We start from the raw sequence: 56,296 nt of genomic DNA, 5'->3' as shown, positions 1-56,296 counted from the left end.
GATCCGACAAGCCAGCTCCTACATGATTCAGTGTTCTTTAGCTCACTGCTGAGTCTTGTGATCCAGGGCTGCGTAGAAGTTGGCGCTCTGTTGCAGGTATTTCTGGGTGTAGGCACTGGTGCTGGATTTTTTGCCGGTGACTTCCACGCTGGCGGAAGCTGGCAGCGCAACAGTGGCGGAAACAGCGGAAGCGGCGATGATGGAGAAGAGGTTCAAGTTCATGTCGGTAACCCTTGTGTTCGTTTGGTTGAGTGGCCGGTGAGGCCTTGGAACCAAACTTACGCCCGAGGGCTAAGCCTTAGAAATGCTTTGAAACAGTAGCCGCTATTAATAGAATTAATAGAAAGGTTCAGGCCCCGTCATCCGGGGCCTGTGGCTTAGTGACGCACCAGGAACTTGAGGTCGCTGGGGGCATCGATCGCCAATTTCTGTACGGTTTTGCCTAACAGACCGGTCTTGGGGTCGCGCTCGACCACCACGATTTCATTGCTTTTCTGGTTGGCGATCAGCAGGAACTTGCCGCTGGGGTCGAGGCTGAACTCCCTCGGATGGTCACCTTCGACGGAACGTCGTTGCAGTTCCTTGAGGTGCGCGGTCGCCGGATCGATGCTGAACACCAGCAACTGGTTAGCGGTGCCGCGGTTGCTCACGTACAGGAATTTGCCATCGCTGGAGGCATGCAGCGCTGCCCCGGCCTTGTCCGACACCGGTTGCCCGGCGGCGAAGTCCACCAGTTGGGTCTGGCTGAGCTGGCCGTCCTTGTAGTCGAATACCGCGATCTGCGCGCTCATCTCCGTGGCCAGCCAGGCGTGCTTGCCGTCGGCGCTGAACAGCAAATGACGCGGGCCGCTGCCCGGGGGCAACTGCACCGAAGCCGGGTTGGCCGCCGTCAAAGGCCGTTCGGGGTTGGCCTTGGGGTCATAGCGGTAGGCAAAGATTTTGTCCGCGCCCAGGTCCTGCACAAACACATACTGGCCGTCCGGCGATGACACCACCGAATGCACGTGGTTGGACGCCTGGCGCTCAGGGTTCACGCGGCTGGCCGGGTGCCCGCTCAACTGCACCGGTGCCGACAGATTGCCTTCGGCATCCAGCGGCAGGATGGCCAGGCTGCCGCCCGGGTCTTCCAGTACCGAATAGTTGGCGACGAACAGGTAGCGGCCATCGGCGGCCACGCTGGAATGGGTCGGCTCGTTGCCCAGGCTCTGGACCTGGTTGATCAGGGTCAACTGATGGTTCTGCGGGTCGATGCGGTAGCTGCTGACGCGCCCCACCGGGTCTTTCTGGCCCGGACCGTTTTCATTGACCACGAACAGGCGCTTGCCATCCTTCGACACGGTCAGCCACGAGGGATTGGCCGCCTTGGCCGCCAGCACCGGCTTGCCGGTGAATTGCCCGGTGCGGCTGTCGAACTGCAAGCGATAAATGCCTTCGCTGGTGCCGGCGGTGTAGCTGCCCACCAACAGTTCAAACGTGTCAGCCGGCGCGGCCTGCACCGACATCGCACCGACACTGCCGGCCATCAGCAGCGGCCAGAATTTACGCATCATCATCCGCATCGTCCTCTTCATTGTTGTTGTCGCCCTTGAACGCACTGAGGCAGACCAGACGGTGTTCACCGTCGTCGTTGCTCAGCAGCCAGCTCTGCAAGCTGTCGTCAAAGGTGGCGGCATTGAGTTGTTCTGGACTGAACGTCCAACGCTTGAGTTCCCGGCCATCCATGCTTTCGATCTGCAAATGCTTGTCGAACTTGAAGTCGAAGGCGTGCAGCCCGTCGATGATCAGCATGTCGCTGTCGTTCAGGGCGGTGCTCAGGTTGGGTTGCGTGTCGGTCATGGTGGGGAGTCACTGCGGGGGAAAAGACACATGATAGGTCAAATCCCCCGCCGTGCCTCGCAGCAATGAGCCATGAACCTCAATGTGCGAAAAGTGAGTTGCCTTTCTGCCCGGCCAGTTTCTCCGGTTTGATCAGAAACCGAGCCAGTGCTGGCAGCAGCCACAGCGCACCGAACATGTTCCACAGCAACATGAAGGTCAGCATCAGGCCCATGTCGGCCTGGAACTTGATCGCCGAGAAGATCCAGGTGCACACACCAATCGCCAGGCACAGCCCGGTGAACAGTACGGCTTTGCCGGTGGACTTGAGCGTCTGGTAGTACGCTTCCTGCAACGGCAGGCCGGCACGCAGGAAACTTTCCAGACGGCTGTAGATATAGATGCCGTAGTCCACGCCAATCCCCACGCCCAGCGCCACCACCGGCAGGGTCGCGACCTTGACGCCGATGCCCATGAACGCCATCAGCGCGTTGCCCAGCACCGAGGTCAGCACCAGCGGCAGCACGATGCACAGGGTTGCCGCCCAGGAGCGGAAGGTGATCATGCACATGGTCGCCACGCACAGGTACACCAGGATCAGGATGGTCAGCTCCGACTCTTTGATCACCTCGTTGGTGGCGGCTTCGATGCCGGCGTTACCTGCCGCCAGGATGAACTCCAGGCCGTCGCGATTGTTTTCCTTGGCAAATTCCTGCACCGCATGCACGGCGCGGTCGAGGGTTTCGGCCTTGTGGTCGTTGAGGAACACCAGCACCGGCGCCAGGGAGCAATTGTTGTTGTACAGGCCATCGGCACGGGCGATGGAGTTGTTCAACACGTCGGGGTTGCGCGACAGGGTTTCCCATTTCAGGTTGCCCTCGTTCATCCCCTTGATCATCTGCTTGGACACGGTCACCAGCGAGATGGCCGACTGCACGCCCTCGGTGTTCTGCATCTTCCACATCAGCTGGTCGATGGGCGCCATGGCTTCATAGCGCGAGCAGCCTTCGGACTTGGTCTTGACCATCACCACCAGCACGTCGGAACTGGTGGAGTAGTTGCTGATGATGAAGTTGTTGTCCTTGTTGTAGCGCGAGTCCGGGCGCAACTCCGGCGCGCCCTGGTCGAGGTCGCCGATCTTCAGGTTCTGGCTGTACCAGAGGCCACCACCAAAGGCGACCAACGCCAGGAAGATCGAGATCGGCGCGACTTTCGGGCTGGCGAATTTCGACAACAGGCGCCAGAAACCATGTTCGCGGTGCGCATCCTTTTTGCTGCGCTCGATGGCGCGTTTGCTGATGCCCACGTAGGAAATCGCCACGGGTAGCAGGATCAGGTTAGTGAACACGATCACCGCCACGCCGATGGAGGCGCCGATGGCCAGTTCGCGAATCACACCGATGTCGATGATCAGCAGCGTAATGAAGCCCACCGCGTCGGCCAGGATCGCGATCATGCCCGGCAGGAACAGTTGGCGGAAGGTGCGGCGCGCAGCGGTCAGGGCGTTGTCGGCGTCGCTGGACTGCAAGGCGATACCATTGATCTTCTGCACACCGTGGGAAATGCCGATGGCGAAGATCAGGAACGGCACCAGCATCGAGTAGGGATCCAGGCCAAAACCGGCGGCGTGCATCAAACCCAGTTGCCAGACCACCGCCACCAGCGTGGTGATCAGCACGGCGATGGTGCTGCGGATGCACCAGGTGAACCAGTACAACAGCACCAGGGTGATGACGAATGCCACGCCGAAGAACAGCACCACCATGATCAGGCCGTCGATCAGGTCACCGACCTTCTTGGCGAACCCGACGATATGGATCTGCACGTTGGGGTTCTGCTCCTGGAACTTGGTGCGGATCTTGTCTTCCAGCTCATGGGAAAACTTCTGATAGTCCAGGGCCAGCAATTTGCCCTGGTCCTGTGGGTCCGGGTACGACTCCAGCAGCGGAATGTCGACAATGCTCGATTTGAAGTCGTTGGCCACCAGGCGTCCGACCTGCCCCGACTTGAGCACGTTGTTGCGCAGTTGATCGAGGCTTTGCGGCGAACCGTTATAGCTCTGCGGGATCACTTCGCCGCCGGCGAAGCCTTCTTCGGTCACTTCGGTCCAGCGCACGCTGGGGCTCCACAGCGACTTGAGGCCGGAGCGATCGACGCCGGAAATGTAGAACACCTCGTCGTTGATCTGACGCAGGGTCTCCATGTATTCCTTCGTGAAGATGTCACCGTCCTTGGCTTCCACCGAGATGCGCACCGTGTTGCCCAGGTTCGCCAGGTCGTTGCGGTGCTCCATCATCTTCTCGATGAAGGGATGCTTGAGGGGGATCATCTTTTCGAAACTGGTGGACGGGCGAATCAAGGTCGCCTGCCAGAACAGGAAAATACTCACCACCAGGCAGATGACGATCACTGCCGGACGGTTGTTGAAGATCAGGCGCTCAAGAAAGGTCGCTTTATCGTTGTGATGAGTGCTCATTCTTTCCCCGCCTTCTTATTGTTTTGTAGGTTCAGCGCCGGTGGGCGTAGCGACACGAACACCGCCCTGCCCGGCCAGAATCAGGTTCCCGTTGCCCGCCGCCGTCACTGATGACAACGAAATGCGATCCGGGCGGTTGAACACGCTGAACGTCACCCCGTCATCGTGGCTGACCACCACGCTGCCGCCGTTGCCAACGACGACAATCGAGCCGTCTTCCAGCAAGGTCGCGCCCGACAGGCCGAACTCCAGCGCTCCCCGCGCGGCGTTCAATTCGACGGGCTCCCAGGTGCTGCCAAAATCCGTGGAACGGTACAGGTTGCCGCGCAAACCGTAGGCCAGCAGGGTTTGCGGTTGCGCGGTGCCGATCACGCCAAACAGCGAGCCCTCGTAGGGGCCTTCGAGTTTTTCCCAGGTCTGGCCGTCATCGCTGGAACGGAACATGCTGCCCTGCTCGCCGACGATGAACAGGCCGGCGTCCTTGATAGCGGCGATGGCATTGAGGTGGAACTGGTCTTCGTTGTCGAGGCGGTCGCTGACGTCGTCCCAGGTCTTGCCGCCGTCGGTGGTTTCGATCAGCGCACCGTAGGCGCCCACGGCCAGGCCGCGTTCGGCGTCCTTGAACCAGATATCGAGCAACGGCGCTTCGCGCTTGAGGTCTTGAAATTGCTGGGTCCAGGTGGCGCCGCCGTCGGAACTGGCGAGGATCTGCGCATCGTGGCCCACCGCCCAGCCTTGTTTGTCATCGACAAAAAACACCGCCGTGAGCAACTGACGGGTGGGCACTTTGGCCTGGGTCCAGGTGCTGCCCTGGTCGTCGGAATAGAGGATGTGCCCGCGATCACCGACCGCCACCAGGCGCTTGCCGGCGTGGACCACATCGATCATCAGGCCCTTGGCGGCCTTGGGGGATTCAATCGCGAACACTGGTGTTGCAGGGGTATCGCTGGCGGCCTGCGCGGGTATAGACCCTGCAACACCTGCAAACAGCGAGAGCGCTGTGGCCAGCAACGCAAACTTGCGTGCGGCGCGTGGGCGGCAAACAACCCAACCCATGACAGGCTCACTCATAGACCTTTCTCCCATTTATTATTGTTAGGTCGTCTCGCCTTCCGGGGCTCTGAAACCTGCAATCTAGAGCGCCCAGGGTCAGCAGGGGCCATCCTATCGGGCTTTCGAATCGTCTGACAATCGGCGCTACGTTATCTTTTGTTAACTGACGGGCGTTTGCGCGTCGGCTGAATATAGCCGCATTCGCCAGACTGATTGCCGACCTCGCTATGAATTTTAATTCCATCTATTGAGTTTTGAGAATTTTTATTCCATTAATAGCCTTCCTGAAAACAATAATCCAAAGGACGTAGGCGTATGCGCGAACTCGGAATCGGCCTGATCGGCACAGGCTTCATGGGCCGTGCCCATGCCCTGGCGTTCAACAATGCCCGGGCAGTGTTTGAATTGCCGGTAAACCTCAAGCTGGCCGCCCTGGCCGATGCCGACACCGAGCGCGCCGTGCGTTGCGCCAGCGCCTGGGGGTTTGCCCAGGCCCATGGCGACTGGCAGGCCCTGATCGACGACCCCAAGGTCGATGTCGTGGCCATCACTACCCCCAATCACTTGCATTACCCCATGGCCATGGCGGCCATCGCGGCAGGCAAGGCGGTGTATTGCGAAAAGCCCTTGGCGGTCAGTCTGGAACAGGCCGACGCCATGCGCCGCGCGGCGAGTGCCGCCGGAGTAGTGACACGGGTGGGCTACAACTATCAGCACAACCCGATGATCACCTTGGCCAGGCAGATGATTGCCAATGGCGAGCTGGGCGAGATCATCAGTTTCCAGGGCGAATTCAGCGAAGACTTCATGGGTGACCCAGACTCCCCATGGTCATGGCGTTGTGAAGTGGAACATGCCGGCGGCGCCCTGGCAGACCTGGGCAGTCATTTGCTGTCGATGGCGCGTTACCTGGTGGGCGATGTGCTCAGCGTATGCGCCGACACCCAGACCGTTCACGCCCGGCGCCCAGCCGTAAAAGGCAGCGCCGAACACAAAGCCATCGCGGTGGACGACCAGGTTCACGCCCTGCTGCGCTTTGCCAATGGCGCACGCGGCACGGTCAGCAGCAGCTGGCTCAAGCACGGCTACAAGAATCACCTGAGTTTCGAGATCAGCGGGACGCAAGGCACGTTGGCGTTCGATCAGGAGCGCCTGAATGAACTGCGCCTGTGTCGCGTCGGCCAGGACGGCTTCCAGCGCCTGCTCGCGGGCCCTGCCTTGCCCGGTTACGCCGCGTTCAGCCCGGCGGCGGGGCATCAATTGGGTTACAACGAATTGAAGACGCTGGAAGTGCAGGAACTGATCATGGCCCTGGCCGGGCAAGGGGCCGATGGCACCGACTTTGAGACAGCGTGGGCTGTGGAGCGGCTGGCGACGGCGATTCGCGTTGCGGCGAAGGAAGAACGCTGGGTCAGCGTGGGCACGATCTAAAATGTGGGAGCGGGCTTGCTCGCTCCCACAATTGGATTACCTGCATCTTGAAATCAGCGCAAGGCGCGGCGCAGAACCTTGCCCACGGTGGTCTTGGGCAGCTCTGTGGTACGGAACTCCACGTACTTGGGCACTTTGTAACCCGTCAGGTATTCGCGGCAGTGGGCAAGGATTTGTTCCTGGGTCAGGTTCGGGTCCTTGCGTACCACGATAATCTTCACCTTTTCCCCGGTGATGCTGTCCTCCACGCCAATGGCTGCCACTTCACCAACCCCCGGGTGCAGCGCCACCACATCCTCGATCTCGTTGGGGTACACGTTGAAACCCGAGACCAGGATCATGTCTTTTTTGCGGTCCACCAGGCGAATGTATCCACGTTCGTCCATCACCCCGATATCACCCGTGGACAACCAGCCTTCGGCATCCAGCACTTCGGCGGTTTCCTTGGGTCGCTTCCAATACCCTTGCATCACCTGCGGGCCGCGTACCTGCAACTCGCCTTGTTCGCCCACCTCCGCCAGCTCACCGTCTTCGCGTAAAAAGCGTACCCAGGTGGATGGCAACGGCACGCCGATGCTGCCGGTGAACTCCATCTCACGCATGCGTGCAATATCGATAGGGCTGATGCTCACCACCGGCGAGCATTCGGTCAGGCCGTAGCCTTCGATGATCGGCAGCCCGGTGACCTCCTTCCAGCGCTGCGCCACCGACGTATGCGTGGCCATGCCGCCGGCGATCACCATGCGCAGGTCGGAAAAGTCCCGCGCACAGAACTCCTTGTTTTCCAGCAACCCATTGAACAGCGTGTTAACCCCGGCAATCCCATTGAAACGCTCCTTGCGCAGGATCATCTGCACACGCTTCACGTCCCGCGGGTTGGCGATCAGGATGTTGCGCCCACCCAGGCACATGAACATCAGGCAGTTCACCGTGAGCGAAAAAATGTGATACAGCGGCAGCAGCGTGACGTTGGTTTCCTGCTGGTTCTGGTCCAGCTGATCACCGACCCAGGCCTTGGCCTGCAACAGGTTGGCGATGATATTGCGGTGGCTGAGCATCACCCCCTTGGCATCGCCGGTGGTACCGCCGGTGTATTGCAAAAAAGCCAGGTCATCGAGCGCCATGGCCACCGGGAAGTGATTGAGCGCGCGCCCCTGCTTCAGTACCTGATTGAAGCGCAGCGCGCCGCGCAGGTTGAAGTCGGGCACCTGTTTTTGCACGCGCCGCAGGATGAAGTTCATCGCCGCGCCCTTGAACGTACCGAGCAGGTCGCCGATGGCCGCCACCACGACACGCTTGACGCTGCTGCCGGCGATGACTTTTTCCAGGGTGTGGGCGAAGTTCTCGAAGATCACCACGGTTTCGGCTTCGCTGTCCTTGAGCAAGTGCTTGAGCTCGTGGGCGGTGTACAGCGGGTTGACGTTGACCACCACCGCCCCGGCCAGGGTGGTGCCCAGCAGGCAGATGGGATACTGCAAGCAATTGGGCATCATCAGCGCCACACGGTCGCCCTTCTTCACACCCTGCCCTTGCAGCCAGGCGGCGAAGGCGACGCCCTGGGCCTGCCAATCGGCATAGGTCATTTCGGTGCCGATGCTGACGTAGGCAACTCGCTCGCGATAACGCTCCAAGTGTTCCAGAAACACTTCGCGCAACGATGGGTAGTCCTCGATACCGGCTTCGATGTCCGCCGGCACGCCGGGCAAGTAAGCGTTCAACCAGATCCGTTCGGTTTGTTCCAGGCTGACAGTGTTCATGGCAGTCTCCTTATTGTTGTTTTGGATGACGCTACTTTTCGACGATGGCGGTAATCCCCAGCCCTCCCGCCGCACAAATGGAAATCAGGCCGCGCCCGCCGCCGCGCTCATGGATGGCCTTGGCCAGCGCCGCCAGTTGCCGGCCGCCGGTGGCGGCGAACGGATGGCCGCAGCCCAGCGAGCCACCGTTGACGTTCATCTTGCTGCGGTCAATGGGGCCCAGCGGTGCTTCCAAGCCTAGACGCTCGCGGCAATAATCGGCGTCCTCCCAGGCTTTCAGCGTGCACAGCACCTGGGCGGCGAACGCTTCATGTATCTCGAAAAAATCGAAATCGGCAAAGCTCAAGCCCTCGCGCGCGAGCATGCGCGGCACGGCATAGGCCGGGGCCATCAACAGGCCCTCGGTGCCGTCGACGAAGTTCACCGCCGCCGTTTCGCCGGTGCGCAGGTAAGCCAGCACCGGCCACCCGTGGGCCGCGGCCCATTCCTCACTGGCCAGCAACACCACTGAGGCGCCATCGGTCAGCGGTGTGGAGTTGCCGGCGGTGAGCGTGCCGTTCTGCCGATCGTAGGCCGGAGACAAGCCGGCGAGCTTCTCCAGGCTGGCGTCCGCGCGCAGGTTGTTGTCGCGGGCCAGGCCACGATATGGGCTGATCAGGTCGTCGAAAAAACCGCGCAGGTACGCCGCGTCCAGCCGCTGATGGCTGCTGAGGGTCAGTTCATCCTGGGCCAAGCGCTTGATCTGCCAGCGCTTGGCCATTTCTTCACAGTGCTCGCCCATGGACAAGCCGGTACGCGGCTCGCCATTGCGCGGCAGCAACGGCTTGAACAACATCGATGGACGCACCTTCGACAAAGCCCGCAGTTTTGCCCCCATGCCCTTGGCACGGTTGGCCGCCAGCAAGGTGTGGCGCAACGATTCGTTGATGCCGATGGGCGCATCGGAGGTAGTGTCGGCGCCGCCGGCCACGCCCACGTCGATCTGGCCGAGGGCGATTTTATTGGCCACCAGCAACGCGGCTTCCAAACCCGTGCCGCAGGCTTGCTGGACATCGTAGGCGGGTGTGTCGGGGGACAAGGTGGTCGACAGCAGGGCTTCACGCGCGAGGTTGAAGTCCCGGGAATGCTTGATCACCGCGCCGGCGGCAAACTCCCCCAGGCGCTGGCCGTGCAGGTTGTAGCGATCCACCAGGCCTTGCAGCGCAGCCACCAGCAAGTCCTGGTTGCTGTCATGGGTGTACACCGTGTTGGAGCGGGCAAACGGGATGCGGTTGCCGCCGATGATCGCAACGCGACGCACCGGGGCCGGATTGAAGCTGTAGTCACTCATCGACAGGTCTCATTCCAGATAAAGAGGCCGCGCATATGGGGCTTGTCGCCGGCGACATTGCGCACTTCGAATTCACGGCGCGGGCTCGTCACGGGGCGGCTCCAGAGCGCCACCTGGCCGGGCAGGAAGATCGGCAGTTTGAACTCGCAATGGGCCTCGGCCTGGTCCAGTCCGCCGGGCGGTTGCTGGGCGGCCAGTGCGCGGCCCAGGGTCCACATGCCATGGGCGATGGCACGGCGAAAGCCGAAGATCTTCGCGCCGATCACCGAGGTATGGATCGGGTTGAAGTCCCCGGACACCTTGGCAAAGCGTCGGCCCAGGTCGGCGGGCAGTGTCCAGCGCTGGGTACGCAACAAGCCCTCTTCCGGCAACGGCAACCCATCGCCCCAGGGCTCCCCGACCGGTGCCTTGACGTCACGGCGCAAATACAGGCTGTCGCTTTCCCACACCAGGGCGTCGTCGCCGTAGGCGCGGGTGGCGATGCTTAACGCCTGGCCCTTGGGATGGGCGACCCAGCGCTCGCAATACACCTCAAGGCGCAACGCCTGCCCCTCGTGCAAGCGCCGGTGCTGATGAATGCGATTGGCCAGGTGCACCATGCCGCTGGCCGGGTACGGAAAACTCGGCCGAGTCAGCAGCATCAGGTGCAGCGGGAACGCCAGCACATGGGGATAGGACAGTGGCACGCCCTGTTCGCGACGGAACCCGCAGGCGCGGCCATAGGCGGCAATGTCGCTGGGCGACAACGCCACCGCCGCGCGCACCAGGCGCTCCCTGGGCAGCAGCGGCGCACCGTCGAGTTTGGGCTTGCGCAGGGCGCGCGCACCGTCGATCAACAAACGCATGCGCGACGGGGGTGGGTCGATGATCTGGGTCACGTAGTCCATGGCTCAGGCCCCCAACAGGCTTTGGCCGCAGACGCGTACGACTTGGCCGTTGACCCCACCGGACGCCGGGTGCGCCAGCCAGGCGATGGTTTCAGCCACATCGATGGGCTGACCGCCCTGGGACAAGGAATTCATGCGTCGCCCCGCCTCGCGGATCATCAACGGGATCTTCGCGGTCATCTGGGTCTCGATGAACCCGGGCGCCACCCCGTTGACCGTCACCTGCTGCGCAGCCGCCTTTGGTGCCAGGCCTTGTACCAGGCCAATCACCCCGGCTTTGGAGGTGGCGTAGTTACTCTGCCCCAGGTTGCCGGCAATGCCGGAAATCGACGACACGCACACAATCCGCCCTCCCGGGTTCAGCCCCTGGCTGTCCAGCAACGCGCTGCTCAATTGCAGCGGAGCCTCCAGGTTCACCGCCAGTACGCTGCGCCACGCGGCTTCGGTCATTTTGGCGATGGTTTTGTCGCGGGTGATGCCGGCGTTGTGCACCACCACATCGAATGCACCGTATTGACTGACATGGGCCTGCAACAGCGAAGCCGCGTCGGTGGCGGTGATGTCCAGCGGCAATGCCGATCCGCCGACACTGCTGGCCGCCTGCTGCAGGGCCTCGTGAGACTGAGGCACGTCCACACACACCACATGGGCACCATCACGTGCCAACACCTGCGCGATGGCCAGCCCGATACCACGGGAGGCGCCGGTCACCAAGGCGCGGCGACCGACAAAGGGTTTATCCCAGTTGATCGCGTTATTGCCGTCCACCGTGTTTTCCAGGCGCACCACTTGCCCGGACACGTAGGCCGAACGGCGCGACAGAAAAAAGCGCAGGCTGCTGTCCAGCGCCGCTTCGGCACCCGGCGCCACATAGATCAATTGCACGGTGATCGCCCGGCGCAGTTCCTTGGCCAGCGAGCGCACCAGCCCTTCCAGGGCGCGCTGGGCGATGGCTTGGGGCAAATCCCTGCAATGCTCCGGCGCCGTGCCGAGCACCACCACACGGCCATGGTGGCCGATGCGCTTGGCGTTCGCATGGAAGAACACGTAGAGCTCATCGAGTTGCTGCAAGTCCGTCACGCCGCTGGCGTCGAACACCGCGCCCTGCACCTTGACCGTGGACGGCGCCTTGGGGGTCGCCGGGATGGCGGCCACGGTGTCGGTGGCTTCAAGCACCTGTTGCACCGGCTCGATCAGGCGCCCTGCCCCGGCGATGATCACCGGGTTGACCAACCCGTGCTGGCCGCTGCGATGGCGTTGCAGCGGTAGCGGTTGCGGCAGGCCGACGGCCTGGGCCAGGCGCCGACCCCAGGGGGAATTGACGAAAGAAAGGTAGCTGTCACTCATAGAGACATTCACTCACAACACATTCTGACCGTGTAAACCCGGTCCCCTGTGGGAGCTGACCTGCCTGCGCTAGCGGTGTCAGGTGTACCGCTATCGCAGGCAAGCCAGCGCTCACATTGACCGTGCTTGTCCTAATTGACCGAGGCGTTTTCGCTCTGGCTGTTGCGACGTTTTATCGCCGGTTCCAACGCCTGCTTGCGCTGTTGCAACGCCTCCAGCAAACCGAAATCCTGCGGGAAGTCGTCGACCTGGATGCCATGGTCGGCGTATTCCACGTAGCGTCCCAGCAAGGTGTCTTCGTCGTCGCTGATCAGGTCCAGCGCCCGCGCCTTGATACGCCAGGCGGTGAACGCAGTAGCGGAAATCGGCATTGGTTCGATCACGCCCTGCTTCACGGCGGCCTTGAGCCGTGCCTCGATCAGTTCCACTTGCGGCAACAGGCGGAAACCCAATTCACCGTAAGCCAGCTTGTCGATTTCCGGACGCGGTATGTAGGAATTGGCCAGCAGGCGGTCGCGGGTCTCGCCCGGGGTCTGCACCACATCCGCCACCTGGGCCAGCAAGCGGTCCGAGGGTTTACGCAGGGGAATGCCGAGCGGGAACGTCAACACTTTCAGCACGCTTGCGGTGGCTTTCGACGGGTAGTTATCCAGTACTTCGGCCAAGGCTTCATGGGCGCGCAACAACGCATCCTGTGCAGCCCAGTGCACCAACGGCAGGTCCGCCTGGGGCCGGCCATCATCTTCAAAACGCTTGAGTACGCAGGACAGGATGTACAGCTGCGACAGAATATCCCCCAGCCGCCCGGTGATACTTTCCTTGCGCTTGAGGGCCCCGCCCAGTACGCCCATGGAAATATCCGAGATCAACGCCAGCACCACCGACAGTCGATTGGCCTGGCGGTAGTAGGACGCCAGCGCCGGGTCGGTCTTGGCCGGAGCCGAAATCAGCCGCCCACCGGTCAGCGAATGCACGACAGCGCGTACGGTATTGGCCAGTACAAAGCTCACGTGGCCGAACATCGCAGTGTCGAAGGCTTCCAGCGCCTTGCGTCGGTCCGGGTTGCGCGCCGCTTCCATTTCGCGGAACACATAGGGATGGCAACGGATCAGGCCCTGGCCAAAGATGATCAGGCAGCGGGTCATGATGTTTGCCCCCTCCACCGTAATGGCGATGGGGCTTTGCTGGTAGGCACGGGCCAGGAAGTTGTTCGGGCCCATGCAGATGCCCTTGCCGGCGACGATGTCCATGCCGTCGTTGACGATGATCCGTGCACGTTCGGTGACGTGGTATTTGGCGATGGCCGAGATCACCGACGGTTTTTCGCCGGCATCCAGGGACGCCACCGACACTTTGCGCACCGCATCACAGGCGTACAAGTGCCCGGCCATACGCGCCAACGGCGCTTGCACGCCCTCGAATTTGCCGATGGGCAAGCCGAATTGCTTGCGCATCGCCGCATAGGCCGTGGTGCCGCGCACGGCGACCTTGCCCAGGCCAACGTTGGCCGACGGCAGGGAAATTGCGCGACCGGCCGCCAGGCATTCCATCAACATGCGCCAGCCGTTGCCGACCTGCTCGCGACCACCAATCACCCACTCCAGCGGAATGAACACGTCCTTGCCGGTGGTCGGGCCGTTCTGGAACACCGCATTCAGCGGCCAGTGGCGACGGCCGCTGTTGACGCCCGGATGGGAGGTTGGAATCAGCGCACACGTAATGCCGAGTGAACCTGGGGCGCCGAGCAAGCCGTCCGGGTCTTCGGCGCGAAACGCCAGGCCGAGCACGGTGGCAATCGGGCCGAGGGTGATGTAGCGCTTGTCCCAGGTCACCTTGAAACCGAGCACTTCTTCGCCTTCATGGATGCCTTTGCAGACGATGCCCAGGTCGGGAATGGCGCCTGCATCGGAACCGGCATACGGGCTGGTCAGGGCGAAACACGGGATGTCTTCACCGCGGGCCAGGCGCGGCAAGTAGTAATTGCGCTGGGCATCGGTGCCGTAGTGCAACAGCAACTCGGCCGGGCCCAGGGAGTTGGGCACCATCACCGAAATCGCCGCCGCCGAGCAACGGGTCGACAGCTTCATCACCACTTGGGAATGGGCATAGTGGGAGAAGCCTTTGCCACCGTATTGCTTGGGAATGATCATGCCGAGGAACCCGGCGTCCTTGGTGTACTGCCAGCCTTCGGGGGAAAGGTCCTGCCAGATCTGGGTGGTTTCCCAGTCGTTGGCCATGTCGCAGAGGGTTTCGACTTCGTTGTCGAGGAAGGCTTGCTCCTCGGCGCTCAAGCTGGCCGGCGCCGCGCTCAACAACCGTTGCCAGTCGGGCTTGCCGCTGAACAATTCGGCATCCCACCAGACCGTGCCGGATTCGATGGCCGCCCGTTCGGTGTCAGACATCGCAGGCATGATGGTGCGGAACAGGCCCAGCGCCTTGCTCGTCAACAACGCACGGCGCAGGGGTTTGATTGCCAGCAGCAAGGCCGGTGCGATGACCAGCACCGCCGCAACCGTGATGCCAAACGTGGCGATCACATTGAACAGATAGCCCACCGCCAACCAGATCAGGCCAACGCCCAGCCACACAGTGGCCGCAGCTTGTCGATACGCCAGGGCAATCGCAGCTGCGAAACCCGCCAATAACCAGATAACCATGGGGATACCTCTACTCGATTCAGGGTACGGCTCAGGTTCGTCCGGTCGAAATGACCGACGACGTAAAGCCACACTACAAACTTGCAAAACCGAATTCAAATTTTGTTTTGAAATTTTTATTTAATGCTTGGGCAAAAAAAATGGCTGTGCAGGCCAGCCTGGTTCAACCGTGAGGTGAAACATCGATAAGGGTCGCTACGGCGACCCTCGCCAAACGGCGCCAAACAGGTTTGAGTGGGATCAGAACGCGTACGTCGCGGAAAGACTGACAACCTCACCCTTCGCGTCTGCCTTGCCGTCCAGGGTTGCTCCGCCAAGACGATCCTGGTTGTGAGTGCGCAGCTTGGCTTTCTCGACGAACTGCCGTGAATAGGCACCGTCAATACTCAAGCCAGGGATGGCGCGGATGTTGTAGCCAAACCCCAGCGACGCAAAAATCCGGTCCCCGTCAGGAATACGCGGGTCACGCGTGGAGTTGCGCGTCGGTGTCTGGTCGGTGGCAACACCTGCGCGGAAGGTAAAGTCGTCGGTAAATTTGTAATCGCCGCCCAGCGACACCATCCAGGCATCCTTGTAGTTATAGGGAATCGACACAATTTGCACGCCGTCGGACTTCAACGTCAGCGACTTGAATGACGACCATTGGGTCCAGGTCACACTGGCGCCCAAGGTGAGGCGATCGTTGAACTGGTGAACCCAGTCGACGGAGGCATTGGCCGGAACGTCCAATTGTGTGGTCGCATTGGCACCGTTGGAGTTGAGGGTAAGCCCCGGATAAGCCAACGCAGGCAGGCCGCCGTCGATCAGTGCCTTGTTCGCTTCGTCCGCATAAATGCTGTACTTGCCCTCCAGCTTATTCTTGATTTTCGCGTGGTAGTTCAAGCCCAGGGTATCGAATTCTGTGGGTTTCCAGGCGACGCCGGCAAACCAGCCCACGGAGGTGTTGTCCACCTTCACACGCATCAACGAGCTGCCTACGCCGGAGGGGAACGGAATACCGATGGTGGGTGACAGCGCCGCTGCCGCATACAGGTCCAGGTTCTGGCTTACAAAGCCCTTGGTGTGCTGGACAATTGCACCTGCACCCACCGAGAACTGGTCATTGACCTTGAAGGATAACGAACCGGTAACGCCTACGGTTTCAATGCGGGTATCGACGGCGAAGTCACGACCAATCCAATCCTGATCCCACGTGGTGCGCGCACCCAATGGCACCACCTGGCTAAGTCCGAAGGCGAAACGATCATTGATCGGCATCACCATAAAGCCGGTTGGCAACCACGCGGTAAAACCACCCTGACCGCCATCTCCGGTACGCGGAGTGGAACTGAGATCCGTGGGGTCGACAGCGGCAGGCGCGTTACCTGCATAGTCTTTGGCTGTGCCTTTGTACTTGATATCGATCCGTGCGTAATCGACAGTGAACTGGGAAATATTGCGATCGATAAAGGCCATCGCCGCCGGGTTGTTATACGCCGCGGAAGGGTCGTTCTGGAACAACGATCCCCCACCGAAGGCGCGCCCCCAGCCTGGAGCACCGAAAGTCGGTGTAGCAAAACCGCCAGCGTGTGCGTGCCCAGCCACAGTGATGAGACCGCCGAGAACGGCGAGGCTCAACAAAGTGCGTGCCTGCTGTTTCTTATTATCCATGCTCCACTCCGTTATTGTTTTTATCCTCCACGATCGGTTTCACCGACCTGGACTACCGCAACCAGTGCCTCTTGCGAGGCACTGGCGTCTTTCAACGTGTGATCACCACGTCAAGCGCATGACGCTTATGGAGAAACGGTAAAGACAGGGGTTGGCACTGCGGTCAGAGCCGTGATCTTGCAAGAGCCCACGGTCTGAGCGCTCGGTACGCTGAGGGTATTGGTGCTGTTGTTGAAGCCGACATTGATGGTCACTGGTGTCGCGGTGCAGTCCGACAGGATCTTGAATTTCACGCCCGAAACGGTACCGGTGAAAGCAGTCGGGCCACCGCCGGTGACCGCGAGGGTCCATGGCAGCCCTTGCAGGACAGGCACTGCGCAGAGCGAGTTGGAACCACTGACGGTGGCGCCGGTGATGGACGCGCTGGAGCCGTTGGCGGCAACAGTGCCGGTAAAGACGATGTTGCAGGTGACCGGAAGATTCAGGGAAGCAGGCGACGTAACAGTGATCGAGCCGGCGGTGGAGAATGCAGCACCCGCCGGTGCGATAGTGGCTGCATTGGCCATCGAAACGGCACCGAAGCACAGCGCGAACGAAGTTGCACAAACGAGGGTTTTCAAGCTTTTCATTGTTTTTCCTCACATGTTATGGCGAATTCATTTCGCCAGGGGTAATGGCCATGATCGAGAGGTCACGGTGAAACTGCAGAACTTCCCTTTCCAGCCAAATCTCAATTCAATTACCGCTTACAACCGTCGGAGAGTCTTATTCAACAACTTTGAAGTCAGGCGGCATCTTGATCGACACCGTCTTGATCTTGCAGTCTTCGCCAATCGGCACATTGGCGGCCTCCAACTTTCCGGTGGCGTTATCCCAAGTACCCTCAGCCGTTGAAGGACCGCACTTGCCGCCGAGGCCGAAGGCGTGAACATCCACGCTGATCTTCGACATGGAGCCGCTTCGGGTATCTTTGGCGACTAAAATCCACGGCAAGTTGGTGGCTTCGACACGGCTGCACTTAAGGCCGCCGTCGAACTCGACTTTATCGACATTGACCGACGAACCATCGGCCGCCACCTTGCCGGCCACCTTGATGGTGCAGTCGGCGCTGATCAGCGCACCTTTGGAGAAGCTGATCGGGCCTTGCGCCGTAAAGGCGCTGCCGGCCGGCTCGATACGGGCAGCCTGGGCCTGGTGATAGGCGATCAGGCCCAGGGCGGCCAAAACGACATGGACAGTGAACTTGGCAGGGCTTTGCATAATAGGTACGTCCTTCCCTTGAAGTTATTGTTGTAGGGTCAAACAACTTTCCAGCCACGCCATCGGCAAACTCAGGGCGAACAGACCCGCGCGGTACACGTGTCACGCGTTCGCCCAACTAACGAGTTACGTCAAAACGGTGTGGCGCTATTACTGTACTTTTCCAGGTACTTCAATCGTTGTGACGGCTGGAGATTGGTGAGTGTGATATCCCCGGCATAATGATTAAGTACCCGGTGATCCATGCGTCGTCGCCACAAGTAAGGCACATACGCCCAGACAATCATGCTCGCATAACCATATGGCAGTTGCGGTGACTCATCAAAGTGGCGCAACGACTGATAACTGCGCGTGGGGTTGGCATGGTGATCGGAATGCCGCTGCAACTGGAACAGAAAGATATTGGTGACGATCCGGTTGCTGTTCCACGAATGCCGGGGTGAACAACGCTCATAACGACCGTTGGGCAACTTCTGACGCTTAAGCCCGTAGTGCTCCACATAGTTCACTACTTCCAGCAACGAGAAGCCGTAGATGCCCTGGATAATCAGGAACGGAACCACCGCCATCCCCAACCAGGCAATCATCGCGCCCCACAACACCACGCTGTAGAGCCAGGCGCTGAGCACGGCGTTCTTCCAATGCCAGGCCGACAGACCGAGTTTGCGCAGGCGTTCGCGCTCCAGGTTCCAGGCCGAACGTGCGCTGAACCACACCGAGCGCGGCAGGAATGCCCAGAAACTCTCACCCAGGCGTGAGCTGGCCGGATCTTCCGGAGTGGCGACACGCACGTGATGGCCACGGTTGTGTTCGGTGTAGAAATGCCCGTAGAAGGTTGGTGCCAATGTGACCTTGGCCAGGAACACTTCCAGCGGGTTGGGCTTGTGCCCCAGTTCATGGGCCGTGTTGATGGCAATGCCGGTGGCAGCACCGGTGGACATGGCCATGCCCAGGTAAGTGAACCAGCTGATCTCACCATGCAGTTGCACGCGGCTCGTGATGTAACTGGCGGCCTGTGCCTGCCAACTGGAAGCCTCAAGCCCGCTCACGGCGTGAAGCAGGCCCCCGCCGATGATCCAGTCGATACCGTCAGCGGCCAGCCAGCCGGTGATCACCACTGACGAAATCACGAACAGCACGCCGGTGTACACGATCCAGCGGTAATAGCGTTGGGATTCGAGGTGGCTGACGGCCGACTCCGGCGGGTTGCTGACGTCTTCGCCCAGCAGACCGTCGATCAGCGGGATCAGGCCAAAGATCACCAGCACACCCACCCACCACAATTGCTGGATGCCGGTGGTGATGGCGAGCGCGCCGGAAAGCAGGGGTGTTGCCAAAGGCATGATGCCCAGCCACCACAGGTGACGCTTGCCGTCTGTCCAGACGCGCGGTGCAGTCAGCGTCTGGTTCATGGCAGCCTCCGTACGAGAACGGCAGGCAGGGCGGGCGCAGAAAACAGGTTCAGGGAGCGTTGGACACTCCGGGAATTCAACCATGCGATAAAAGACGTTTTTTTCATTTTTATTCGCTCTTAGGCATTTCAAAAATCATTTCAAAAGAAACATTGAAATATTTTTTTAAACAAATAGCTCGGAATCGTTAGGTCGTCAACCAATTTTTCCAGCCCATTCGGATGTGACCGAGCAGTCTCTTTTTCGGCGGTTTGGTCAGGTCTCTAGTGCAGGCATTTGCGACATCCAGGCCCGCAATGAGGACGAAGATCATTTATTCGTCACTGCGAGCGACAGCGGCAAAATTGCCGCGCTTTCTGTCGGTCTCACCCGCTTGGCCACCTGTCGTACCACCTCCGTAACGCGCGCTGTCGCGGTGATCGGCAACATATGTCCGCGCCCCTCCACCAAGTGCAGCTTCAGGCCGGGCACTTTGTCGGCCAAGGCCTGACCATGCTTGCGAAAGTCCAGCACCGCGTCCCGGGCGCCGTAGACAAGGCCGATGGGCAGGGTGAGTTGCCCATAGCGCTTGACCATGCCCGGCAGGTGATCGTTGACCTGGGCGATCTCAGTGGAGGCGGCGTAGTAGTTATCCGGCCGCATGCCGAGCAGCCCGCCGCCACGGGTGGCGAAATCCTCGGGCGCCTGATCGGGCGCGAACACGCCCCTGACCACCGAACGTCGAGTCAATAGCCCCATCGGTACCGTCAGGGTGCGCGACACCCAGCGCCGCAACCACGCCGGACGCACGGCCAGTGACCAGAACACCAGCGGCAAACGTGGTTGGGGGTGGGTCAGTGGCGCTACCAGCACCAGGCCCGAGACGGCGTGAGGATGGTCGAGGGCCAATGCCAGGGCAATCGCACCGCCCAGGGAATGCCCCAGCACCAGAGGCTTGTCCAGGTCCAGCGTCTTGATGAAGGCCGCGATCTGCCGCGCCTGGGCCGGCAGGTCCGTGGCGGTGCCCGTATGGCGGGTGGAGTAACCGGAGCCCGGGCGGTCGAGGGTAATCACTCGGAAGTGTTCACGCAGTTGCCCGGACAAGGCGTAGGTCAGGTTGCGATTGCTGCCCATCAGCCCGTGAATCATCACCAGCGGTGGGCCTTTGCCCTCATCGACATAATGAAAGCGCTCGTCCCCGACCTCGACGAAGCGCCCATTGATCGGAACCGCCGTTTCAATGCGCCGTGTCATCCACGCACTGAAGCCCCACAACACGCCGCTCGCCCCTACACACACAGCCGCAGCGACAATCCAATCGACAGCCATAGCTCGGTCCTCTGCTTCCCTGCTGCTGGCGATCCGACCGGTATTGATCAGGACCTCAGCCATCGTCCACACCCTGGACCCAGACCCTGCATACCGTGCTCGTCCGTCGGACAAGTCGCATATGCGGAACAAGGTCCTAGCGTAGGCGATATTTTCAGGTAGATTATTTAAAATCTTTTTTAAAATAATTAATTCAACTTTCCTTTGCAATGGTGTTTTATCCAGACGACATAACAAGAACAGGAGCTCATCCGATGCCCATCAAGGACAGCCTATGAATGCCCACCACGATTCGGTCGACATCGCTATCATCGGTTCCGGTTTCGCCGGCCTATGCATGGCGATCAAACTCAAGGAAGCCGGGATCACCGACTTTTTCATCGCCGAGCAGGCCGATACCCTCGGCGGCACCTGGCGTGACAATCACTACCCAGGCTGCGCGTGCGACGTGCAGTCCCACGTGTATTCGTTTTCCTTTGCGCCCAACCCGGACTGGACGCGGCAATTTGCACCGCAGGCGGAGATCCGTGCCTATCTGGAAGACTGTGCGCGACGCTTCGAACTTGCGCCGTTCCTGCGCTTTGGCATGGGCCTGCAACGCGCGGTGTTCGATGAAAACCAGCAGCGCTGGCAACTGGCTTTCAGCGACGGGCGCCAGGTCAGCGCACGGGTGCTGGTGTCGGGCATGGGCGGCCTGTCGCGCCCCGCATTGCCGGCCATACCCGGGCTGGACAGCTTCAAGGGCAAGCGCTTTCACTCGCAGCAGTGGGACCACGACTACTCGCTCAAAGGCAAGCGCGTCGCGGTGATCGGTACCGGCGCCAGTGCCATTCAGTTTGTGCCGCGGATTGCATCGCAGGTGGCCCACCTCGACCTGTTCCAGCGCACCCCGCCATGGATCATGCCCAAGCCGGACCGCAAGATTTCACGCCTTGAGCGCTGGGCCTTCAAACACTTGCCGTTTACGCAAAGACTGGTGCGGGGTGCTTTCTATTGGGCACTGGAAGGCCGCGTGGTGGGGTTTGCCCTGCATCCCCGGCTGATGAAGATGGTGCAGAAGATCGCCCTGCGTCACTTGCACAAGCAGGTGTCCCGCCCTTCCCTGCGCAAAGTTCTGACGCCGGACTACACCATCGGCTGCAAGCGGGTACTCATCTCCAACGACTACTACCCGGCGCTGTCCCGCAGCAATGTCGAGGTGGTGACCGAGCGCGTATTGCGCATCGAGGCGGACGGCGTGATCACTGCCGACGGCATCAAGCACCCGGCCGACTGCCTGATCTTCGGCACTGGCTTCCAGGCCACCGATCCTCTGCCCCGGGACTGCATCATCGGCCGTGACGGTATCGACCTGATGGACACCTGGCGCGACGGCGCTCACGCGTACAAGGGCACCACGGTGCCGGGCTACCCGAACCTGTTCCTGATCGTCGGGCCGAACACGGGTCTGGGGCACAACTCGATGATTTTAATGATCGAGGCCCAGGTGACTTACATCCTCGACGCCCTGCAACAGATGCAGCGGCACCGCATCGCGACGGTGGACGTCAAACCGGCAGTGGAACAGACCTATAACCAACAGCTGCAGGACAAACTCAAGCGCACCATCTGGAACACCGGTGGTTGCCAGAGCTGGTACCTCGACCCACGCACCGGCAAGAACACCACTTTGTGGCCCGGCTCGACCTGGCGCTTCAAGCAGGCCACCCGGCACTTCGCCCTCAAGGACTATGTGACCGGCCTGGCGCCGCTGCCGCAGGCCTCTCGCCCTGCACTGTCATCCCACTCCACTCCCGAGGGCAGCCTGTCATGAAGTCATTCAACGATCGCGTCGCGGCCATTACCGGCGCGGCCTCCGGCATGGGTCGCGCACTGGCCCTGGCATTGGCGCGTGAGGGTTGCCACCTGGCACTGGCGGACAAGAACAGCCAGGGGCTCGAACAGACACTGGCCCTGATCCGGACCTCCACCTTGTCGCCGGTGACCGTCACCCTCCAGGTGCTGGATGTTTCCGACCGCCAGGCCGTGGAAGACTGGGCAGCGCGCTGTGCCGCCGAACACGGCCAGATCAACCTGGTCTTCAATAACGCCGGAGTGGCGCTGTCCAGCACCGTGGAAGGCGTGGACTACGCCGACCTGGAATGGATCGTCGACATCAATTTCTGGGGCGTGGTCTACGGCACCAAAGCATTCCTGCCGTATCTCAAGGCCAGCGGCGAAGGCCATGTGATCAACACTTCCAGCGTGTTCGGCCTGTTCGCCCAACCCGGCATGAGTGGCTACAACGCCACCAAATTCGCCGTGCGCGGCTTTACCGAGTCCTTGCGTCAGGAATTGGACTTGCAACGGTGTGGTGTCTCTGCCACCTGCGTGCATCCCGGTGGCATCCGCACCGATATCTGCCGCAGCAGTCGCATCGACGCCAACATGACCGGCTTTTTGATCCACAGCGAACAACAGGCCCGTGCCGATTTCGAGAAACTCTTCATCACCGACGCCGACCAGGCCGCCCGGGTGATTCTGCGGGGCGTGCGCAAAGGCAAGCGCCGTGTGCTGATCGGTCGTGACGCGTGGTTCCTCGACCTGCTGGCGCGCTGCATGCCCGCCGCTTATCAAGCCCTGGTGGTGTTTGCCAGCAAGCGCATGGCGCCCAAACCGCGTGCGCCTGCGTTTGAAACCAACGACGAGACCCGTCTCTGAACAGGAGTACGCACCATGTTGCCGATCCGCCGCGACATCCGTTTTGCTCTGCCCGCCGAGCGCATCAAGGACTGGCACGAACAAGGCCCGTTCATCACGCATTTTTTCAACGCCCTGTCGTTGTTATTTCCCCAGGGCGAACTGTTCTTCATGGACAGCGTGCGGCACTACCGTGCCCATATCGACGAGCCGGAACTGAAAAAGCAGATCCAGGGTTTTATCGGCCAGGAAGCCATGCACAGCCGCGAACATGTGGCCTATAACGACTTGCTGCAGGCCGCCGGACTGCCCGCCCACTTGCTGGACCGGCGCCTCAAGTTCATCCTCGACCTGCAGAAAAAACACCTACCGCCGGCCTTCAACCTCGCGGTGACCATCGCCCTTGAGCACTACACGGCGATGCTTGCGGAGATTCTGCTGAGCGACCCGTCACGCTTCGGCAATTCGCTCAAGGGCTACCAGCAGATGTGGTACTGGCACGCTCTGGAAGAAACCGAACACAAAGCGGTGGCGTTCGATGTGTGGAACCGTGTGATCGCGCCCGGGCCCAGGCGCTACCTGCTGCGCACCGGGACCATGCTCACCACCAGCGTGTTTTTCTGGTTGGTCGTGTTCGATTTTCATGTACGCCTGTTGATTGCCGACCGCAAGTCGGTGGGGTTCCTCAAAGGCGTCTGGCGGATGCTCAAGTTTCTGTACGGACCGCGGGGCGTCTTCCCACGCATGCTGCTGCCTTGGCTGCACTACTTCAAACCGGGCTTTCATCCCTGGGACCACGATAACCGGCTGCGCCTCAGAGGTATCGACCGCTTGCTCGAAGAAATCGAGCAGACCCGGCGCAGCTACGAATCAGCCTAACCCGCAGCCAGATCAGCGCGGGCACGAACGAAGCTTTCCAACTGGTCGCCCGGCAGCGCCTTACTGAAATACCAGCCCTGGATAATCAACTCGGTGCCGGTATTCAGGAAGGCCAACTGTTCGGCGGTCTCTACGCCCTCTACCACCACCCCCAGGTTCAGTGCCTCGCAGAAACGCAGCATGCCGGCCAGCACTTGGGCGCCTTTGGGATCGTGCTGGGCAACCACGAAGCTGCGGTCGATCTTGATAAAGTCCACCGGAAACTGGTGCAGGTAACTCAAGGCCGAAAAACCGGTGCCAAAGTCATCGATATACACCTTGGCACCAATGGCCTGCAGTTTCCGAATGGTCTGGCGCGTGGCCTGAATGTCGCCCACCAGCGCATCTTCGGTGATTTCCACCGAGACCTGCCCGTGGGCCTGGGCGAGGATTTCCACCAGCCGCTCGCCATAGGCGGCATCCGTGAGCGTTGCGCTGGAAATATTGATGGTCATGGGCAACGCAAACCCGAGTTTTTGCCATTTCTGATATTGACGCACCGCTTGGGACGCGACCCACATGTCCACATCCGGCATTAACCGCGCCTGGGCCAGCCATTGCAGAAACTCCCAAGGTGAATGCACCGTACCCTGGGCGTCTCGGGCACGCATCAAGGCTTCGCATCCGGTGCATAGCCCGGTGCGCGTGGAGACCTGGGGCTGGAATTCCAGATAGAACTCGTAGTCACTGATCTGCTGGATGCGGCTTAACTCAGTGGCCTGGCGCGCCAGCACCTTGTGGGAAGCCAGTATCGGGTCAAGCTCGCGCAGCCGACCTCTTTCTTCCAGGCCACGAAAGGTCATGTCCAGGGACTTGAGATAGACCGTGCCTCCTTCGCTCGCCTGACGGTGAATCGCCCGCACATAAGGGGCGTAAATCAAGGTGCCCAACCCCAGCAGGGCGACTTGCAACACCACCGCCGCCATGTCCCCGTGGGTGCTGAGGTACGCGTTGAACAACACCGGCGCGGTAAAGGGCACGCTGACCACTGCCGGCGACACCCAGCCCAGATGCACGACCGTCAGCGCCAACATCGCATTGCAGGCCGGCACCAGCAGAAACGGCACAAACAGGCGCGGGTTGAGGATGATCGGCAAGCCAAACAGCAGCACTTCACTGACGTTGAACAACGACAGCGGCAGGCTGGCGATCGCGAGCAGACGCATGGACTGGCTTTTGGAAAACAGCAGGATCGCCAGCAGCAGGCACAACGCCCCACCCGAACCACCGATAAAGGCAAAACAGCCCAGCAAACCGCTGTTCAAGCTGTACTTGATCGTCTCCCCCGCCGCTGCCGCCCCAGCATTGAACACCACGGCCTGGTCCAGCACATCGAACAAGGGCTGCATGGCATACACGCCGTGGATCCCGAAAAACCACAACAACGAATTCATCAAGGTGACAAACAGTCCGCTGCCATAGGGCGACTCCAACCCATCCAGCACCTGCGGCCCCTGAAGCTGCGCCACATAGGGAATCTGCAACAGCAGCGACAGCACCACCACCAGCGCACACGCCGTCAGGGCCCCCGGCACCACCATATTGATGGTGCCCTTGAGGTTGTGTCCTACCAGGTCTTCGTTGACCAACCGGGTCCAGCGGTAACGGTGCAGCCAGGCGATAGCGGGTACATTCAGCAGCGGCGAGGCAATCGCGATGAACAGCACAAAGGTCGCCGATGCACGGGGGTAGTCATGCAGGATGAACGTCGCCACCACCACATGTGCCAGGCAAAGGAACGCCACGGGCAGTTGGGGCAAGCGGTACTGGATCGCCAGCATATAGCCGATGGACGCCGCCACCAGCAGCGGAATCACCGAGCTGATCTGGTTGTGCAGCGCGGCCAGAAAGGTCACCACACGCGGGTCGAAATCCAGCACGCGCGCGCACTCTGACAGGATCAGAAAACCTGCCGACACCAACAGGCACGGCAGGATCCATAACAACCCCTCGCGGATGGCGCGCAACGAATCGGTGCTGGCCAGGGCAGCCAGTCGCTGGGTAAAAAACAGCTTGAACAGCGTTTGCGCCATGATCCGTCCCTCCGCCTGTCACTTTATGCCCCTCAAAGGCAGGGCCGGAAACACCGGACAACGCTACACTTCCTGGTACCGGGAGCGAAAGCCTTTTGCCATCGTTCAAGCGTTTTTTCAGCGACGACCACCCCCCGCGACATGACAAAACAGGAGGTATCCCGGTCACGCCCTTAACCTGCTTCAATGACGGCGAATAAACGCCGACTCAACCCGGGAGAACCCATTTGTCGCAACCTGGCGATAACCATCAACGGGCACTGGACCGTTTCCTGATCGAACACCCTGATGTGGCCGCAGAATTGGACAGCCTCAACCCGCTGGCGGCCCAGGCCAAGGGTGAAACGCTGGCGCAATACCGCGCCGAACGCCTGCATGAGGCGTTCGAAGCCGAAGCTGAACGTCATGGCTTGTTTGCCTGGGAATTGACGCTCAAGCTGACGACCGACTCGTCCGAGGCCTTCGAGGCCCAACGCCTGGAAGTGCACAAGGAAGTGGCACAGATGGCCGGCTTGAGCTGGACCGACTATTGCCAGTTGCATGGTTTTACCGGTTAAAGCCCAACCCAGCACTGTCGACGACGGCTGATCACGGCGCGTAATTCCTCAACCGTGATGCAACGTCGGTGCGGATCGGCACTCAGCGCTGCCCGTAGTGCTGGCCAACAGTACCTGGGCCACTGCCGAGGTCGAAGCGAGCGCTCCCCCTCGCCCCGCTTGCCGAGCGCCAGGTCGTAGAGCACACAGGCCGCGCCATACAGGTCTGCGGCGGCGGACAACACCCCATCGTTCAACAGCTCCGGCGCCGCATACGAAGGCGTCCAGGCGTTAAAGCGGCTACGGCTCAAGCCCGGCAAGCCGGCGGCGTGCTGCGCCTGGCTGTGGCCCAGTCCGAAATCGAACAAACGCAGCCCCGCTGCTACCGCCATGACATTGGCCGGTTTCAGATCGCCGTGAAGCACACCTTGTCGATGGATGTACGTCACTGCCTCCAACAGTTGCAATGCCAGAGGTTGCAACTGGACCCAAGGCATTCCGCCGGAGCATTCCCGCAGCCGTTGTTCCAGGGTCAGACCGTGCATCAGCTCCATAGTGAAAAACGCACATTGGCTGGCCGTGTCGACGTCGAAGGCATACATCCGCACCACGTGGTCATGGCGCAGCGTTCGGGCGAGCGCGAACTCGCTGTACAGCAACACCGGCCCATCGGGAGCTTGGGCAAGACGCTCGTTCAGGACTTTCAGGGCGACCTCGGAACAGGGCTCGCCAAACTGTTCGTGCAGCAGATCCCGGGCACGATAGACCTCCCCCATGCCGCCCGAGCCCAGTAGCCGCTCAAGGCAATAACGTCCGCCAAGCAGGCCTGGCACTTTCAACGTAGCGCTCACGACTGCACGACGACTGCAGTCAGGTCATCAGGCGCGGCCCCCAGTAACACCCTGTTGAACAGATGCTCCAGCACCTGCTGCGGTCCGCCCTTTTCCAGCGCCGCCCCCAACTGGGCATGGCTCAATCCCTGGTACAGGCCGTCGCTGCACAACAAGAACACATCGCCAGGTCGCGTGCTGAGCTCCAGAGTCTCAAGCCTCAACGAAGCATGCGCACCGACCGCACGGGTCAAGGCCCGGGCGTTGGCGTGGGCCTGAGCCTGTTGCCGGCTCAAATGCTGCTGCTCCATCAGTTGCCGCGCCAGGGAATGATCCCGGGACAGCTGGTACAAACATCGCTCCCGCCACAGATAGCAACGACTGTCCCCCGCCCACAGGCACGCTGCCCGCGCGCCTTCCAGCAGCAGGGCAACCACGGTACTGCCCGTGGTGCCGTCAGCCCGGTCAAGACTCAGACAACTGTTGAGTCGTTGCAGGCAATGCAAGACCGCCTCGATACGTCGATCAAAGCTCGGCTGCTCCGGCAGCGCGGCCAGACTGGCGACCACTCGCTGGCTGGCCACATCACCGTCCAGATGCCCGCCCATGCCATCGGCCACCGCCCAGCAACCGTGTTGCGGGCCGTCAAAAAAGGCATCCTCGTTGCGTGCGCGCAGTCTGCCGCGCTGAGTACGACCTGCGCTGCTCCAGGCGCGCGGGGACCGACTCACAGTTGCTCCGGCAAACGGAAGGTGCGCCACGTGTCCATCTGGAACGGGCTGGGCGTGCGCTGGCTCACCAACAGGTAGTTGGCACGCAGTCCGGCAAGATCGGCTTTGAACAGCTGCGCATTCCGACCACTCGCCGGCTCGTTCTGCATCAAGTCGAAAAAGCGAAACAATGACCAGGCACCACTGTTTTTTTCGATACCCAAAGGACGTTCCGCGCCGCGCTCCAGCACCAGGCTGCTGCGGCCGCCATCCGCTTCGTCTGGCCAGTTGAATGCCATAGGTACGATAGGGCCGTGGCGGTACTCCAACTGCTGATCACCCACCCGTAAAATCGCACGACTGACTGCCTGATCCAGGCTGTAGGGTGCCAACGTGAACCGAACTGCCCAATCGCCCTGATCCTCGCTGAAAAAGCCGCGACGGATAACCTGCGCCTTGCTCAACTGGTCCAGCACCCCCCGAGAAATCGGCAAGCTGCGCCCATCCAGACTACGCAGGCGATAGCGCAGGTTCTCCGTACTGATAAAAGGCCGCAGGTATGTCTCGTGAAAACGCGCCAGCACACCGTGAGGCTTGAAAAACTCCTGAAAATCGCTCAGGGCAACATCGCTGCTGGCGTGGGCATTGAACGGATAGCGTTGCCGAATGGCCCTGGCGTAAAGCCCATACACTTCCCCTTGATAGTGCTGGTTGACATGCAGATACGCCTCGTCCAGCAACTGGCTCCATTGCTCGTCGGCAATAGCTTCGAACCACCCCTTGAGCGGCATCGGCAACCGTGCCGCGACGTCGCGCAACTGGCCCAACTCGGAGGGTTGTCCCTCCATCCGCCGCTTGACCATCTGGAACGCTGCCTGCTCGGGGGTACCGTCCCGCGTCAGGGTGGCCAGCTGCATCTGCAACGTATCGAGCTGGCGCAGCACCTGGGTCAGCTCGCCTCCAGGGTTCTGCTGTTCATCCAGCAATTGATGCAACGGTTCAAATCGGCGCTGCAAGGCACGGCGGGCGGCGTCTCCCTCTCCAGGCACCGGCAAGGGGTCGGTCAATACGCTGGAAACCACCGGACCGAGCTTCGACTCCGCAGCCAGGCGACCGGCGAGTGCCACCGGATCCGTACCTGGCAGCAGACGTGTGTTTTCCCGGACCTGAAGCAGCACTTGCAACAGCGGCGACTGAGCCGATGCCAGGCTCGCGAGCCGTTCCGCACCCTGCCGGATACTGTTGCTGGGTTGCAACCTGATACCTGCGAGAGCGTTGCTCCAGACCGTAGCGTACTCGCTGAAATAACGCTGTTCCAACTCGCCCATCAAGCGCCGCAGATCCATGGCACTGAGGTCGCTGCTCTCTCCCAGCACCCAATTATCCTGGGCAATCGCGTTGACCAAACGGGGTCCCTGCTTCTCGAAGAACTGCAGATACCGCCGGGTGTAGAACCCGGGCACAGGCTGCTCGAGATCGGCGAACACCACGCCATCGGCCAGGCGGACGCTCTCCAGATTTCGCGATTGCTCACGCAAGCTGCGATAGACCACGTCGGCCAGCGACTCACCCCGCAACGCCTGGCGGGCCTCAGCCACCACTTCATCATTCAATGGGGTGATGAACGGCTGCTCGAGCAACCGCGCGAAATGCTCATTCAAACGGTGCTGCACCGAAGTCTCAGCGGCGTAGCGCGCGGACCAGTGCCCGGCCACTCGCTCTGCGAGCCATGATTTATCGCGACGCTCACGCAGGTTGAGCATCAGGTAGGCGCGCAAGTTGTCCAACAACTGCTCGCGGTCTCCAAGGCTTTGACGCACCTGCTCTTCCAGCAAGCCGGCCACCTGCGACAACAGCTGCCGTTGCAATACGTCGTGATAAGCAAGCGTCAGCACCGGGCGGCTCTCGTCACCCTGGAACAGACCAATGCGCTCAATCACTGGAACATCGGCCGAAGCCGGAAAGACCCGCGTTGCCGCCAAGCGGCTGTCCAGCAGTGGCAACAACGAACGCGTAGCGTCGGCGCCTTGCGAAACGGATGCTGTCACCGCCCCCAATTGCGCCAGCTGCTCCAGACGCTGGTGATTGATCGAGTAGCTGTACAACCACATGCCACCCAGCGCACCCAATGTGCTGAACACCGCCAGGGCCATCAGCGTCTGTCGTCGACGCATACGTTTGCGCTCCGGCGCCCGCAGGCCCGCCAAGTGAGCGTCGGCGAGAATCACCTGGTTAAACACCCCCTGAACAAAATGGCGCCGCTCTTGGCCCGCGCTGGTCAGATAAAAACCTCGCAGGTTGTTTACCTGCCGAACACCATGAGGCGAAAAGGCCAACTCGATAAACTGACACAATCGGTCTCCTCTGCGCGCGACTTGCCGAGGAAAGTCGAGTATGCGTCCGCGGCGCGCTACATCCCGTTCCTGATGCAGGCGAGGTATAAGGTCCGCAGCCAGGCGCCGCAGCAGCGCTTCGAACGACTGGCGCACCGGCATCCTGTCGATGCCACGCGTGCCGGTGTCCAGGCATTCGCCCAGTACCCCTTCCCCGCTTTCCCCCGGGCTGGCCTCGAAGAATTCGGCAAAGCCATGCAGCCGGTCCGCGTGGGTCAATACCAGATAGACCGGAACGTCGACGCGCAACGTCTGCTGGATATCCTGCAGCCGGGTTTGCACATGCCGTGCGTGGCGCTCCAGATCGTGCTCGTTGTCGTCCTGCAAAACGTCCACAGACAGCGTCACCACCACCCCGTTGACCGGCACGGCCACGCGTCGCGACTTGAGCAGGCCCAGTAATATCGTCCAGCCTGAGCCGTCCACCGCCGGGTCATTTTGTGCAAGGTAACGCCCCGCTACCTCAACCAGAATGCCTTGTTCGGTGAAGTGCCAATCGACGTGAGAGGTGCTGCCTTTGTGCTCGCTCGATACCAAGGGCAAACCCTGGCCACTGGCGGCCAGCAAGCACGACTTGCCGCTGCCCTGCAGGCCGATCAGCAGGTACCAGGGCAACGCGTTGCCCGGCGGCAAAATGCCGGAGGCCTTCAAGGTACACAAAGCATCCTTGAAACGGCTTGTCACCTGCCTGCGCTCATCCTCAATCAACCCTTGATGCTGGTAGTACGCTTGATTGTCGGGACGTTTGAGGTGCGCGGCCTGCCGTGCGGCGACAATCACCATCATCACCCCCCATGACAAAAACAGCACGCAGATGGTCAACAGGCGCGCCGTCGCCCCCTGCCAGAAACGATGGTCATCCACCGCCAGCAGTGGGCCGAAACACCACACCAGCAGCGCGGTCAAGAGCACCAGTAACAAGCTCCATACCCAAATCTTGCGCAGCACGGCGCCCGCGCTCTTGAAGAATGCGTTCATTCATTGCTCCCTGCGTTACAAGGTCAAACGACTTTCGTGCGTCGTCGACAACTGAAAAGAATGCAGCGCTGCAACCCGCTCCTGGCCCAATACCCATGCGAACCCTGCATACAGGATCACGCTGGCGGCCAGGCCGGATAACACGAACCAGGAGGCCGGGATCCTGCGCAATGCCCGACGAGGTAAACGGGCGGGCCGTGATGACAGGGTCAATACGCCCGGTGCATCTCCCCGTACGTGCGTGATCTGCCGGTACAGCGCATCGCGAATACCTTCCAACTGCTCCCAACCTCGTGCCACGACCCGATACTTGCCTTCAAAACCGATGGACAGGCACAGATACATCAACTCCAGCATCGCGACATGCTTGATCGGGTCACGGGACAACCGCTCCAGTAGCTGGAAAAACTTCTCGCCTCCGAAGGTCTCGTGGTGAAAACGGCTCAACAGACTCATCGTCGACCAGTCGCTGTGACTGCCCCACGCGGTGGTCACCACGCTTTCATCGATCACGCAGCACAGCACATACCGCGCTGATACCACCTGCCCATTCTCCACGCCTTCGTGCAGGGCCCGGGCTTCAAACCCGGAAATCGCGGCGGACAGTCGCTCGTTGAGCGTTTGCAGACTTTCGCGCCCGGCACTGCCTTTGAGTTGTGCCGCTTCCGAAAGCAACGGCCAAGCGCTGGCCAGCAGCCGGTTGACGCCCATGTTGAAATATTCCGCGCCTTGTAAACCGGCGGTATAGATCATCCGGTCTTCCAGCTGTTCAAACCGCGGCGGGGACGGGAAGTCCGTCATCGACGCGCGCTCGGGGCAATACCCCTCGCGATCAAGCAGAATGGTTTTTTCATCCTGCGGATAGTCACTCAGCAGTTCCATGGCATTCAATTCCTGATGGCCCAGAAGTCGAGCGCAAGCCCCGGGAATTCGCCACTCACGTGGAAGGCAAAACCTCCCGACCGAGCCAGCTGCGCACTGTCATGGGCACTGAGGTCAAGCAAGAAGTAGGTTTTACCGGCGTGAAAAGGTATCTGGCGCGGCGCCACGGGCAGCGGTTTGACTTTGATCCCCGCCAGATGCAGGTTGACCAGCTCGCGAATGCGCTCCACCGAGCCGACTTTCAAGTGAGCCGGCAAGCGTTGGCGAAGCTCCTCGGACTCACACTGGGCACTGGCGGCCAGGATAAAGGTCGCGCTCTCCAGAAGTGTGGGATCACTGACCGGGCAGACCATCACACCGTACTGACGCGGTTGCAGCACCAACTCAATGGCATGCTGCTCCAGGACCATCGACAGCACGCTACGCATTGCATCCATCAGTTCGCGAAAACTCAAACCTTGGTCGCTGTGCAGATAACACCCCGCCATCTGCGGCCGCTTGCTGTCGTTGGCGAATGTGCAAAGCTCGCCCAGGATTGCAAGCAGCGTCCGGTACAGCACCTCTGGTCGCACCTGTGGCTGGGTCAGGTAATGCCGCAGCACAGGTTCGGTCCGGTTGATCAGTTGCAGCATCAGGAAATCGCCGACTTCTGTCCCGGCGGTCGTGCCATTGCCACGCAGGCGTTCAGCGATTGCATCTCCCCTGTTCGCCATCAAGCTGATCACCTCCTTGAGACAGGCAGATACATACCTGGAGTCCTGGAGGTAGATAAACGTGGGAACGAACTCACCTTCCAGGCTGATCACACCTTCACCGGTCGAACTCGACACCTGAGCGACCTTAAGCCTCACATAGGTCTGATCATCATGCTGCTCACCCAGCAGCAATCGCAGGTCAGGCTGTGCGCAGCGAATCTGGCAATGTGAATTGCCGACGGCCAACCATGCCAAGGTTCGACTCAAGCGCAAGGCGCGCAGGTCGGTGGCGCTCTGACGCAGCCACCAGGTGCACAGGACGCGTGCCTGTTCCTGCAGCATGCGCAACACTCTGTGCGCGTCTTTTTCGTTATCGACAACTGTTTCGGGAGTGAACAAGCGAGTGGCAGCCTGCTTGACCTGAGCAATCACGCCGCTCGCCTGCGGCTCCTCGGATTCGACAAGGTGCTCCAGACGCTGGGCCAATTGCCTGCGTACCGGCAACAACAGCGGTGCCTCCTCTCCCAAATGCAGGGTCCATAGCTCATCGAGCCTGATCAGGTGTTTCAAGACAGACTGGAAAAGCGGCTGCTGGTCCTGCAGTGAGAGCGGCTGGGCGAACAGGGGCTCGAGGCGCAGTACCAATGCACTGAACGCCGCGGCACGGGTTCGTGTTTTCTCGGGATAGACCACCGCCCACTGGTGCTCACAGAGATGACGCAACAGCCCAAGCCCCGCCAGCAACCCGGCATAGGATTCGCGCTGGTGCAGTGCCCACGTCAGCCAGACCACGACCCTCAAGTCTTTGGTGTGCTGGCGCAGCAGGCATTCGCTGATATCAATGATCTTCTGCCAATCCGGCTGCCCCATGCCATGGATTGATTGTGCCTTGCGCCACTCGGCCTCAAGCGCTTCATACTCATTGGAAAAACGCATGTCGTCACCCGCAAAACTTGTTTGCGAGCAAGGCAAAAGTGCAAGTTCCAGATAATGAGCACAGAGCTTTTCCGAATAATCCATTAACGGTCCACGCAGCGATAAAAAGTAAAAAGCCAACTAGCCGCAGCCAGTCGTTATTCAAAACCGTATTTGATCTTTCTTCGTCTTTCACGAAGTCTGCAAACCTTAGCCATGCAAAAAACATTCAGCAAGCAAGCGAATGACACTTAAGCAATTTCCTACAACCCTTAAAAAACAAGACCTGCGCAGCGTATTGCGCAGCTAGATGCTGACTACCACGCGACACCCGCCCTATTTCCTAGTTGCAACCTCAACTATCAACATGAGCAACTAAATGCGCACACATGTGCAAACAACCTCACCTAAAAACCTGTAAAACACCTGAACTTCGCGCCCAATCAAAACAACAACACCCATCTTTCAACGTATTCATTGGCTTTCATTAATTCAGGCACGCTTCTTGATATAGGCAATTGCCCACTCGGAATACTCACCGGCTGGGTCTACCTCTCAATCAGGCAAGGAAACCATTTATGCCAACACCCGCGTACCTCTCCATTACCGGTGTCAAACAGGGTTTGATTACCGCGGGCACGTTCACCCAGGACTCGGTAGGCAACATTTACCAGGAGGGCCATGAGGACCAGATCCTGGTGCAGGGTTTTTCCCATCAAGTGATCATTCCCCGCGACCCGCAATCGGGTCAGCCGACCGGGCAGCGGGTCCACAAACCCCTGATGATCAGCAAGGTGTTCGATAAGTCTTCGCCGCTGTTGTTCAGCGCGCTCACCAGTGGCGAGGAGGTCAAATGCCGACTGGAATGGCTGCGCACCTCCCCCGCCGGGACTCAGGAGCACTACTTCACCATCGAGCTCGAAGGCGCGACCGTTGTGGACATCCAGTCGCGCATGCCCAATTGCCAGGACCCCGACAATGCCCACTTCACCCACCTGGAGGATGTGTACTTCGCCTATCGCAAGATCGTCTGGACACACGAAGTCTCCGGCACGTCCGGCTCCGATGACTGGCGCAGCCCTGTAGCAGGTTAAGTCGACCTCTCGCGGAAACGGCTGCCAGGGACGGCGCCGTTTCTGCCGGTCGGCTACACCATGGCGAGCGGATGCTTGCGCTGAGGCGCACCGAATACCCGGTCGATGGCGTCCAGGTCGTGCTGATCGAGTACCAGGTTGGCTGCGGCGGCATTGAGACGCACATGCTCAGGCGTCACGGCCTTGGGGATGGCGATCACACCCTGCTGACGCACCACCCACGCCAGGGACACTTGGGCAGGCGTAACCCCGTGACGACGGGCAATCTGCTTGAGCGTAGGACTGGACAGCAGTGCTCCACCCTGGGCAATCGGACAGTACGCCATCAAGGGCAAGTGATGCTGTTGCCACCAAGGCAACAGATCGAATTCGATGCCGCGCTCTTCGATGTTGTAGAGCACCTGATTGGTGGCGCAGGCCGTAGAGCTCAACGCCTGAAGGTCGACCACATCAAAATTGGAGACACCCCAGCGACCGATCTTGCCTGCCTCACGCAAACGCTCAAAGGCTTCGACGGTCTCGTCCAGGGGATACTGGCCACGCCAATGCAACAGATACAGATCGATAAAGTCCGTACCCAATCGCTGCAGGCTGGCCTCGCATGCTCGGGGCATCCCCTTGTGACTGGCGTTGTGCGGATAAACCTTGCTGACCAGGAACACGTGATCGCGCCGACCATGAATGGCTTCGCCCACAACGATTTCGGCGCCACCTTCAGCGTACATTTCAGCGGTATCGATCAGGGTCATGCCCTCGTCGATGCCCAGTTGCAGCGCCGCGACTTCGGCGCGACGCTGGTTCGGATCTTCACCCATGCGCCAGGTACCCTGGCCGATCACAGGCACAGGCACACCGGCCAGATCAATGGTTCGCATGACAACCTCCTGACGAGTTAGGGGATTATCAGTGTGGCACTGACTGGACAGAAGGGTTCAATCGAAGGATGGTGGCTACCTGCCAAATCATCAGGAAGACCCTGCAATGCTGTTTGTCGTGATGCTCGGGGGCAAGCACCCCCGGGCCCGGATCGAAGTTCATGATGTGGTGTTCGCCGTGGGCGACTCCCTGCAAGCCACCTACCCGCAGTTACGCGACGCCTGGTTCGGTAGCCCCAAGGGCGTGCATATCGATTCATGGATGGCGGTCGAAGGTGTCGACGGCTGGAAAATCAACCTCAGTCACCTCGCGCCCACGGCGGATGCCCATCGCCTGTATTTCATCAACCTTGGCGGCTACGAGGCCAATCGTTTCGGTGAAGCCCACCACTACCTGTTGGTGGTTGCACGCAACAAGCAGGAAGCGACCCGCAAAGGCAAGCAACAGATGCTGCGCCACTGGACCCAGCCCCATACCGATGACGTGCTGGATATCGACGACTGCCTGCCCATCGACCTGGTAGACGGTCGCTACCTGCATCTGGCACCAGGTCCGCATGCGCCCATCGTCCAGCAGAACGACTATATCGTCCTGGCCTGACCCACTGCCCTACCCGAACGGGGTATGGCGCACAAGGGTGACCTGCCTGACAGTGCAATCAGTCCCTCAGCCTGATAACAAGCACAAACTCAAGGTGGGTCCCCATGCATAAAGCCTTTATCGCTCTGTTCAGCGCCGTCGTATTGGCCTCATCCCCCTTGAGCCGGGCCGCCGACGACCCGGGCAATACCTTGCGCATCTACAACTGGGCGGACTATATCGGCGAGACCACCTTGGCGGACTTCGAGAAGGCCACCGGCATCAAAGTCATCTACGACACCTACGACTCCTACGAAACCGTGCAGGGCAAACTGCTTTCTGGTCGCTCGGGCTATGACCTGGCACTGCTCAACGCGTCCCTGGTGCCGCTGCTGATCAAGGGCAAAGTGTTTCAACCGCTGGACAAGTCCCAATTGCCCGATTGGAAAAACCTCGACCCATTGGTGCTCAAGAGCCTGGAAACCCATGACCCGGGCGTCACTTACTCGGCGCCCTATACCTGGGGCAGCAACGGCGTGACGTACAACGTCGACATGATCAAGGCACGCATGCCGGATGCGCCCATCGGCTCGCTGGCGATGATTTTCGATCCAAAAATCATCTCGAAATTCGCCGACTGCGGCATCACGTTCATGGACTCGCCCACCGACATGATCCCCCTGGCCCTGACCTACCTGGGCCTGGACCCCAACAGCGCCGCGCCCAAGGACCTCAAGGCCGCCCAGGATGTGCTGATGGCGGTGCGCCCCTACATTCGCAAGTTCGACTCCAGTGGGTTCATCAACGGCCTGGCCAACGGCGACCTGTGCCTGGCCACCACCTGGTCCGGCGATTACGCCACGTCCCAGGCCCGCGCGACGGAAGCCGGAGCCAAAATCAATCTGGACTACTTCATTCCCAAGGAGGGTTCGCTGATCTGGTTCGATAACTTCTACATTCCCGCCGATGCGCCCCATGTGGCCAACGCGCACAAGTTCATCGAATTTCTCCTGCAACCCTCCACCCTGGCCGGCGTCAGCAACACCATCCATTACGCCAACAGCAACCTGGCGTCCAAGCCGTTGGTCAACGCCGATATCCGCGACAACCCGGCCATCTACCCCGACTCCGCGACGATGCAGCGCCTGTTCACTCAAAAAAGCCAGCCCCAGGCTGCCGTCCGCCTGATCACCCGTACCTGGAATGCCGTCAAGACCGGCAAGTGAACCCCAGCCATTGAAGGTAAATGCCATGACTCTGCCAAATCCCGAATTTTTCGCCCAGTTCGATCACGACAAGCTGGACGCCGCCGACAAGGCCCACTACATGCACGGTTTCCATATGTTCGACGAACACCGCGAACAGGGTTCGTTGAATATTGCAGCGGGTAACGGCGCCTACATCTACGACACCCACGGTAATCGCTACCTGGATGCCGTCGGTGGCATGTGGTGTACGAATATCGGCCTGGGCCGTGAAGAAATGGCCGACGCCATCGCCAATCAGGTGCGTCAGCTGGCTTACTCCAACCCGTTCTGCGACATGGCCAACGTTACCGCCATCGAGCTGTGCGCCAAGCTCGCCAGCCTGGCTCCGGGCGACCTTGACCACGTATTCCTCACCACCGGCGGCTCCACCGCTGTGGACACGGCCTACCGGCTGGTGCAGTTCTATCAGAACAGCCGTGGCAAACCGGCCAAGAAGCACATCATCTCGCGCTTCAGCGCCTACCACGGCTCCACCTTCCTGACCATGTCCATCGGCAACAAGGCGGCCGACCGCGCGCCCGAATTCGACTTCATGAGCGACCTGTTCCACCACATCTCCTGCCCGAACTACTACCGCGCGCCGGAAGGCATGAGTGAAGCCGACTTCCTCGACTTCCTGGTGAACGAGTTCGAAGACAAGATCCTGACCCTGGGCGCGGATAACGTGGCCGCGTTCTTTGCCGAACCGATCATGGGCTCCGGCGGCGTGATCGTTCCTCCCAAGGGCTATCACCGCCGCATGTGGGAAGTGTGCCAGCGCCACGACTTGCTGTACGTCGCCGACGAAGTGGTCACCTCGTTCGGACGCCTCGGCGCGTTCTTCGCCTCGCAGGAAGTGTTCGACATGCAGCCGGATATCATTACCACCGCCAAGGGCTTGACCTCGGGTTATCTGCCCCTGGGCGCGTGCATCTTCTCCGACCGCATCTGGCAGGTGATCGGCGAGCCGGGCAAGGGCCGCTGCTTTACGCACGGGTTCACCTACAGCGGTCATCCGGTGAGTTGCATTGCCGCCCTGAAGAACATCGAGATCATCGAGCGCGAGCAACTGCTGGCCCATGTGGAGGATGTCGGCGTGCACCTGGAACAGCGCCTGCAAACCCTGGCCGAGCTGCCGTTGGTGGGGGACATCCGCTGTCAGCGCCTGATGGCCTGTATCGAATTCGTCGCGGACAAACGCACCAAGGCCCTGCTGCCGGATGCGGTCAACATCGGCGAAAAAATCCACCTGCGCGCCCAGGCCAAAGGCTTGCTGGTGCGTCCCATCGGTCATTTGAATGTGATGTCGCCGCCGCTGATCATCACCCATGCCCAAGTGGATGAAGTGGTGGAAACCCTGCGCCAGTGTATCCTCGACACTGCTGCCGAACTGCGTGCCAGCGGCGAGTACCAAGGCCGATGAGGCCTGACGCCGAGCCTGTCTCGGCGTTTTTGCCTGGGCACAGGCGGGCGGGTAGACTGGCCGTCATGACGACCGCCTGCCCTGCCCCGACCCTGCAGCAACTGGAAGCCTGGCATCACGCCCTGGCCCAGGCCCTCATCCATGTGGACGAAGCCTCGTTCCTCGAACACCTGGCCACCGCGTTGTGCACCCTCACCCCCATCGAATCGATGATGATCAGCCTGGAGCGCCAGGGCCTGGCGCCGCATCTGCTCTACTCCCAGGGCATTCCCCGGGCGTATCAGGATGAAATCATTCATCGCTACTTTTCCCGGGGCTACCTGCTGGACCCGTTCTGCCTGGCGGTGGACAAGGGGCTGGCCGAAGGTTTCTACCACCTGGCGCAGATTGCGCCGGATGATTTCTTCAACAGCGAGTACTACAAGACCTACTACCTGCGCAGCGGCGGTGCCCAGGAAAGTTATTACATCGTCGACCTGGGCCCCTGCAGCAAGATTTCACTGTGCATGTTCCAGGGTTTGAGCGCCGGGCAATTCAGCGAAGACCAGTTGGCCTTGCAGAAGTCGGCGCAGGCCATGGTGCGCGAATTGCTGCGCCGCTTCGGCACCACCGGCGGGCTGGCCCGGATGGTCAGCGATGAGGCATTTAGCCAGACCCAGGCCCATCAGCAGATCGAGGCGGCGTTCATGGGGTTCGGCAGCGGCGTGCTGACCGTGCGCGAGCGCGAAATTGCCCACTTGATCCTGCGTGGTCACTCGGTGAAATCCACCGCCCAGGTGCTCGGCATCTCACCCGAAACCGTGCGCATGCACCGCAAGAATCTATACACCAAATTGGCGATCAACTCCCAGGCCGAGCTGTTTGCCCTGTTCATCGAATGGCTGACCCGCAGCGGCGCCATGGCCCGCGCCTGAACCACAGCCTCCCCGGCTGGCGGGCCGTTCAGGCAATCCATGGGAACTTTGCCAGGAAATAACCGCCTGAATCCGGTAGGCTCACCCTTTTCACTCAAGGAGTTATTCCCATGGCCAAAGCCACCGCCCGTCACATCCTCGTTTCCACTGAAGCCAAGTGCAACGAACTCAAGGCCCAAATCGAAGGCGGCGCTGATTTCGCAGAAATTGCCAAAGCCAACTCCAGCTGCCCGTCCAGCCGCGACGGCGGCAACCTGGGTTCGTTCGGTCCTGGCCAGATGGTCAAGGAATTCGACACCGTCGTGTTCAGCGCCCCGGTCAACACCGTGCAAGGCCCGGTGAAAACCCAGTTCGGCTACCACCTGCTGGAAGTCACCAGCCGCCAGGACTGATCCAGTCTGTGCTGATGCTATAAACAACGGCCCGCCTTTTGGTGGGCCGTTGTGCATGGGACGACTGGCGACGCTGATGCCGTTAGCGTACAAATCTCTATCTCCTGTTCACGCGGCGCTCAAGGCTGACAATGCGACTGGCTTTTTCCAACCTGTTAGGCTCCACCCTGGCCCTGCTGCTGGCCAGCAGCGCCGTGATCGCGGCGCCCCAGCCCTACCTCACGGTGTACGGCGAACCGGCCAAGTACCGTGCCGGCTTTACCCATTTCGATTACACCAACCCCAACGCCCCCAAGGGCGGTAGCTTGAAGCGCTCGGCCATCGAGATCGGGCGTTTCGATCATGTGCTGCCGTATATCGACAAGGGCATTGGCGTGTCCCAGGTCGACGGCTGGCTGTACGCCCCTCTGGCCCAGCGCTCTCTGGATGAGCCCTACACGGTCTACGGCCTGGTGGCGGAAAAAATGGAGCGTTCGGACGATGGTCTGTGCCTGCGCTTCTACCTCAACCCCAAGGCACGCTTCGCCGACGGCAAGCCCATCACCGCCGAAGACGTGCGCTACAGCTTCGATCTGCTGATGACCCAAGGCAGCCTGCGCTTTCGCACGCTGTTTGCCGACGTCAAGCACGTGGAAGTGGAAGGCGAGCGCCAGGTGCGCTTTGACTTCTCCAGCAACGAAAACCGTACCCTGCCCCTGGACATCGCCACCTTGCCGGTGTTTCCCGAGCACTGGTGGAAAACCCGCGACTTCGCCAACGGCGGCGGCTACGAGGCGCCCTTGGGCAGCGGCCCGTACAAGGTCAGCAAGATCGATTCCGGCAGCACCATCACCTTTACCCGCGACCCCAATTGGTGGGGCAAGGACTTGCCCGTCAGCCGCGGCCTGTACAACTTCGACCACCTGAGCCTGGAGTATTTCGGCGATACCGAAGTGGCCCGCCAGGTGCTGCGCGGCGGCGCCTACGATTTCAACCGCGAATTCTCCGCCACCGGCTATTCCATCGGCTACAACGGCCCGGCGCTGGATGACGGGCGCCTGCAGCGTGCCCATCTGGCCAAGGACATGCCGCAGCCGGCCCAGGGCTACGTGTTCAACGTGCAAAAACCCATGTTCAAGGACCGCCGCGTGCGCCAGGCCCTGGCGATGCTGTGGGATTTCGAGTGGGCCAACCGGCAGATGATGCGCAACCTGTATATCCGCCAGCAAAGCTTCTTTTCCAATAGCCCGCTGGCCGCCAGTCAACCGCCGACCCAGGAGGAACTGGCGATCCTGGAACCGCTGCGCGGGCAAGTGCCCGACGAAGTCTTCACCCAGGTGTTCAAGGCTCCGGTTACCGACGGCAGCGGCATGATCCGCGACAAACAGCTGCAAGCCCTGGCCCTGTTGGAGGACGCCGGATGGAAGCCGGTGGGCGACAAACTGGTCAACGCTGACGGTGAGCCACTGGAATTCACCTTCCTCAACGCCCAGAGCGGCATGGAACGCCTGCTGCTGCCCTACAAGCGCAACCTGGCGCAGATCGGCATTACCCTGAATATCCGTCGCATCGACTCTTCACAGTATGTGAACCGGGTGATGGCGCGGGACTACGACATGATCGTCACCGGCTTCCCTGTCACCACTTCACCGGGCATGGAGCTGTACAACTACTTCGGCTCCGAAGCGGCGTTCGACCCGGGCGCCAACAACTACATGGTGCTCAAGGACCCCGCCGTCGACAGCCTGATCAAGGGCCTGGTCAAGGCAGACACCCAGGCGCAGATGCTCACCTACGCCCATGCCCTGGACCGCGTGCTGCAATGGAATTACCTGTGGATCCCCAATTACTACCCGCCGGGCACCTCGGCTGCGTGGTGGAACCGTTTCGGCCGTCCGGCCATCGAGGCCAAGAATGACGAAGCCCTGGAAACCTGGTGGGAAATCAGTCCCGTGCCGTTGACCAACGAACAAATGCAAGCCGAGCTTAAAAAACGCGGAGGCGCTCGCTGATGTTTGCCTATATCGTGCGGCGCCTGCTGCTGATCATCCCGACGCTGGTGATCATCCTGCTGGTGAATTTCGTGATCGTGCAGGCCGCGCCCGGCGGGCCGGTGGAACAGGCCATCGCCCACCTGCAAGGCATCGGCGGCGGAGCCGTCGGCGGGTCATCCGGGGAAGGCATCAGCGGCGGCTCCCGTGCCAGTCGGGGTCTGGATCCCAAGCTGATCAAAGACATCGAGAAACAATATGGCTTCGACAAGCCGGCGCCGGAACGCCTGTGGCTGATGCTCAAGAGCTATGCGCAGCTGGATTTCGGCAACAGCTTCTTTCGCGGCAAGACCGTGATCGACCTGATCCTGGAGAAAATGCCGGTCACCATTTCCCTCGGGCTGTGGGCCACCTTGATCACCTATCTGGTGTCGATCCCCCTGGGCATTCGAAAAGCGGTGCGCCATGGCAGCAGCTTCGATGTGTGGAGCAGTACCGCCATCGTGATTGGCTATGCGATGCCTGCATTCCTGTTTGCGATGTTCCTGATCGTGGTGTTCGCTGGCGGCACATCGCTGAACTGGTTTCCGGTGCGCGGGTTGGTATCGGAAAACTTCGAAGAACTGAGCACCGTGGGCAAGATCGCCGACTATTTCTGGCACCTGGTACTGCCGGTCAGCGCGTTGGTGATCGGCGGGTTCGCCACCCTCACGATTCTCACCAAAAACTCGTTCCTCAATGAAATCACGCGCCAATACGTGGTGACTGCCCGCGCCAAGGGATTGAGCGAACGCCGCGTGCTGTACGGCCATGTATTTCGCAACGCCATGCTGTTGGTGATCTCGGGCATCCCCCAGGCGTTCATCGCCGTGTTCTTTGCCGGCTCCCTGTTGATCGAGGTGATCTTCTCCCTCGATGGCCTGGGTCGCATGAGTTACGAAGCAGCGGTCTCCCGGGACTACCCGGTGGTGTTCGGTTCGCTGTTTATCTTCACCTTGTTCGGGCTCTTGATAAAACTGATCGGCGACCTCTGCTACACCCTGGTGGACCCGCGTATCGACTTTGCCGCGAGGAACGCCTGATGGTCAATCTGTCTCCCGTGGCCCGTCGGCGCTTCGAGCGCTTCAAGAAGAATCGTCGCGGCTGGTGGTCGCTATGGCTGTTCATCGGCCTGTTCATCCTGACCTTGGGCGGCGAGTTGATCGCCAATGACAAACCCCTGGTGCTGAGCTTCAAGAACGAGCTGTACTTCCCGGTATTCAAGCGCTACACCGAACAGCAGTTCGGCGGCCAACTGCCGTTCCAGGCCGATTACCGCAGCGACTACGTACAAAAGCTGATCAAGCAGGACGGCGGCTGGATGCTGTTCCCGCCGATTCCGTTCAGTGACGACACCCCCAACTATGAACTGACCCGCCCTGCCCCCAGCCCGCCATCGACGGTGAATTGGCTGGGCACCGATGACCAGTCGCGGGATGTGCTGGCGCGGGTGATCTTCGGCGCGCGGGTGTCGATCCTGTTTGCCCTGGCACTCACCGCCATCAGCGCCGCCATCGGCATCGCGGCGGGCGCCTTGCAAGGTTATTACGGCGGCTGGGTCGACTTGCTCGGCCAACGCATTCTCGAGGTGTGGTCGGGGCTGCCGGTGCTGTACCTGCTGATCATCCTGTCGGGCTTTGTCGAGCCGAATTTCTGGTGGCTGCTGGGGATCATGGCGCTGTTTTCGTGGCTGGCCCTGGTGGACGTGGTGCGCGCCGAATTCCTGCGCGGACGCAACCTGGAGTACGTCAAGGCCGCGCGGGCTCTGGGCCTGGGCGATGGCAAGATCATTCGCAGGCACATTCTGCCCAACGCCATGACCGCAACCCTGAGCTACCTGCCGTTCATTCTCACCGGGGCGATTTCCACCTTGAGCGCCCTGGACTTCCTCGGCTTCGGCATGCCCGCGGGCAGCGCCTCGTTGGGCGAACTGATCGCCCAGGGCAAGCAGAACCTGCAGGCCCCGTGGCTGGGCCTGACGGCGTTCTTCACCCTGGCGCTGATCCTGTCGCTGTTGGTGTTTATCGGCGAGGCGTTACGCGATGCCTTCGACCCACGCTCATGAGTGCCCCCCTATGAACCTGATCGAAATCCGCGACCTCAGCGTCGCGTTCAGCGGCCAAACGGTGGTACGCAACCTGAGCCTGGACGTGCGCCCCGGCGAATGCCTGGCATTGGTGGGCGAGTCCGGCTCGGGCAAGTCCGTCACGGCCCACTCGATTCTGCAATTGCTGCCCGAAGCCGGTACTGAAACCACCGGCTCCATCCGTTATCGCGGCCAGGCGCTGATCGGCGCGTCGGCGGCCACCCTGCAAAAGCTGCGCGGCAACCGTATCGCCATGATCTTCCAGGAGCCGATGACCTCCCTCAACCCGCTGCACAGCATCGAAAAGCAAATCGGCGAAACCCTGCTGCTGCACAAAGGCCTGGGCGGCAAGGCGGCGCAGGCGCGTATCCTCGAACTGCTTGAGCTGGTGGGTATCCAGAAACCCCGGGAACGCCTCAAGGCTTACCCGCACCAACTGTCCGGCGGCCAGCGCCAACGGGTGATGATTGCCATGGCCCTGGCCTGCGAACCGGAGTTGCTGATCGCCGACGAACCCACCACCGCGCTGGACGTGACCGTGCAGCGCAAGATCCTGCTGCTGCTCAAGTCGTTGCAACAACGCCTGGGCATGTCGTTGCTGCTGATCAGTCATGACCTCAACCTGGTGCGCAGCATCGCCCAGCGGGTGTGCGTGATGCGTGCCGGCGAGATCGTCGAGCAAGCCGACTGCCAGACACTGTTCAACGCCCCGCAGCACCCCTACAGCCGTCTGTTGCTGGACGCTGAACCCGCCGGTGACGCGCTGTGCAGTGATGAGCGCGAAACCGTGTTGCAGGTGGATGACCTGACGGTGCAATTCCCCCTTGCGAGCGGGTTGTTCCGGCGCAAGACCTGGCTGCGTGCGGTGGACGACATCAGCTTGAGCGTGCAGCGCGGCAAGACCCTGGGGATTGTCGGCGAGTCCGGCTCGGGTAAATCCACCCTCGGCCAGGCGATTCTGCGCCTGCTGGACTCCACCGGCAGCATCCGTTTCCAGGGTGAGGCTCTCGACCCGCTCAATCACCAGCAGATGCGCCCATGGCGCAAGCAGATGCAGGTGGTGTTCCAGGACCCGTTCGGCAGCCTCAGCCCGCGCATGACCGTGGAGCAGATCATCAGCGAAGGCCTGGAAGTGCATGCGCCGTGCAGCCTGGCCGACCGCGATGCGCAAGTGATCCGGGTGCTCAAGGACGTCGGCCTCGACCCCGCCAGCCGTCATCGCTACCCCCACGAGTTTTCCGGTGGTCAGCGCCAGCGCATCGCCATCGCTCGTGCCCTGGTGCTGAAACCGGCACTGATGCTGCTCGATGAACCCACCTCGGCCCTTGACCGCACCGTACAGAAACAAGTGGTGGCGTTGCTGCGCGAGCTGCAGGAAAAATATGGCCTGACCTACCTGTTCATCAGCCATGACCTGGCAGTGGTACGCGCCATGGCCCACGACATGATTGTGGTCAAGGATGGCCAGGTGGTGGAACGCGGTGCGAGTCATACGGTGTTCGAAGCGCCGCAGCATCCGTACACCAAAGAACTGCTGGCCGCCGCACACATTCCTTTGTAAACGCGTCCGTTGTGGGAGCTGGCTTGCCTGCTCCCACAGGCCCGTACTCCCATTCCTATTTTGTGTTGGCAGCATAACCATGAACATCACCGAAAGCCTCAAGGACTACCAACAGGTTCGCGGCCTGGCCATCCAGTCACTGTTCGAGATCATCGAGCAGTCAAGCGAAGGCACGGTGATTGTCGATCGCGACGCTAATATCGTGTGGATGAACGAGCGCTACGCCAGGCGCTTCGGGCTCAAAAGCGCCGACGAAGCCATCGGCCAGCCGTGCGAGCAGGTGATTTCCAACAGCCTGCTGCGCCAGGTAGTTCGCAACGACCAGCCGATCCTGCTGGATATCCAGGACACGCCCAAAGGCCCGCTGGTGGTGATGCGCCTGCCGATCCACGACGATACCGGCGCGGTGATCGGTGCCATCGGCTTTGCGTTGTTTGATGAATTGCGCAACCTGTCGCCGCTGATCGAACGCTACCTGAGCCTGCAACAGGAGCTGGCCTCCACCCGTTCGCTGCTGCGTTCACGGCAGAGTAAATACAACTTCGCGCACTTTATCGGCACCAGCGCCGCCAGCCTTGAAGTCAAACGCCGTGCACGGCGCAGTGCGAGCGCAGAATCACCGGTGCTGCTACTGGGCGAAACCGGCACCGGCAAGGAACTGCTGGCCCAGGCGATCCATGGTGCATCGACCCGGGCCGGCAAGGCCTTCGTCAGCGTCAACAGCGCGGCGATTCCGGCCGACCTGCTGGAGGCCGAATTCTTCGGCACCGCGCCAGGCGCTTTTACCGGGGCCGACCGCAAGGGTCGTCCGGGCAAATTGCAGATTGCCCAGGGCGGCACGCTGTTCCTCGATGAAATCGGTGACATGCCCCTGCCGCTGCAAAGCAAATTGCTGCGGGTGTTGCAGGAAAAGGAATACGAGCCCGTAGGCTCCAACGAAATGCTGCACAGCGATGTACGGGTGATCGCCGCCACGTCCATGGACCTGGAGGCGGCCATCAAGCGCGGTGAATTCCGCGCAGACCTGTATTACCGGCTGAATGTGCTGCCGATCCAGGTACCGCCATTGCGGGAGCGGCTGGAAGATATTCCGGCGTTGAGCGAAGCGATCCTGGAAGAGCTGCGCAGCCAGCATGAACTGGACCGCGAAGCCTTGGCGCTGCTGGCTCAGCATGCCTGGCCAGGAAATATCCGTGAGTTGCGCAACGTGCTGGAGCGCGCGGCGTTGTTGAGTGACGACCTGGTGTTGAATGCCCGGGAAGTGCGCGCAGCCATCGGCACCTTCAGCCCCGTGGAGCGCAGCAGCGCGCGAACCATCGAGGGTGAGTCATTCAGCGCCGCGCGGGAGCGGTCTGATCGGCAAATCATCACAGCGGCGCTCATCGACTGCGAGGGCAATGTGGTGGAGGCGGCCAGGCAGTTGGGGCTTGGGCGGTCGACGTTGTACAAGAAGATGGTGGCGTTAGGCATACCTCAATCTCACTAAAGAGACAAAAATCTCCAAACACAGACAATCCACTGTGGGAGCGGGCTTGCCCGCGAATGCAGTGGGTCAGTCAATACATCTATAGCTGATACACCGCTTTCGCGGGCAAGCCCGCTCCCACATTGGACCTCAATCTGTCTCTTGATCGAGACAAAACTCCAAACCGTTGTCTAAAAATAATATTTTATCTTTTAAATTCAACAAGTTATCGAACTGGCACATATCTCGCTATAGCCCCTTCCACCGCAAGACCTCACAAAAATAACAATCCGATGGAGACACACCATGAGTGTGATCATTGCCCTGGCAGCGCTCGCGTTGCTGATGCTGGCGGCCTACCGTGGCTATAGCGTTATCCTGTTCGCCCCTATCGCCGCCCTTGGCGCGGTACTGCTCACCGACCCCTCCGCTGTCGCGCCCGCCTTTACCGGGGTGTTCATGGAGAAGATGGTCGGGTTCATCAAGCTGTATTTTCCGGTGTTCCTGCTCGGCGCGGTGTTCGGCAAGCTGATCGAACTGTCGGGTTTTTCCCGTTCGATTGTGGCCGCCGCGATCCGCCTGCTCGGCACGCGCCAGGCGATGCTGGTGATTGTGCTGGTGTGTGCCCTGCTCACCTACGGCGGCGTGTCGCTGTTTGTGGTGGTGTTTGCGGTGTACCCGTTCGCGGCGGAGATGTTTCGCCAGAGCAATATTCCCAAACGACTGATTCCCGCGACCATCGCCCTCGGCGCGTTCTCGTTCACCATGGACGCCCTGCCCGGCACGCCGCAGATCCAGAACATCATCCCCAGCACCTTTTTCAACACCACCGCCTGGGCCGCACCGTGGCTGGGTCTGATCGGCACGATCTTCGTGTTCTGCGCCGGCATGCTGTACCTGGCGCGCCAGCGCAACAAGGCCCAGCGCGCCGGCGAAGGTTACGGCACCGAACTGCGCAACGAGCCGGAAACCGCCGATAACCTGGCATTGCCCAACCCATGGATCGCACTGTCGCCGCTGATTCTGGTGGGCGTGATGAACCTGCTGTTCACCCACTGGATTCCGCAGTGGTACGGCAAGACCCACAGCCTGGCGTTACCGGGCATGAGCACGCCGGTGACCACTGAAATCGCCAAGCTCACCGCGATCTGGGCGGTGCAGGCGGCGTTGCTGGTGGGCATTGTCGTGGTGCTGGTGTTCGGCTTCTCGGCGATCAAGAGCAAGCTGGCCGAGGGCAGCAAAAGCGCGGTCAGCGGTGCACTGCTGGCCGCTATGAACACCGCGTCCGAGTATGGTTTTGGCGCGGTGATCGCCTCGCTGCCGGGCTTCCTGGTGCTGGCCGACTGGCTCAAGGGCATCCCCAACCCGCTGGTCAACGAAGCAATTACCGTGACCCTGCTCGCCGGCATCACCGGCTCGGCATCGGGCGGCATGAGCATTGCCCTGGCGGCCATGTCCGAAAGCTTTATTTCGGCGGCCCATGCGGCCAATATTCCCCTTGAAGTGCTGCACCGCGTTGCGGCCATGGCCAGTGGCGGTATGGACACCCTGCCCCACAACGGCGCGGTGATCACACTGCTGGCGGTCACCGGCCTGACCCACCGCGAAGCCTACAAGGACATTTTCGGCATCACGATCATCAAGACCCTCGCGGTGTTCGTGGTGATCGGCACTTTCTACGCCACCGGCATTGTGTGAGGTTTTCATGACGACATTGAACGGCAAGACCGCCCTGGTCACCGGCTCCACCAGCGGCATCGGCCTGGGCATCGCCTTGAGCCTGGCCAAGGCAGGCGCGAACCTGATCCTCAACGGTTTCGGCGACGCCAGCGCGGTGATCGCTCAGGTGCAGGCGTTTGGCGGCAAGGTGGGCCATCACCCGGCCGACGTCAGCGACCCGGCGCAGATCGCCGACATGATTGCCTACGCCGAGCGTGAGTTCGGCGGTGTGGACATCCTGGTCAACAACGCCGGCATCCAGCATGTGGCAGCGGTGGAAGACTTCCCGGCGGAGCGCTGGGATTCGATCATCGCCATCAACCTGTCGTCGGTGTTCCACAGCACGCGGTTGAGCCTGCCGGGCATGAAGACCAAGGGCTGGGGGCGTATCGTCAATATCGCCTCGGTGCACGGCCAGGTCGGCTCGGTAGGCAAAGCGGCTTATGTGGCGGCCAAGCACGGGGTGATCGGCCTGACCAAAGTGGTGGGCCTGGAAACCGCCACCAGCAATGTCACGTGCAACGCCATTTGCCCGGGCTGGGTGCTGACGCCGCTGGTGCAGAAGCAGATCGACGACCGCGCCGCCAACGGCGTCGACCCGCAGCAGGCGCAACATGATTTGCTCGCGGAAAAACAGCCGTCGCTGGAGTTCGTGACACCGCCGCAACTGGGCGAGCTGGTGCTGTTCCTGTGCAGCGAGGCCGGCAGCCAGGTACGCGGCGCGGCGTGGAACATCGACGGTGGTTGGCTGGCCCAATAGACCACGCACAGAAGATCGAATGTGGGAGCTGGCTTGCCTGCGATAGCGGTGTATCAGAGACAAATTAGCCAACTGACAAGCCGCCATCGCAGGCAAGCCAGCTCCCACAATTCAGAACTGTGTGGTTAGGTAGACGTGTACAAGAACAAGAGGCAACTCTATGTCCGACATCCTCTGGCAACCCTCCCCGGAACGCATCGCCAACACGCGCATGGATCAGTTCCGCCGCTACCTCAACGACCGTCACGGCGTGCAACTCAACGATTACCCGGCCCTGCACCAGTGGAGCATCGACCAACGCCCGGATTTCTGGCGGGCTATCGTCGATTTCTTCGGTGTGCAATTTCACAGCCTGCCCAGCGCGATGCTGATCGAAGACGTCGAGATGCCCAGCGCCCAGTGGTTTCCGGGCGCCACGTTGAATTTCGCCGAGCACCTGCTACGCCGTCGCGATGATCACCCGGCCGTGGTCGCCATCAGCGAAGACGGCCAGCGCGAACAACTGACCTATGCCGAATTGGCCGCCCACGTGGCCGGCCTGCAACAGAGCCTGCGGGCGGCCGGCGTGGTTCAGGGTGACCGCGTCGCGGCATGCATGCCCAATACCTGGCAGACCCTGGTGGGCATGCTCGCCACCACCAGCCTCGGCGCCATCTGGTCCTGTTCATCGCCAGACTTCGGCACCCAGGGCGTGATCGACCGCTTTGGCCAGATCGAACCCAAGGTACTGATCACCTGTGCCGGTTATCGCTACGCCGGCAAAGACATCGACCAGAGCGCCAAGCTCAATGAAATCCTCGAACGCCTGCCCTCCCTGGAACAACTGATCATCGTGCCTTATGCCCGACCTCAGGCGCAGGTTGAGGATTATCGAACCCGGGCCACTGTCACGCTGTGGAATCATTTCTATCAAGCCGGCGGCGAACCCGAGTTCGTCGCGGTACCGTTCGATCATCCGCTGTACATCCTCTATTCCAGCGGCACCACGGGCGTGCCCAAGTGCATCATCCATGGCACCGGCGGCGTGCTGCTCACTCATCTCAAGGAGCACGGCCTGCACGCCGACCTGTCCCGCGAGGACTGCCTGTTCTACTACACCACCTGCGGCTGGATGATGTGGAACTGGCTGGTGTCGGTGCTGGCCCTTGGCGCCACGGCGGTGCTGTATGACGGCTCGCCGTTTTATCCAGGGCCGGAGCGCCTGATCGATCTGATCGATGCCGAACGGATCAGCGTGTTCGGGACCAGCCCCAAGTTCCTCAGCACGCTGGAGAAAGCCGGGCTGCAACCGCGTCTGAGCCATGACCTGAGCAGCCTCAAAGGTCTGATCTCCACCGGCTCGCCGTTGTCGCCGCAGAGTTACGACTATGTGTACCGCGAGATCAAGGGTGAGCTGTGTCTGTCATCCATGTCCGGCGGCACCGACATCGTTTCGTGCTTTGTGATCGGCAACCCGGTACTACCGGTGCGCCGTGGCGAGATGCAGTGCAAGAGCCTGGGGATGGCCATCGAGGTCTGGGACGAGCAAGCTCGAGCCCTGATCGGCGAAAAAGGCGAGCTGGTGTGCACACGACACTTCCCCGCGATGCCCATCGGCTTGTGGAATGACCCGGACCAGAAAAAACTGCGCGCCTCGTATTTCAGCCAGTTTCCCGGTGTGTGGGCCCAGGGCGACTACGCCGAACAACGCCCCAACGGCAGCCTGCTGATCCACGGGCGCTCCGATGCGGTGCTCAACCCCGGCGGCGTGCGGATCGGCACCGCGGAAATCTATCGCCAGGTGGAAAAGGTCCCGCAGGTAATAGAAAGCCTGGCTATCGGCCAGCGCTGGCAGGATGACGTGCGTGTGGTGCTGTTCGTGCGCCTTACGGACGGCGTGGCGCTGGATGAGGCTCTGCAACAGCAGATTCGCGAGGTGATCCGCGCCAACACCACGCCCCGCCATGTACCGGCGAAAATCCTGGCTGTCACCGATATCCCCCGCACCATCAGCGGCAAGATCGTCGAACTGGCGGTGCGCAACGTGGTGCACGGCGAGGCGGTGAAAAATACCGACGCGCTGGCTAACCCGCAGGCCCTGGAGCAGTTCCGCGACCGTCCTGAACTGGCATAAAGATGAAAGGTTTCAGCTCTGAGGCAGGCTTTTGAAGACAACGGCCCAATGCGTGCTATTTTTCGGGGTAGTCACTCAGCCATTTCCCACGAGATAATGGCCGTTGTCATATTTCAAAGCGTTACGCTCAGGGCTTTTTCATGAATGGAACATCCACCGGCAGCGACGCCGCAGCATTGATCGCGCGGCTGGACTGGGCACGAAGCCCTCTCGGTGAGGCCAATGACTGGCCACAAAGCCTGCGTACAGCGGTGGACATCGTCGTCCACGCGCCGATGCCGATGCTGTTGCTATGGGGCAGCCAGCTCACCCAGCTGTACAACGACGGTTTCGCCCGGCTGGTAGGCAATAAACACCCGGCGGCCCTGGGCCAACCGGCGCATGAGACCTGGCCGGAACTGCAGAGCTTCACCGCGCCGGTCTATGACGCCGTCCTGGCCGGCCAGGTGCGCACCTTCAGCGAGCAGCGCTTTGTGCTGCAACGCAATCACCGCGACACCGAGATCTGGCTGGACCTGACCTACAGCCCGGTGCGCGACGAAGGCGGCAGCGTCGCCGGGATTCTGGTCACCGCCATCGAAACCAACGAGCGCCGCAGCAAGGCCCTGGAGCTGCAACAACGCTCCGAAGACAGCCTCAAGGCCCAGCACAACACCGAACAACGCCTGCAACTGGCACTGGCCGCCACCGATGCGGTGGGCACCTGGGACTGGGATATCGGCGAAGACCGCTTTATCGCCGACGCCCACTTCGCATGCCTGCACGGCGTCGACCCCAATGATGCCGGCCTGCTGCCCATCAGCGATTACCTGCAAGGCGTGCACCCCGAAGACCGTGGCATGGTGGCCCGCAGCATCAAGCACTGCATCACCTTTGGCACCGAATACGCCGAGGAATACCGCCTGTTGCAAGCCGACGGCCAGGTGCGCTGGGTGTTTGCCCGGGGCCGCTGCTACAAGGATCAACAGGGGCGCCCGGCACGTTTTCTCGGGGCCGCGCTGGACCTGACCGAGCGCAAGCACACCGAGCAGGCCCTGCGCCAGAGCCAGACCGAATTGCAGTTGATCATCAACGCCATGCCGGTGCTGATCGGTTATGTCGACCACGAAGAGCGGTTTCGCCTCAACAACAGCGCTTACCTCGATTGGTACGGCATGACGCCCCAGGAGCTGTACGGCAAGACCATCCTCGAAGTGCTCGGTGCCGAAGTCTACGCCGGGCGTGCCGACAAGATCGCCGCCGCCCTCAAGGGCAAGGCGTGCAGTTTCATGACCATCACCCCGCACCGCGACGGGCGGCCCCGTCATGCGCTGATGAAGTACCTGCCGCGCTTCAGCAATGACGGCTCGGTGAATGGTTTCTACATCTTTGTGATCGATGAAACCGAACGCAAGCTCACCGAAGAAGCCCTGCGCCACCTCAACGAAAACCTTGAAGAACGCGTGGCCCAGCGCACCCAGGCACTGGCCGAGGCCAACCAGCGCCTGCAAAACGAGATGTTCGAACGCGAACGGGCCGAAGACGCCCTGCGTCATGCGCAAAAGATGGAAGCCGTGGGCCAGCTCACCGGCGGTATCGCCCATGACTTCAACAACATGCTTACCGGTATCATCGGCAGCCTGGACCTGATGCAGCGCTATATCGCTGCCGGGCGCAGCGATGAAATCGGCCGTTTTACCGACGCCGCCGTGTCCTCCGCCCATCGCGCCGCCGCCCTCACCCATCGCCTGCTGGCGTTCTCACGGCGCCAGTCGCTGGATCCGCGCCCCCTGGACCCGAACCAGTTGGTGGCCTCCCTGGAAGACTTGTTCCGTCGCACCAAGGGCGCGCATATCGGCCTTAAAGTACAACTGGGCCAGGATATCTGGCCGGTGAATACCGACGCCAGCCAACTGGAAAACGCCCTGCTCAACTTGGTGATCAATGCCCGCGACGCCATGCCCGATGGTGGCGATCTGCTGATCGAAACCGCCAACAGCTACCTGGACGGCAGCGATATCACCACCCTTGAACCGGTGAAAGCCGGCGATTATGTGATGCTCGGGGTGTGCGACAACGGCACCGGCATGGCGCCGAAGATCCTGGCCAAGGCATTCGACCCGTTCTTCACCACCAAGCCCATCGGCCAGGGCACTGGCCTGGGGTTGTCGATGATCTACGGCTTTGCCCAGCAGTCCGGTGGCCACGTGACCATCCACAGCGAACCGGGCCAGGGCACCTGCGTGCGCCTGTACCTGCCGCGCCTGCACGGCACCGCTTTGGAAAGCAGCCTGCCGGCGCACCTGAGCCAGGCGCCACTGGCCCTGGAGGGTGAAGCAGTGGTGGTGGTCGAAGACGACCCGGCGGTGCGCATGCTGGTGGTCAATGTGCTGGATGAATTGGGCTACACCGCGCACCAGGCCGGGGATGCACGCACGGCGCTGCCCTTGCTCGAATCGGATTTGCGCGTGGACCTGCTGGTCACCGACGTTGGCCTGCCCGGCATGAATGGCCGACAGCTGTCGGAAATCGCCCGCCAGCATCGCCCGGGCCTGCGCGTACTGTTCATGACCGGTTATGCGGAGATGGCCGCCGAACGCCAGGGCTTCCTGGAGGACGGCATGGACATGGTGGCCAAGCCGTTTTCCATTGACGTACTGGCCACGAAAATCCGCAGCATGATCAGCGTCGTCGAGTGAGTTCAGGCATAATCCCGCGCCGTTGTTGCACGTACCCGGTAGAGATCAATGAAAGCCCAAGCCCGTCATATCCTGGTGAAAACCAGCGAAGAAGCCGAACAGCTCAAGCAGCGCATCGCCAAGGGCGAAGCGTTCGACGTGCTGGCCAAGAAGTATTCCACCTGCCCGTCCGGCAAACGCGGCGGCGACCTGGGGGAAATTCGGCCAGGCCAGATGGTGGGGGCGATTGACGCGGTGATTTTCAAGAAACCCCTGCGGGTGGTGCATGGGCCGGTCAAGAGCAAGTTTGGCTATCACCTGGTGCAGGTGTTCTACCGCGACTAAGGGGCTTGGCTGTAAACCGCTATCGCAGGCAAGCCAGCTCCCACATTGGACGGCTGTGGGAGCCGGGCTTGCCCGCGAACCGCCGCAGGCGGCCATTCACCGAGGAATCAAGGCGCCCGGCACCTGAATGACCCGACTCGCCAGCCGATGCCCCGCAGCGCCAGCCTGCTCGGGCGAACCACCCTTGAGCCGACTCGCCAAGTAGGCCGCGCTGAAGGAATCCCCTGCCGCCGTCGTGTCCACCACCTTCTCGACCTTCACCGCCGGCACCGCAAACCGCTCACCCGCGCAACGAATCAAACAGGCATCGGCCCCACGCTTGAGCACCACCTCTGCAATCGCGGGATACGCCGCAAACACCTGCTCACTGTCGGCATAACCAAACAGCGCACGCTCGTCATCTTCGGTCAGCAAGGCAATATCCACCTCGGCCAGGACCTTGCGATAGGCCGCGCGCGCCGCCTCGAGGCTGGCCCATAAACGCGGCCGGTAGTTATTGTCGAACACCACCTTGCCCCCGCGACGACGGGTTTCGATCAAAGCTTGCAGCAAGCGCTCTCGCCCGACTTCACCCAGCACCGCCAGGGTGATACCGCTGAAATACACCACGTCGTAATCCGGCAATGCCGCCAGGATCGGCTCGGCCGCAGGCGTGGTGAAGCAGTCCCGCACGGCGGCTTCGTTGCGCCAGTAGAGAAATTTGCGCTCGCCGCTGGCATCGGTCTGGATGCAGTACAAGCCCGGCAAGCGTCCCGGCAGGCGCTGGACCATACCCAGGCCCAGGCCTTCTTCGGCCCATTGCTGGCACATGGCATCACTGAAGCTGTCGTCACCCAGGGCGGTGACGTAGTCGACACTGGCGCTGTCGCCCAGCTCGCGGCGCAGGTACACCGCCGTGTTCAGGGTGTCGCCACCGAAGCTTTGGTGCAGGCTGCCGTCGGCGCGGTGTTGCAGTTCGATCATGCATTCGCCGATGAGGGCGATGCGGGGTTGGGTGGTCATGGTCAATGTCTCGGGTGTTCTGGAGGGCCCCATCGCAGGCAAGCCAGCTCCCACAGTTGAAAATATTCACAATTCAAAATGTGGGAGCTGGCTTGCCTGCGA

The 56,296-nt window shown here is 61.1% G+C and carries 44 protein-coding genes; 21 read left to right on the top strand and 23 right to left on the bottom strand.

Annotated elements, in window-relative coordinates:
• Positions 1-42: 42 nt before the first annotated feature.
• The 5 genes from ACW9IN_RS23210 to ACW9IN_RS23190 all read right to left on the bottom strand — a co-directional run bounded on the left by ACW9IN_RS23210 (position 43) and on the right by ACW9IN_RS23190 (position 5,347).
• The gene (locus ACW9IN_RS23210) at positions 43-222 is read right to left on the bottom strand and encodes a hypothetical protein (protein ID WP_457368006.1); all 180 of its coding nucleotides are present in this window, start codon (positions 220-222) and stop codon (positions 43-45) included.
• A 155-nt stretch (positions 223-377) separates the two neighbouring features.
• The gene (locus ACW9IN_RS23205; protein ID WP_457368005.1) at positions 378-1,553 is read right to left on the bottom strand and encodes a lactonase family protein; all 1,176 of its coding nucleotides are present in this window, start codon (positions 1,551-1,553) and stop codon (positions 378-380) included.
• On the bottom strand, positions 1,540-1,836 hold the full coding sequence (locus tag ACW9IN_RS23200; protein WP_457368004.1) for a DUF5629 family protein: 297 nt from the start codon (positions 1,834-1,836) through the stop codon (positions 1,540-1,542). The genes ACW9IN_RS23205 and ACW9IN_RS23200 overlap by 14 nt, the downstream gene beginning before the upstream one ends.
• Before the next feature lie 79 nt (positions 1,837-1,915).
• Complete coding sequence (locus ACW9IN_RS23195; RefSeq protein WP_457368003.1) at positions 1,916-4,291, bottom strand: efflux RND transporter permease subunit; 2,376 nt, start codon at positions 4,289-4,291, stop codon at positions 1,916-1,918.
• Between the two features lie 15 nt (positions 4,292-4,306).
• Positions 4,307-5,347: a WD40/YVTN/BNR-like repeat-containing protein gene (locus tag ACW9IN_RS23190; RefSeq protein WP_457368007.1), complete on the bottom strand. Its 1,041-nt coding sequence runs from the start codon at positions 5,345-5,347 to the stop codon at positions 4,307-4,309.
• 312 nt (positions 5,348-5,659) lie between these two features.
• Here ACW9IN_RS23190 and ACW9IN_RS23185 point away from each other — a divergent pair, with 312 nt between their 5' ends.
• The gene (locus ACW9IN_RS23185; protein WP_457368002.1) at positions 5,660-6,775 is read left to right on the top strand and encodes a Gfo/Idh/MocA family protein; all 1,116 of its coding nucleotides are present in this window, start codon (positions 5,660-5,662) and stop codon (positions 6,773-6,775) included.
• 53 nt (positions 6,776-6,828) lie between these two features.
• Here the strand turns inward: ACW9IN_RS23185 and ACW9IN_RS23180 are convergent, their stop codons facing one another.
• From ACW9IN_RS23180 to ACW9IN_RS23135, 10 genes are all read right to left on the bottom strand, one after another.
• On the bottom strand, positions 6,829-8,532 hold the full coding sequence (locus tag ACW9IN_RS23180) for an AMP-binding protein (RefSeq protein WP_457368001.1): 1,704 nt from the start codon (positions 8,530-8,532) through the stop codon (positions 6,829-6,831).
• Between the two features lie 31 nt (positions 8,533-8,563).
• The gene (locus tag ACW9IN_RS23175) at positions 8,564-9,862 is read right to left on the bottom strand and encodes an acetyl-CoA C-acetyltransferase (protein WP_457368000.1); all 1,299 of its coding nucleotides are present in this window, start codon (positions 9,860-9,862) and stop codon (positions 8,564-8,566) included.
• Positions 9,859-10,749, bottom strand: a complete 891-nt coding sequence (locus ACW9IN_RS23170) for a MaoC family dehydratase (protein ID WP_457367999.1) — start codon at positions 10,747-10,749, stop codon at positions 9,859-9,861. Before ACW9IN_RS23170 ends, ACW9IN_RS23175 begins: the two co-directional genes overlap by 4 nt.
• Before the next feature lie 3 nt (positions 10,750-10,752).
• A complete protein-coding gene (locus ACW9IN_RS23165; protein ID WP_457367998.1) occupies positions 10,753-12,096 on the bottom strand; it encodes a 3-oxoacyl-ACP reductase in 1,344 nt (447 codons plus the stop codon).
• A gap of 131 nt (positions 12,097-12,227) precedes the next feature.
• The gene (locus ACW9IN_RS23160; RefSeq protein ID WP_457367997.1) at positions 12,228-14,753 is read right to left on the bottom strand and encodes an acyl-CoA dehydrogenase; all 2,526 of its coding nucleotides are present in this window, start codon (positions 14,751-14,753) and stop codon (positions 12,228-12,230) included.
• A gap of 240 nt (positions 14,754-14,993) precedes the next feature.
• Positions 14,994-16,403 carry an outer membrane protein transport protein gene (locus ACW9IN_RS23155; RefSeq protein ID WP_457367996.1) on the bottom strand — a complete coding sequence of 470 codons (1,410 nt, stop codon included), beginning with the start codon at positions 16,401-16,403 and terminating at the stop codon, positions 14,994-14,996.
• A 125-nt stretch (positions 16,404-16,528) separates the two neighbouring features.
• Positions 16,529-17,032 carry an alkane oxidation protein activator PraB gene (gene praB, locus ACW9IN_RS23150; protein ID WP_457367995.1) on the bottom strand — a complete coding sequence of 168 codons (504 nt, stop codon included), beginning with the start codon at positions 17,030-17,032 and terminating at the stop codon, positions 16,529-16,531.
• A 136-nt stretch (positions 17,033-17,168) separates the two neighbouring features.
• Positions 17,169-17,663: an alkane oxidation protein activator PraA gene (gene praA / locus ACW9IN_RS23145; RefSeq protein ID WP_457367994.1), complete on the bottom strand. Its 495-nt coding sequence runs from the start codon at positions 17,661-17,663 to the stop codon at positions 17,169-17,171.
• Positions 17,664-17,794: 131 nt separating this feature from the next.
• Positions 17,795-19,075, bottom strand: a complete 1,281-nt coding sequence (locus ACW9IN_RS23140) for an alkane 1-monooxygenase (protein ID WP_457367993.1) — start codon at positions 19,073-19,075, stop codon at positions 17,795-17,797.
• Positions 19,076-19,384: 309 nt separating this feature from the next.
• Positions 19,385-20,383 (bottom strand): alpha/beta fold hydrolase, encoded by a 999-nt coding sequence (locus tag ACW9IN_RS23135; RefSeq protein WP_457367992.1) that lies wholly within the window; start codon positions 20,381-20,383, stop codon positions 19,385-19,387.
• Between the two features lie 274 nt (positions 20,384-20,657).
• Between ACW9IN_RS23135 and ACW9IN_RS23130 the strand changes: the two genes are divergently transcribed.
• From ACW9IN_RS23130 to ACW9IN_RS23120, 3 genes are read left to right on the top strand one after another with little or no spacing between them, the layout of a single operon-like run.
• A complete protein-coding gene (locus tag ACW9IN_RS23130; protein ID WP_457367991.1) occupies positions 20,658-22,196 on the top strand; it encodes a flavin-containing monooxygenase in 1,539 nt (512 codons plus the stop codon).
• A complete protein-coding gene (locus ACW9IN_RS23125; RefSeq protein WP_457367990.1) occupies positions 22,193-23,083 on the top strand; it encodes an SDR family NAD(P)-dependent oxidoreductase in 891 nt (296 codons plus the stop codon). The genes ACW9IN_RS23130 and ACW9IN_RS23125 overlap by 4 nt, the downstream gene beginning before the upstream one ends.
• Positions 23,084-23,098: 15 nt before the next feature.
• Complete coding sequence (locus tag ACW9IN_RS23120; RefSeq protein ID WP_457367989.1) at positions 23,099-23,941, top strand: metal-dependent hydrolase; 843 nt, start codon at positions 23,099-23,101, stop codon at positions 23,939-23,941.
• Here the strand turns inward: ACW9IN_RS23120 and ACW9IN_RS23115 are convergent.
• Positions 23,938-26,013 carry a PTS sugar transporter subunit IIC/EAL domain-containing protein gene (locus ACW9IN_RS23115; protein WP_457367988.1) on the bottom strand — a complete coding sequence of 692 codons (2,076 nt, stop codon included), beginning with the start codon at positions 26,011-26,013 and terminating at the stop codon, positions 23,938-23,940. The genes ACW9IN_RS23120 and ACW9IN_RS23115 overlap by 4 nt on opposite strands.
• A 227-nt stretch (positions 26,014-26,240) precedes the next feature.
• On the opposite strand from ACW9IN_RS23115, the gene ACW9IN_RS23110 reads away from it, so the two are divergent.
• Positions 26,241-26,570, top strand: a complete 330-nt coding sequence (locus ACW9IN_RS23110) for a DUF6388 family protein (RefSeq protein WP_457367987.1) — start codon at positions 26,241-26,243, stop codon at positions 26,568-26,570.
• On the opposite strand, the gene ACW9IN_RS23105 is transcribed toward ACW9IN_RS23110, so the two are convergent.
• From ACW9IN_RS23105 to tssK, 5 genes are read right to left on the bottom strand one after another with little or no spacing between them, the layout of a single operon-like run.
• Positions 26,567-27,400, bottom strand: a complete 834-nt coding sequence (locus ACW9IN_RS23105; protein WP_457367986.1) for a serine/threonine-protein kinase — start codon at positions 27,398-27,400, stop codon at positions 26,567-26,569. The genes ACW9IN_RS23110 and ACW9IN_RS23105 overlap by 4 nt on opposite strands.
• On the bottom strand, positions 27,397-28,110 hold the full coding sequence (locus tag ACW9IN_RS23100) for a PP2C family protein-serine/threonine phosphatase (protein ID WP_457367985.1): 714 nt from the start codon (positions 28,108-28,110) through the stop codon (positions 27,397-27,399). Before ACW9IN_RS23100 ends, ACW9IN_RS23105 begins: the two co-directional genes overlap by 4 nt.
• Positions 28,107-31,460, bottom strand: a complete 3,354-nt coding sequence (gene tssM, locus ACW9IN_RS23095) for a type VI secretion system membrane subunit TssM (protein ID WP_457367984.1) — start codon at positions 31,458-31,460, stop codon at positions 28,107-28,109. Before tssM ends, ACW9IN_RS23100 begins: the two co-directional genes overlap by 4 nt.
• A 15-nt stretch (positions 31,461-31,475) precedes the next feature.
• Entirely contained in the window at positions 31,476-32,342 is an 867-nt protein-coding gene (gene icmH, locus ACW9IN_RS23090) for a type IVB secretion system protein IcmH/DotU (RefSeq protein WP_457367983.1), read from the bottom strand.
• 5 nt (positions 32,343-32,347) lie between these two features.
• Positions 32,348-34,057, bottom strand: a complete 1,710-nt coding sequence (gene tssK / locus ACW9IN_RS23085; protein ID WP_457367982.1) for a type VI secretion system baseplate subunit TssK — start codon at positions 34,055-34,057, stop codon at positions 32,348-32,350.
• Positions 34,058-34,530: 473 nt separating this feature from the next.
• Between tssK and ACW9IN_RS23080 the strand changes: the two genes are divergently transcribed.
• A complete protein-coding gene (locus tag ACW9IN_RS23080; RefSeq protein ID WP_457367981.1) occupies positions 34,531-35,046 on the top strand; it encodes an Hcp family type VI secretion system effector in 516 nt (171 codons plus the stop codon).
• Between the two features lie 53 nt (positions 35,047-35,099).
• Here the strand turns inward: ACW9IN_RS23080 and ACW9IN_RS23075 are convergent, their stop codons facing one another.
• Positions 35,100-35,921 carry an aldo/keto reductase gene (locus ACW9IN_RS23075; protein WP_457367980.1) on the bottom strand — a complete coding sequence of 274 codons (822 nt, stop codon included), beginning with the start codon at positions 35,919-35,921 and terminating at the stop codon, positions 35,100-35,102.
• A gap of 106 nt (positions 35,922-36,027) precedes the next feature.
• On the opposite strand from ACW9IN_RS23075, the gene ACW9IN_RS23070 reads away from it, so the two are divergent.
• From ACW9IN_RS23070 to ACW9IN_RS23000, 15 genes are all read left to right on the top strand, one after another.
• On the top strand, positions 36,028-36,522 hold the full coding sequence (locus tag ACW9IN_RS23070) for a DUF1543 domain-containing protein (RefSeq protein ID WP_457367979.1): 495 nt from the start codon (positions 36,028-36,030) through the stop codon (positions 36,520-36,522).
• A gap of 104 nt (positions 36,523-36,626) precedes the next feature.
• Entirely contained in the window at positions 36,627-37,727 is a 1,101-nt protein-coding gene (locus ACW9IN_RS23065) for a polyamine ABC transporter substrate-binding protein (protein WP_457367978.1), read from the top strand.
• Positions 37,728-37,752: 25 nt separating this feature from the next.
• Entirely contained in the window at positions 37,753-39,171 is a 1,419-nt protein-coding gene (locus tag ACW9IN_RS23060) for an aminotransferase (RefSeq protein ID WP_457367977.1), read from the top strand.
• A 65-nt stretch (positions 39,172-39,236) separates the two neighbouring features.
• Complete coding sequence (locus tag ACW9IN_RS23055) at positions 39,237-40,085, top strand: response regulator transcription factor (protein WP_457367976.1); 849 nt, start codon at positions 39,237-39,239, stop codon at positions 40,083-40,085.
• Positions 40,086-40,195: 110 nt separating this feature from the next.
• Entirely contained in the window at positions 40,196-40,477 is a 282-nt protein-coding gene (locus tag ACW9IN_RS23050) for a peptidylprolyl isomerase (protein WP_431753212.1), read from the top strand.
• Positions 40,478-40,608: 131 nt separating this feature from the next.
• On the top strand, positions 40,609-42,468 hold the full coding sequence (locus tag ACW9IN_RS23045) for an extracellular solute-binding protein (protein ID WP_457367975.1): 1,860 nt from the start codon (positions 40,609-40,611) through the stop codon (positions 42,466-42,468).
• Positions 42,468-43,529 (top strand): microcin C ABC transporter permease YejB, encoded by a 1,062-nt coding sequence (locus tag ACW9IN_RS23040; protein ID WP_457367974.1) that lies wholly within the window; start codon positions 42,468-42,470, stop codon positions 43,527-43,529. Before ACW9IN_RS23045 ends, ACW9IN_RS23040 begins: the two co-directional genes overlap by 1 nt.
• Entirely contained in the window at positions 43,529-44,551 is a 1,023-nt protein-coding gene (locus tag ACW9IN_RS23035; protein WP_457367973.1) for an ABC transporter permease, read from the top strand. The genes ACW9IN_RS23040 and ACW9IN_RS23035 overlap by 1 nt, the downstream gene beginning before the upstream one ends.
• A gap of 10 nt (positions 44,552-44,561) precedes the next feature.
• The gene (locus ACW9IN_RS23030; RefSeq protein WP_457367972.1) at positions 44,562-46,133 is read left to right on the top strand and encodes an ABC transporter ATP-binding protein; all 1,572 of its coding nucleotides are present in this window, start codon (positions 44,562-44,564) and stop codon (positions 46,131-46,133) included.
• A 79-nt stretch (positions 46,134-46,212) separates the two neighbouring features.
• The gene (locus ACW9IN_RS23025; RefSeq protein WP_457367971.1) at positions 46,213-47,619 is read left to right on the top strand and encodes a sigma-54 interaction domain-containing protein; all 1,407 of its coding nucleotides are present in this window, start codon (positions 46,213-46,215) and stop codon (positions 47,617-47,619) included.
• Positions 47,620-47,904: 285 nt separating this feature from the next.
• Entirely contained in the window at positions 47,905-49,296 is a 1,392-nt protein-coding gene (locus tag ACW9IN_RS23020; RefSeq protein WP_457367970.1) for a GntP family permease, read from the top strand.
• A 7-nt stretch (positions 49,297-49,303) separates the two neighbouring features.
• Positions 49,304-50,077 carry a 3-hydroxybutyrate dehydrogenase gene (gene hbdH / locus ACW9IN_RS23015; protein WP_457367969.1) on the top strand — a complete coding sequence of 258 codons (774 nt, stop codon included), beginning with the start codon at positions 49,304-49,306 and terminating at the stop codon, positions 50,075-50,077.
• A 160-nt stretch (positions 50,078-50,237) separates the two neighbouring features.
• Positions 50,238-52,190 (top strand): acetoacetate--CoA ligase, encoded by a 1,953-nt coding sequence (locus ACW9IN_RS23010; RefSeq protein WP_457367968.1) that lies wholly within the window; start codon positions 50,238-50,240, stop codon positions 52,188-52,190.
• Between the two features lie 140 nt (positions 52,191-52,330).
• On the top strand, positions 52,331-54,868 hold the full coding sequence (locus tag ACW9IN_RS23005) for a PAS domain-containing protein (protein WP_457367967.1): 2,538 nt from the start codon (positions 52,331-52,333) through the stop codon (positions 54,866-54,868).
• A gap of 48 nt (positions 54,869-54,916) precedes the next feature.
• The gene (locus ACW9IN_RS23000) at positions 54,917-55,192 is read left to right on the top strand and encodes a peptidylprolyl isomerase (RefSeq protein WP_046383114.1); all 276 of its coding nucleotides are present in this window, start codon (positions 54,917-54,919) and stop codon (positions 55,190-55,192) included.
• A 96-nt stretch (positions 55,193-55,288) separates the two neighbouring features.
• On the opposite strand, the gene ACW9IN_RS22995 is transcribed toward ACW9IN_RS23000, so the two are convergent.
• Positions 55,289-56,194, bottom strand: coding sequence for a sugar kinase (locus ACW9IN_RS22995; RefSeq protein ID WP_457367966.1), 906 nt, complete (start codon positions 56,192-56,194; stop codon positions 55,289-55,291).
• Between the last annotated feature and the right edge of the window lie 102 nt (positions 56,195-56,296).

The sequence above is a fragment of the Pseudomonas sp. SDO5271_S396 genome (genome assembly GCF_054071795.1).
This window is presented reverse-complemented; position numbering and strand designations above follow the sequence as displayed.

Coding starts and splice junctions, on each gene's coding strand:
- ACW9IN_RS23210 (WP_457368006.1), bottom strand. CDS start 222: ATGAACTTGAACCTCTTCTCCATCATCGCCGCTTCCGCTGTTTCCGCC.
- ACW9IN_RS23205 (WP_457368005.1), bottom strand. CDS start 1,553: ATGATGATGCGTAAATTCTGGCCGCTGCTGATGGCCGGCAGTGTCGGT.
- ACW9IN_RS23200 (WP_457368004.1), bottom strand. CDS start 1,836: ATGACCGACACGCAACCCAACCTGAGCACCGCCCTGAACGACAGCGAC.
- ACW9IN_RS23195 (WP_457368003.1), bottom strand. CDS start 4,291: ATGAGCACTCATCACAACGATAAAGCGACCTTTCTTGAGCGCCTGATC.
- ACW9IN_RS23190 (WP_457368007.1), bottom strand. CDS start 5,347: ATGGGTTGGGTTGTTTGCCGCCCACGCGCCGCACGCAAGTTTGCGTTG.
- ACW9IN_RS23185 (WP_457368002.1), top strand. CDS start 5,660: ATGCGCGAACTCGGAATCGGCCTGATCGGCACAGGCTTCATGGGCCGT.
- ACW9IN_RS23180 (WP_457368001.1), bottom strand. CDS start 8,532: ATGAACACTGTCAGCCTGGAACAAACCGAACGGATCTGGTTGAACGCT.
- ACW9IN_RS23175 (WP_457368000.1), bottom strand. CDS start 9,862: ATGAGTGACTACAGCTTCAATCCGGCCCCGGTGCGTCGCGTTGCGATC.
- ACW9IN_RS23170 (WP_457367999.1), bottom strand. CDS start 10,749: ATGGACTACGTGACCCAGATCATCGACCCACCCCCGTCGCGCATGCGT.
- ACW9IN_RS23165 (WP_457367998.1), bottom strand. CDS start 12,096: ATGAGTGACAGCTACCTTTCTTTCGTCAATTCCCCCTGGGGTCGGCGC.
- ACW9IN_RS23160 (WP_457367997.1), bottom strand. CDS start 14,753: ATGGTTATCTGGTTATTGGCGGGTTTCGCAGCTGCGATTGCCCTGGCG.
- ACW9IN_RS23155 (WP_457367996.1), bottom strand. CDS start 16,403: ATGGATAATAAGAAACAGCAGGCACGCACTTTGTTGAGCCTCGCCGTT.
- praB (WP_457367995.1), bottom strand. CDS start 17,032: ATGAAAAGCTTGAAAACCCTCGTTTGTGCAACTTCGTTCGCGCTGTGC.
- praA (WP_457367994.1), bottom strand. CDS start 17,663: ATGCAAAGCCCTGCCAAGTTCACTGTCCATGTCGTTTTGGCCGCCCTG.
- ACW9IN_RS23140 (WP_457367993.1), bottom strand. CDS start 19,075: ATGAACCAGACGCTGACTGCACCGCGCGTCTGGACAGACGGCAAGCGT.
- ACW9IN_RS23135 (WP_457367992.1), bottom strand. CDS start 20,383: ATGGCTGTCGATTGGATTGTCGCTGCGGCTGTGTGTGTAGGGGCGAGC.
- ACW9IN_RS23130 (WP_457367991.1), top strand. CDS start 20,658: ATGAATGCCCACCACGATTCGGTCGACATCGCTATCATCGGTTCCGGT.
- ACW9IN_RS23125 (WP_457367990.1), top strand. CDS start 22,193: ATGAAGTCATTCAACGATCGCGTCGCGGCCATTACCGGCGCGGCCTCC.
- ACW9IN_RS23120 (WP_457367989.1), top strand. CDS start 23,099: ATGTTGCCGATCCGCCGCGACATCCGTTTTGCTCTGCCCGCCGAGCGC.
- ACW9IN_RS23115 (WP_457367988.1), bottom strand. CDS start 26,013: ATGGCGCAAACGCTGTTCAAGCTGTTTTTTACCCAGCGACTGGCTGCC.
- tssM (WP_457367984.1), bottom strand. CDS start 31,460: ATGAACGCATTCTTCAAGAGCGCGGGCGCCGTGCTGCGCAAGATTTGG.
- icmH (WP_457367983.1), bottom strand. CDS start 32,342: ATGGAACTGCTGAGTGACTATCCGCAGGATGAAAAAACCATTCTGCTT.
- tssK (WP_457367982.1), bottom strand. CDS start 34,057: ATGGATTATTCGGAAAAGCTCTGTGCTCATTATCTGGAACTTGCACTT.
- ACW9IN_RS23080 (WP_457367981.1), top strand. CDS start 34,531: ATGCCAACACCCGCGTACCTCTCCATTACCGGTGTCAAACAGGGTTTG.
- ACW9IN_RS23075 (WP_457367980.1), bottom strand. CDS start 35,921: ATGCGAACCATTGATCTGGCCGGTGTGCCTGTGCCTGTGATCGGCCAG.
- ACW9IN_RS23070 (WP_457367979.1), top strand. CDS start 36,028: ATGCTGTTTGTCGTGATGCTCGGGGGCAAGCACCCCCGGGCCCGGATC.
- ACW9IN_RS23065 (WP_457367978.1), top strand. CDS start 36,627: ATGCATAAAGCCTTTATCGCTCTGTTCAGCGCCGTCGTATTGGCCTCA.
- ACW9IN_RS23060 (WP_457367977.1), top strand. CDS start 37,753: ATGACTCTGCCAAATCCCGAATTTTTCGCCCAGTTCGATCACGACAAG.
- ACW9IN_RS23055 (WP_457367976.1), top strand. CDS start 39,237: ATGACGACCGCCTGCCCTGCCCCGACCCTGCAGCAACTGGAAGCCTGG.
- ACW9IN_RS23050 (WP_431753212.1), top strand. CDS start 40,196: ATGGCCAAAGCCACCGCCCGTCACATCCTCGTTTCCACTGAAGCCAAG.
- ACW9IN_RS23045 (WP_457367975.1), top strand. CDS start 40,609: ATGCGACTGGCTTTTTCCAACCTGTTAGGCTCCACCCTGGCCCTGCTG.
- ACW9IN_RS23040 (WP_457367974.1), top strand. CDS start 42,468: ATGTTTGCCTATATCGTGCGGCGCCTGCTGCTGATCATCCCGACGCTG.
- ACW9IN_RS23035 (WP_457367973.1), top strand. CDS start 43,529: ATGGTCAATCTGTCTCCCGTGGCCCGTCGGCGCTTCGAGCGCTTCAAG.
- ACW9IN_RS23030 (WP_457367972.1), top strand. CDS start 44,562: ATGAACCTGATCGAAATCCGCGACCTCAGCGTCGCGTTCAGCGGCCAA.
- ACW9IN_RS23025 (WP_457367971.1), top strand. CDS start 46,213: ATGAACATCACCGAAAGCCTCAAGGACTACCAACAGGTTCGCGGCCTG.
- ACW9IN_RS23020 (WP_457367970.1), top strand. CDS start 47,905: ATGAGTGTGATCATTGCCCTGGCAGCGCTCGCGTTGCTGATGCTGGCG.
- hbdH (WP_457367969.1), top strand. CDS start 49,304: ATGACGACATTGAACGGCAAGACCGCCCTGGTCACCGGCTCCACCAGC.
- ACW9IN_RS23010 (WP_457367968.1), top strand. CDS start 50,238: ATGTCCGACATCCTCTGGCAACCCTCCCCGGAACGCATCGCCAACACG.
- ACW9IN_RS23005 (WP_457367967.1), top strand. CDS start 52,331: ATGAATGGAACATCCACCGGCAGCGACGCCGCAGCATTGATCGCGCGG.
- ACW9IN_RS23000 (WP_046383114.1), top strand. CDS start 54,917: ATGAAAGCCCAAGCCCGTCATATCCTGGTGAAAACCAGCGAAGAAGCC.
- ACW9IN_RS22995 (WP_457367966.1), bottom strand. CDS start 56,194: ATGACCACCCAACCCCGCATCGCCCTCATCGGCGAATGCATGATCGAA.